Annotated in this window: 59 protein-coding genes and 2 tRNA genes (1 of these 61 running past the window's edge); 25 read left to right on the top strand and 36 right to left on the bottom strand. The window is 49.5% G+C overall.

Translation table 11 applies throughout. The features are described from left to right. The 5 genes from WCV72_04550 to infB form a co-directional block, all read right to left on the bottom strand. Window positions 1–440 carry the start of a hypothetical protein gene (locus tag WCV72_04550; protein ID MFA6458624.1) on the bottom strand. The gene continues 898 nt to the left of window position 1, outside the view, so 440 of the gene's 1,338 nt are visible here — the first part of the coding sequence; it begins with the start codon at window positions 438–440; its stop codon lies beyond the left edge, outside the window. Further along, on the bottom strand, window positions 433–1,032 hold the full coding sequence (locus WCV72_04545) for a hypothetical protein (GenBank protein MFA6458623.1): 600 nt from the start codon (window positions 1,030–1,032) through the stop codon (window positions 433–435). The genes WCV72_04550 and WCV72_04545 overlap by 8 nt, the downstream gene beginning before the upstream one ends. A 5-nt stretch (window positions 1,033–1,037) precedes the next feature. Continuing rightward, window positions 1,038–2,750, bottom strand: coding sequence for a GspE/PulE family protein (locus tag WCV72_04540; protein MFA6458622.1), 1,713 nt, complete (start codon window positions 2,748–2,750; stop codon window positions 1,038–1,040). A gap of 632 nt (window positions 2,751–3,382) precedes the next feature. Continuing rightward, a tRNA-Asp gene (locus tag WCV72_04535) sits at window positions 3,383–3,459 on the bottom strand. A 70-nt stretch (window positions 3,460–3,529) separates the two neighbouring features. Next, entirely contained in the window at window positions 3,530–5,773 is a 2,244-nt protein-coding gene (gene infB, locus WCV72_04530) for a translation initiation factor IF-2 (protein ID MFA6458621.1), read from the bottom strand. A 163-nt stretch (window positions 5,774–5,936) separates the two neighbouring features. Here infB and WCV72_04525 point away from each other — a divergent pair, with 163 nt between their 5' ends. Further along, entirely contained in the window at window positions 5,937–6,590 is a 654-nt protein-coding gene (locus WCV72_04525) for a hypothetical protein (GenBank protein ID MFA6458620.1), read from the top strand. Here the strand turns inward: WCV72_04525 and WCV72_04520 are convergent. The 7 genes from WCV72_04520 to purM all read right to left on the bottom strand — a co-directional run bounded on the left by WCV72_04520 (window position 6,587) and on the right by purM (window position 11,358). Continuing rightward, window positions 6,587–6,886, bottom strand: a complete 300-nt coding sequence (locus WCV72_04520) for an HPF/RaiA family ribosome-associated protein (GenBank protein MFA6458619.1) — start codon at window positions 6,884–6,886, stop codon at window positions 6,587–6,589. The two genes, WCV72_04525 and WCV72_04520, sit on opposite strands and share 4 nt — an antisense overlap. 10 nt (window positions 6,887–6,896) lie before the next feature. Further along, window positions 6,897–7,547: a triose-phosphate isomerase gene (tpiA, locus tag WCV72_04515; GenBank protein MFA6458618.1), complete on the bottom strand. Its 651-nt coding sequence runs from the start codon at window positions 7,545–7,547 to the stop codon at window positions 6,897–6,899. A gap of 9 nt (window positions 7,548–7,556) precedes the next feature. Further along, window positions 7,557–8,153: an MBL fold metallo-hydrolase gene (locus WCV72_04510; GenBank protein MFA6458617.1), complete on the bottom strand. Its 597-nt coding sequence runs from the start codon at window positions 8,151–8,153 to the stop codon at window positions 7,557–7,559. A 6-nt stretch (window positions 8,154–8,159) separates the two neighbouring features. Then, complete coding sequence (gene lysW / locus WCV72_04505; GenBank protein MFA6458616.1) at window positions 8,160–8,336, bottom strand: lysine biosynthesis protein LysW; 177 nt, start codon at window positions 8,334–8,336, stop codon at window positions 8,160–8,162. Window positions 8,337–8,381: 45 nt separating this feature from the next. After that, the gene (argH, locus tag WCV72_04500; protein ID MFA6458615.1) at window positions 8,382–9,770 is read right to left on the bottom strand and encodes an argininosuccinate lyase; all 1,389 of its coding nucleotides are present in this window, start codon (window positions 9,768–9,770) and stop codon (window positions 8,382–8,384) included. Between the two features lie 116 nt (window positions 9,771–9,886). After that, entirely contained in the window at window positions 9,887–10,297 is a 411-nt protein-coding gene (locus WCV72_04495) for a hypothetical protein (protein MFA6458614.1), read from the bottom strand. Between the two features lie 17 nt (window positions 10,298–10,314). Next, on the bottom strand, window positions 10,315–11,358 hold the full coding sequence (purM, locus tag WCV72_04490) for a phosphoribosylformylglycinamidine cyclo-ligase (GenBank protein ID MFA6458613.1): 1,044 nt from the start codon (window positions 11,356–11,358) through the stop codon (window positions 10,315–10,317). A 78-nt stretch (window positions 11,359–11,436) separates the two neighbouring features. Here purM and WCV72_04485 point away from each other — a divergent pair, with 78 nt between their 5' ends. Next, the gene (locus WCV72_04485; GenBank protein MFA6458612.1) at window positions 11,437–11,907 is read left to right on the top strand and encodes a hypothetical protein; all 471 of its coding nucleotides are present in this window, start codon (window positions 11,437–11,439) and stop codon (window positions 11,905–11,907) included. A 95-nt stretch (window positions 11,908–12,002) separates the two neighbouring features. After that, window positions 12,003–13,118: a hypothetical protein gene (locus WCV72_04480; GenBank protein MFA6458611.1), complete on the top strand. Its 1,116-nt coding sequence runs from the start codon at window positions 12,003–12,005 to the stop codon at window positions 13,116–13,118. On the opposite strand, the gene WCV72_04475 is transcribed toward WCV72_04480, so the two are convergent. Then, window positions 13,115–13,657: a M23 family metallopeptidase gene (locus WCV72_04475; protein MFA6458610.1), complete on the bottom strand. Its 543-nt coding sequence runs from the start codon at window positions 13,655–13,657 to the stop codon at window positions 13,115–13,117. The genes WCV72_04480 and WCV72_04475 overlap by 4 nt on opposite strands. A 119-nt stretch (window positions 13,658–13,776) precedes the next feature. Continuing rightward, the gene (locus WCV72_04470; GenBank protein ID MFA6458609.1) at window positions 13,777–14,148 is read right to left on the bottom strand and encodes a RidA family protein; all 372 of its coding nucleotides are present in this window, start codon (window positions 14,146–14,148) and stop codon (window positions 13,777–13,779) included. 282 nt (window positions 14,149–14,430) lie between these two features. Here WCV72_04470 and WCV72_04465 point away from each other — a divergent pair, with 282 nt between their 5' ends. From WCV72_04465 to WCV72_04455, 3 genes are read left to right on the top strand one after another with little or no spacing between them, the layout of a single operon-like run. Further along, a complete protein-coding gene (locus tag WCV72_04465; protein MFA6458608.1) occupies window positions 14,431–16,140 on the top strand; it encodes a DUF4012 domain-containing protein in 1,710 nt (569 codons plus the stop codon). Window positions 16,141–16,176: 36 nt separating this feature from the next. After that, entirely contained in the window at window positions 16,177–17,496 is a 1,320-nt protein-coding gene (locus tag WCV72_04460; GenBank protein ID MFA6458607.1) for a PKD domain-containing protein, read from the top strand. A gap of 46 nt (window positions 17,497–17,542) precedes the next feature. Then, window positions 17,543–18,670, top strand: a complete 1,128-nt coding sequence (locus tag WCV72_04455) for a pilin (protein MFA6458606.1) — start codon at window positions 17,543–17,545, stop codon at window positions 18,668–18,670. A gap of 95 nt (window positions 18,671–18,765) precedes the next feature. On the opposite strand, the gene groL is transcribed toward WCV72_04455, so the two are convergent. The 3 genes from groL to WCV72_04440 all read right to left on the bottom strand — a co-directional run bounded on the left by groL (window position 18,766) and on the right by WCV72_04440 (window position 21,101). Beyond that, entirely contained in the window at window positions 18,766–20,409 is a 1,644-nt protein-coding gene (gene groL, locus WCV72_04450; GenBank protein MFA6458605.1) for a chaperonin GroEL, read from the bottom strand. 61 nt (window positions 20,410–20,470) lie between these two features. Continuing rightward, window positions 20,471–20,776, bottom strand: coding sequence for a hypothetical protein (locus tag WCV72_04445; protein MFA6458604.1), 306 nt, complete (start codon window positions 20,774–20,776; stop codon window positions 20,471–20,473). Between the two features lie 31 nt (window positions 20,777–20,807). Beyond that, a complete protein-coding gene (locus WCV72_04440; protein ID MFA6458603.1) occupies window positions 20,808–21,101 on the bottom strand; it encodes a co-chaperone GroES in 294 nt (97 codons plus the stop codon). Between the two features lie 88 nt (window positions 21,102–21,189). On the opposite strand from WCV72_04440, the gene ilvB reads away from it, so the two are divergent. Together ilvB and WCV72_04430 are read left to right on the top strand one after the other, a co-directional pair. After that, entirely contained in the window at window positions 21,190–22,875 is a 1,686-nt protein-coding gene (gene ilvB / locus WCV72_04435; protein MFA6458602.1) for a biosynthetic-type acetolactate synthase large subunit, read from the top strand. 64 nt (window positions 22,876–22,939) lie between these two features. After that, window positions 22,940–23,401, top strand: coding sequence for a hypothetical protein (locus tag WCV72_04430; protein MFA6458601.1), 462 nt, complete (start codon window positions 22,940–22,942; stop codon window positions 23,399–23,401). Here the strand turns inward: WCV72_04430 and WCV72_04425 are convergent. From WCV72_04425 to WCV72_04410, 4 genes are all read right to left on the bottom strand, one after another. Then, the gene (locus WCV72_04425) at window positions 23,398–24,660 is read right to left on the bottom strand and encodes a pitrilysin family protein (protein MFA6458600.1); all 1,263 of its coding nucleotides are present in this window, start codon (window positions 24,658–24,660) and stop codon (window positions 23,398–23,400) included. The two genes, WCV72_04430 and WCV72_04425, sit on opposite strands and share 4 nt — an antisense overlap. 517 nt (window positions 24,661–25,177) lie before the next feature. Continuing rightward, window positions 25,178–26,428, bottom strand: coding sequence for an O-antigen ligase family protein (locus tag WCV72_04420; GenBank protein MFA6458599.1), 1,251 nt, complete (start codon window positions 26,426–26,428; stop codon window positions 25,178–25,180). Further along, window positions 26,412–27,470, bottom strand: a complete 1,059-nt coding sequence (murG, locus tag WCV72_04415; GenBank protein ID MFA6458598.1) for an undecaprenyldiphospho-muramoylpentapeptide beta-N-acetylglucosaminyltransferase — start codon at window positions 27,468–27,470, stop codon at window positions 26,412–26,414. Before murG ends, WCV72_04420 begins: the two co-directional genes overlap by 17 nt. A gap of 12 nt (window positions 27,471–27,482) precedes the next feature. Then, complete coding sequence (locus WCV72_04410) at window positions 27,483–28,202, bottom strand: hypothetical protein (protein MFA6458597.1); 720 nt, start codon at window positions 28,200–28,202, stop codon at window positions 27,483–27,485. 81 nt (window positions 28,203–28,283) lie between these two features. Between WCV72_04410 and WCV72_04405 the strand changes: the two genes are divergently transcribed. Beyond that, the gene (locus WCV72_04405; protein MFA6458596.1) at window positions 28,284–29,144 is read left to right on the top strand and encodes a potassium channel family protein; all 861 of its coding nucleotides are present in this window, start codon (window positions 28,284–28,286) and stop codon (window positions 29,142–29,144) included. Here the strand turns inward: WCV72_04405 and WCV72_04400 are convergent. The 3 genes from WCV72_04400 to miaA are packed head-to-tail and all read right to left on the bottom strand — an operon-like array spanning window position 29,137 to window position 32,388. Next, window positions 29,137–30,207, bottom strand: a complete 1,071-nt coding sequence (locus tag WCV72_04400) for a PilT/PilU family type 4a pilus ATPase (GenBank protein ID MFA6458595.1) — start codon at window positions 30,205–30,207, stop codon at window positions 29,137–29,139. The genes WCV72_04405 and WCV72_04400 overlap by 8 nt on opposite strands. Window positions 30,208–30,241: 34 nt before the next feature. Beyond that, window positions 30,242–31,483, bottom strand: a complete 1,242-nt coding sequence (murF, locus tag WCV72_04395; GenBank protein MFA6458594.1) for a UDP-N-acetylmuramoyl-tripeptide--D-alanyl-D-alanine ligase — start codon at window positions 31,481–31,483, stop codon at window positions 30,242–30,244. Further along, complete coding sequence (miaA, locus tag WCV72_04390) at window positions 31,480–32,388, bottom strand: tRNA (adenosine(37)-N6)-dimethylallyltransferase MiaA (protein MFA6458593.1); 909 nt, start codon at window positions 32,386–32,388, stop codon at window positions 31,480–31,482. Before miaA ends, murF begins: the two co-directional genes overlap by 4 nt. A gap of 38 nt (window positions 32,389–32,426) precedes the next feature. On the opposite strand from miaA, the gene WCV72_04385 reads away from it, so the two are divergent. From WCV72_04385 to rplL, 3 genes are all read left to right on the top strand, one after another. Continuing rightward, on the top strand, window positions 32,427–33,119 hold the full coding sequence (locus WCV72_04385; GenBank protein ID MFA6458592.1) for a hypothetical protein: 693 nt from the start codon (window positions 32,427–32,429) through the stop codon (window positions 33,117–33,119). A 183-nt stretch (window positions 33,120–33,302) separates the two neighbouring features. After that, window positions 33,303–33,836 (top strand): 50S ribosomal protein L10, encoded by a 534-nt coding sequence (rplJ, locus tag WCV72_04380; GenBank protein ID MFA6458591.1) that lies wholly within the window; start codon window positions 33,303–33,305, stop codon window positions 33,834–33,836. A 29-nt stretch (window positions 33,837–33,865) separates the two neighbouring features. Then, window positions 33,866–34,273: a 50S ribosomal protein L7/L12 gene (gene rplL, locus WCV72_04375; protein MFA6458590.1), complete on the top strand. Its 408-nt coding sequence runs from the start codon at window positions 33,866–33,868 to the stop codon at window positions 34,271–34,273. A gap of 127 nt (window positions 34,274–34,400) precedes the next feature. Here rplL and rfbD read toward each other — a convergent pair whose 3' ends face one another. Further along, entirely contained in the window at window positions 34,401–35,306 is a 906-nt protein-coding gene (gene rfbD / locus WCV72_04370; protein ID MFA6458589.1) for a dTDP-4-dehydrorhamnose reductase, read from the bottom strand. Beyond that, window positions 35,303–36,400: a redox-regulated ATPase YchF gene (gene ychF, locus WCV72_04365; GenBank protein MFA6458588.1), complete on the bottom strand. Its 1,098-nt coding sequence runs from the start codon at window positions 36,398–36,400 to the stop codon at window positions 35,303–35,305. The genes rfbD and ychF overlap by 4 nt, the downstream gene beginning before the upstream one ends. A gap of 58 nt (window positions 36,401–36,458) precedes the next feature. On the opposite strand from ychF, the gene WCV72_04360 reads away from it, so the two are divergent. The 5 genes from WCV72_04360 to WCV72_04340 all read left to right on the top strand — a co-directional run bounded on the left by WCV72_04360 (window position 36,459) and on the right by WCV72_04340 (window position 40,815). Then, window positions 36,459–37,124: a prepilin-type N-terminal cleavage/methylation domain-containing protein gene (locus WCV72_04360; GenBank protein MFA6458587.1), complete on the top strand. Its 666-nt coding sequence runs from the start codon at window positions 36,459–36,461 to the stop codon at window positions 37,122–37,124. After that, entirely contained in the window at window positions 37,124–37,810 is a 687-nt protein-coding gene (locus WCV72_04355) for a hypothetical protein (protein ID MFA6458586.1), read from the top strand. Before WCV72_04360 ends, WCV72_04355 begins: the two co-directional genes overlap by 1 nt. A 1-nt stretch (window position 37,811) precedes the next feature. After that, the gene (locus WCV72_04350; protein MFA6458585.1) at window positions 37,812–38,783 is read left to right on the top strand and encodes a type II secretion system protein; all 972 of its coding nucleotides are present in this window, start codon (window positions 37,812–37,814) and stop codon (window positions 38,781–38,783) included. A 1-nt stretch (window position 38,784) separates the two neighbouring features. Beyond that, window positions 38,785–40,077: a pilus assembly PilX N-terminal domain-containing protein gene (locus WCV72_04345; GenBank protein MFA6458584.1), complete on the top strand. Its 1,293-nt coding sequence runs from the start codon at window positions 38,785–38,787 to the stop codon at window positions 40,075–40,077. Between the two features lie 306 nt (window positions 40,078–40,383). Next, window positions 40,384–40,815, top strand: a complete 432-nt coding sequence (locus WCV72_04340) for a ribonuclease HI family protein (protein MFA6458583.1) — start codon at window positions 40,384–40,386, stop codon at window positions 40,813–40,815. Here WCV72_04340 and rpsT read toward each other — a convergent pair. Continuing rightward, window positions 40,795–41,070, bottom strand: coding sequence for a 30S ribosomal protein S20 (gene rpsT, locus WCV72_04335; protein MFA6458582.1), 276 nt, complete (start codon window positions 41,068–41,070; stop codon window positions 40,795–40,797). The genes WCV72_04340 and rpsT overlap by 21 nt on opposite strands. 110 nt (window positions 41,071–41,180) lie before the next feature. Continuing rightward, entirely contained in the window at window positions 41,181–42,056 is an 876-nt protein-coding gene (locus WCV72_04330; GenBank protein ID MFA6458581.1) for a hypothetical protein, read from the bottom strand. Between the two features lie 93 nt (window positions 42,057–42,149). On the opposite strand from WCV72_04330, the gene WCV72_04325 reads away from it, so the two are divergent. The 3 genes from WCV72_04325 (at window position 42,150) to WCV72_04315 (ending at window position 45,161) form a co-directional block, all read left to right on the top strand. Continuing rightward, window positions 42,150–43,109 carry an NGG1p interacting factor NIF3 gene (locus tag WCV72_04325; protein ID MFA6458580.1) on the top strand — a complete coding sequence of 320 codons (960 nt, stop codon included), beginning with the start codon at window positions 42,150–42,152 and terminating at the stop codon, window positions 43,107–43,109. Window positions 43,110–43,185: 76 nt separating this feature from the next. Next, window positions 43,186–43,971 carry a restriction endonuclease gene (locus tag WCV72_04320; GenBank protein ID MFA6458579.1) on the top strand — a complete coding sequence of 262 codons (786 nt, stop codon included), beginning with the start codon at window positions 43,186–43,188 and terminating at the stop codon, window positions 43,969–43,971. A gap of 2 nt (window positions 43,972–43,973) precedes the next feature. Beyond that, a complete protein-coding gene (locus WCV72_04315; GenBank protein MFA6458578.1) occupies window positions 43,974–45,161 on the top strand; it encodes a DNA cytosine methyltransferase in 1,188 nt (395 codons plus the stop codon). Between the two features lie 97 nt (window positions 45,162–45,258). Here WCV72_04315 and WCV72_04310 read toward each other — a convergent pair whose 3' ends face one another. Further along, entirely contained in the window at window positions 45,259–45,462 is a 204-nt protein-coding gene (locus WCV72_04310) for a hypothetical protein (protein ID MFA6458577.1), read from the bottom strand. Window positions 45,463–45,641: 179 nt separating this feature from the next. On the opposite strand from WCV72_04310, the gene WCV72_04305 reads away from it, so the two are divergent. From WCV72_04305 to WCV72_04295, 3 genes are all read left to right on the top strand, one after another. Further along, window positions 45,642–46,112, top strand: coding sequence for a hypothetical protein (locus tag WCV72_04305; protein ID MFA6458576.1), 471 nt, complete (start codon window positions 45,642–45,644; stop codon window positions 46,110–46,112). Window positions 46,113–46,128: 16 nt separating this feature from the next. Next, window positions 46,129–47,175 (top strand): hypothetical protein, encoded by a 1,047-nt coding sequence (locus WCV72_04300; GenBank protein ID MFA6458575.1) that lies wholly within the window; start codon window positions 46,129–46,131, stop codon window positions 47,173–47,175. A 220-nt stretch (window positions 47,176–47,395) separates the two neighbouring features. Continuing rightward, a complete protein-coding gene (locus tag WCV72_04295) occupies window positions 47,396–47,782 on the top strand; it encodes a vitamin K epoxide reductase family protein (protein MFA6458574.1) in 387 nt (128 codons plus the stop codon). Window positions 47,783–47,827: 45 nt separating this feature from the next. On the opposite strand, the gene ilvC is transcribed toward WCV72_04295, so the two are convergent. The 7 genes from ilvC to WCV72_04260 form a co-directional block, all read right to left on the bottom strand. Then, a complete protein-coding gene (gene ilvC, locus WCV72_04290; GenBank protein ID MFA6458573.1) occupies window positions 47,828–48,814 on the bottom strand; it encodes a ketol-acid reductoisomerase in 987 nt (328 codons plus the stop codon). Window positions 48,815–48,856: 42 nt separating this feature from the next. Beyond that, window positions 48,857–50,020, bottom strand: coding sequence for a hypothetical protein (locus WCV72_04285; GenBank protein ID MFA6458572.1), 1,164 nt, complete (start codon window positions 50,018–50,020; stop codon window positions 48,857–48,859). A gap of 43 nt (window positions 50,021–50,063) precedes the next feature. Further along, window positions 50,064–50,540 (bottom strand): acetolactate synthase small subunit, encoded by a 477-nt coding sequence (gene ilvN, locus WCV72_04280; protein MFA6458571.1) that lies wholly within the window; start codon window positions 50,538–50,540, stop codon window positions 50,064–50,066. Window positions 50,541–50,587: 47 nt separating this feature from the next. Further along, window positions 50,588–50,842, bottom strand: coding sequence for a DUF2164 domain-containing protein (locus tag WCV72_04275; GenBank protein MFA6458570.1), 255 nt, complete (start codon window positions 50,840–50,842; stop codon window positions 50,588–50,590). Window positions 50,843–51,149: 307 nt separating this feature from the next. After that, the gene (locus WCV72_04270; GenBank protein ID MFA6458569.1) at window positions 51,150–51,416 is read right to left on the bottom strand and encodes a hypothetical protein; all 267 of its coding nucleotides are present in this window, start codon (window positions 51,414–51,416) and stop codon (window positions 51,150–51,152) included. A 209-nt stretch (window positions 51,417–51,625) separates the two neighbouring features. Further along, the gene (gene dnaK, locus WCV72_04265; GenBank protein ID MFA6458568.1) at window positions 51,626–53,542 is read right to left on the bottom strand and encodes a molecular chaperone DnaK; all 1,917 of its coding nucleotides are present in this window, start codon (window positions 53,540–53,542) and stop codon (window positions 51,626–51,628) included. Between the two features lie 101 nt (window positions 53,543–53,643). Continuing rightward, on the bottom strand, window positions 53,644–54,030 hold the full coding sequence (locus WCV72_04260; protein MFA6458567.1) for a hypothetical protein: 387 nt from the start codon (window positions 54,028–54,030) through the stop codon (window positions 53,644–53,646). A 40-nt stretch (window positions 54,031–54,070) separates the two neighbouring features. Between WCV72_04260 and alr the strand changes: the two genes are divergently transcribed. Further along, a complete protein-coding gene (gene alr / locus WCV72_04255; GenBank protein MFA6458566.1) occupies window positions 54,071–55,210 on the top strand; it encodes an alanine racemase in 1,140 nt (379 codons plus the stop codon). 194 nt (window positions 55,211–55,404) lie between these two features. After that, window positions 55,405–55,480: transfer RNA gene (locus tag WCV72_04250), tRNA-Ala, on the top strand. Window positions 55,481–56,357: the final 877 nt, after the last annotated feature.

Below are 56,357 nucleotides of genomic sequence, written 5' to 3'. Positions count from 1 at the left end.
GGAACACAATATTTCAAATTCGCGTACTTCTTCAGCACTTCCAAGGCAATCTGATTCTTGCGTTCGCTCACGACTGCGGGATAGCTGGCGATGAGGTCGCCCGCACCAGGCAAAATGCCCGACAGACTTTTTTCAAAATTATTTATCAAAGTGTCATAGTTTTTGTTTTTGCGCGTGTCGGAGCAGGCTTGCGCTCGTGCGACTATATTGGAATTCGCCGCAGCCTGTGCTGCGGCAGTCGCGGCGAGATCTTCTTCGGTCGGGGACTCGATCAAACGCGCGCCAAAAAGTTCCGGCATGATTTCCGAGCTGAGATTGAGCGTGAGTGAAAAAATTCCGAGTACCAAAACGCTGGCGAGGACGGCACGACTGGCGTGCGCCGGGTCTCCGATGATTCTCTCGGCTTGTTCGGTGGCGAACTGTTGGATTTTTTTAAGCATGGTGTAGTTTTCTACGAATGAAAATTGCGAGGCCGATGGCGGCACCGCATGCGAACGCGAGTGTCTCGGCTGGTCCGGTCTCGGCGAGCTGGGATTTCGTCGCGGAGCTGTGCAGACCGTAGTTGTGGACGGTGCTTGAAGACATTATGTTTCCCGAGATCATGCTTCCGGAGACCGCACTCAGCATTTCACTGTTTGAAAATGAGCTGGGAGTCGGTGTTGCGAGAAGTTGATTTGCAATCTGCTTGTGCGGAGTGACTAGAGTCTTTGTTGGTGCAGGTTCTTCGTCCTCGACACCGAGTGCACCGCCGCTGCCGATTGTGGTCAGCAGAGCGGTTGGCGTGGTTGTCTCTACCGGAAAATAATCGACTGGATCATTTGTCTCAATCACCGGTGTTGGCTCGGCAACCTCGACTGGCTCAGGAATCGTGAGTGCATTCAAGTCTTCGTCAAAGCTGGTTGGTAGATCGAGACCAAGCAAGGCATTGCTATCCGTGATGTCAGTGATTGGGTCGAATTCAGTTGCGAGTGCTGCATTCGTGAGCACGCAGGTGAGTGCGCAAGCGACGCCGATTTTTAAAATTTTTGACATGATTTTTAATTAGCTAAATTTAAGCCAGTTACGCGTGCGACTTCGCCGAGCGTGGTTTCACCCGCAATAACTTTGAGCAATCCGTCTTCTGTAAGGGAAAGCATGTTTTGTTTTTTACGGACATAGTCGGCAAGTTCAATGGCGGAGGCATTTGCCAAAATTAATTCCCGCATTGGTTCGTCCACCTGAAAACTTTCCGCGATGGCGATTTGACCGTGATAGCCGCTGCCGCCACAGACCGGGCAGCCTTTCGCTTCCCATAAGAATTCCGGCAGCTCAGAACTAACTGCCTGCGAATTCGTGCGTTTGATTTCCTCAAATAGAGGCGTGAGCCGCGCAAGCATTTTTGCGTCGGGCGAAGTCCGCCGCGCGCATTTTTTGCAGACACGGCGCAGCAGGCGCTGGGCGACGACGACGCGCAGACTTGCGACTAGGACAAATGGTTTGATCCCGAGGTCAAGCAAGCGCGGGATTGTCTCAATCGCCGAATTGGCGTGGAGTGTCGAAAGCAAAATGTGTCCGGTCATCGCGGCTTGTGTCGCTGTTTCGGCGGTCTCGCCGTCACGGATTTCTCCGACCATCAAAACATTCGGATCTTGGCGTAGCAGCGCGCGGAGTCCTTCCGCAAAACCATAATGCACGCGTTCATTGATTTGGCTTTGAACAACATTTTTGAGATGGTATTCAATCGGATTTTCGAGCGTGACAATTTTGCGCTCGGAGTCATTCAAATCGGCAAGCACGGTGTAAAGCGTCGTCGTTTTGCCTGAGCCGGTCGGACCGGTGATGAGCAACATGCCTTCGCGCATGGCGGGCACACTTTGCAAATTCGCGAGCGTGATATTTCCGAAGCCAAGCTGCTCGAGCGTTTTCACTTTTCTACCACTGTCGAGAATTCGGCAGACGATACTTTCACCAAATTCCGTCGGGAGCGTCGCGACGCGCACATCGATTTTGCGGTCGCTGACGAGGAAGCTCATTCGTCCGTCTTGCGGCAGGTCCGCGACATTCAGTCGCAGTTTCGCTTCGAATTTCAGCTGATTCAAAATGTCATCGCCTTTGTCGCGTTCGAATTCAAGCACTTTTTGCAAAATGCCGTCGATGCGAAAACGCAGCTCGATTTTCTGATCTTCCGGTTGGATGTGAATATCGCTGGCACCGGTGCGAATTGCGCCGACAAAAATTTGGTTCAAGATTTCCTTCGCGGGTACGGTGTCGGCGGTACGCGCTAGCTCAGCGAGCGCGTGCAATTCTTCCTCGTAATTTTTCAGGTCGGACTCAGCGTCCGTGTTGCTGAATTCTTTCGGACGGCGCGGCTGGAGTGCGCGAATTTCTTCAATTTTTATGAGTAAGCCTTCGCGACTCGCGAATCCGATAAAAACTTGCCAGCCGGCACTTTCTAATTTGGCGAGATATTTTTTCGTTGCCGGATTTTGCGGATCGACGACCGCGACGCGTAATTTCTTGCCAACCTGTAAGAAAGGTAACGCTAGAGCTGCAGTCGCTTCGTCAGCATCGATTTTCGAGAGCAAATCAGCGTTGATTGCCGTGCTCAAAATATCGACATAGGCGGATTTCTGCGAGTGAGCGGTGGTCCGAGTTTTTTGTTCGGCGAAGCCGCGATTTATCTCCCGCAGCGCATCTACCGCGCTGATTTCAGTAGAATCGAAAGCTCTTGCCGGAGTTTTTTTAGCGAGAAGAGTTTTACTAATTGGCATTTATTTTTGTAATTTTTTCAGGCTATTTTAGCAAAAGTCGTCAGAAAAATCAAGTCAATCTTTCCCGAATTTTATCTATCCTGAGTTTTTAATTTTTATCTGTCTCGTTTTTAACCCCGGTCACTGGGTTTGGATGGTCATTGGTCATTGGTCATGGGTCATGGGTCATTAGTTCGGAGGGTCGTTGAGTCTTTGAGTTGTTGAGTGGATTTTCTAAAATCGCGTCGGTGCAAAGTAGTGGGTTAATTGAACTTGCGGAAGGCTGTGCAAAAAATCCCCCTGTCCCGCTGCGGCCCCGAGGGGGCCACCTAGTGGCGGGACATCCCCCTTTGCCAAAGGGGGAGTTTCAGAACCCTCGCAAGTTCAAGTTTGTAACTTGAACTACGGTTCGGATTACAAATCCAAACTTGCGTGTAGCTCCAATCCATTCTGAAAAACCACTTTCGTTTCAGATGAAAGTGGCGCGAGAGACGGGACTTGAAGCTGGCTCGAAGTTTGGCGAAATTCAAAATCTGCTTGCGGGACGCCCCGGCGAGATTATTTTTTGATTCAAGTTTTGTGTGAGCGGGTTCGCGCCAGTCTTCGCATCAAAAAATAGAACCACCCGCCTTCGGCGGATGAACCTATTTTTGTGGCGCGAGAGACGGGACTTGAACCCGCGACCTCCGCCGTGACAGGGCGGCGCTCTAACCAGCTGAGCTACTCCCGCGTAGGAGTTTGTACTTTTTGCGGGCGGCGTCCGCCGTGGCGGACTACTCCCGCGTGAGAGTGGCGTGATTTTAGAGTTTCCTTTCCTTTTTTTCAATTGTCCAGGCTTCGATCGTGTCTCCTTCCATGACTTTCGTTTTTGTGAGAGACAATTTCAAGCCGCATTCGAAACCAGCCTTCACTTCGTGGGCATTTTCTTTTTCACGCTTGAGGCTCGAGATGCGACTTTCTTCAATCAATTTACCTTCGCGGAAAATGCGGACTTTCGCGCCATTCACCAATTTGCCGGATTTCACCATGCCGCCGATGGTTTGCTCTTTGCCTTTCGTGAAGAAAATGCCGCGGACTTCGAGCTCGCCGAGCGTCGTTTCGATTTCCTCCGGATCGAGCATGCCATTCAGCATTTTCTCGATTTCCTCGAGGAGTTTGTAAATGATTGTGTGCTGGCGAATCGTCACGCCCTCGCGGTCGGCTATTTTCGCGGCGGCCGGTGGAATCGCTACATGGAAAGCAATCAAAAAATTATCCGCGGCAGCTGCCATGATGACATCTGTCTCGCTCACATTGCCGACGCCCGAGTGAATGATTTTCGCCTTCACATTCTCATTGCCGATCTTCGCGATGTTTTCCGAAATCGCTTCGAGCGAACCTTCGACATCCGCCTTCAAAACAATTTTGAGTTCTTTCAAATTGCCGGAATTAATCCGTCCGATGATTTGGCTCATGCCGCCGGATTTCTCGCGCGCGGTCGCATCCAAAATTTTCTGCATTTCGAGTGCTTTGCGTTTCGCCGTTTCGCCGTCTTGAAGCACTTGCAGGATTTCACCGACGCCGGTTTGTGGCAGATCCGAGAGTCCAGCGATTAGGACTGGCATGCCCGGCTCGGCGGACTTCACAGTTTTCTGGTTCCAGTCGAACATTTTTTTGATTTTGCCGACGACCGGACCAATCACGAAATTATCGCCGTTATGCAGCGTGCCGGTATTTACAAGCACGGTCGCGACCGGACCGAGCGATTTGTCGAGGCGCGATTCGATGACCGTCCCGACGGCATCGCGATTCGGATTTGCTTTCACTGGATCGACATCATTCGTCAGCAAAATTATTTCGAGCAAGTCTTCGACGCCTTTGCCGGTCAGCGCGGAGACGGGCACGATTTCAGTTTTGCCGCCCCAGTCCGTCGCTTGCAAATCATGCTCGGCGAGTTCGCCTTTGACTTTTTCGATGTTCGCGCCGGGTTTGTCGATTTTCGTAATCGCGACCACGATCGGTACTTCTGCTGCGCGGGCGTGATTGATCGCCTCGATCGTTTGCGGTTTGATGCCTTCTTCTGCCGCGACGACGATGATGGCGATGTCAGTCGCGCGCGCGCCGCGGGCGCGCATCGTCGTGAAGGCTTCGTGACCCGGCGTGTCGAGAAAAGTAATTTTGCGGTCTTTGATCTTCACTTGGTAGGCACCGATGTGCTGCGTGATACCGCCGGATTCGCCACCCACCACATTCGTTTTTCTGATCGCATCGAGCAAAGTCGTCTTGCCATGATCGACATGTCCCATGACGGCGACGATTGGTGGGCGGTCGACTAGATTTTCCGGCTCGTCTTCCAGCAGTTTCGCGATGTTGCCTTTCAAAATTTCTTTGCCACTGACGGCTGAGGTGTCGCGTACGACATGACAGTGAAATGCTTCGCACACAATCGCGGCGGTGTCGTAATCGATGATTTGATTCAGGTTCGCCATCACACCATTTTTCAAAAGCTCACCGACGATGCGGACAGGGGAGACACCCATTTTTTCGCCGAGCTCACGCACCGAAATCGCATCGCCGATTTTGACTTCGCCGTGCGCCGCCGCAGTCTGTTTGCTCGGGTCGGACATCGCTTCTTCCAGTCTTTCCTGCTGGCGTGAAATTCGCATCACCTTGTCCTTTTCCATTTTTTTGACCTTGCGCGAAATCAATTTTTCGCTCGCTTTCTTCGCGCGCGCCCAGCGTGCGCGGGCGGCTTCTTGGTCGGTGTTGACAGCTTTGACTTCACCTTCTTTTTTCGGCTCGTCCGTAGACGCTTCTTTTTTTGCATCTTCTTTCGCAGCGGATTTTTTTTCGGGTTCGGCATTTTCCTCGGGCTCCTCGTCGAAGACCATGCCCATCAGATTCTGATCGTCCTCTTCTTTTTTCTGTCCCCAATTTTTCAAAATCTCTTCCGCCTTGGGCGCGTCGATTTCGAGAGCTTTTTCTGCCACGCCAAAATCCGCGAGCTTCGGGCGAAGTTCTTCTGTCTTGATTCCGAGTTTGCGAGCGAGATCAGAGATTCTCATAAAAGACCAAAAATGTGAACCCGATTTTACCGAAAATACGCGAGAATGCGAATTTAAAATAGTTTTGCGCGTCCGTCCTTTTGTCTCAAAATTTTCTTACCATGCCATTGACAGTAAGCAATTTTTATCTTAAAGTAAAAAAGATTTTTAAAATCATTCAATTATGCTTCGAGGAGGACCAATGGGCGAATCGTCATTGACGGGAGATTTGGCTCGGCAAAATCTGAGTCGAGGCGAAGGGAAAATGATGCCCTTTGATCCAGAAGCCAAACTCAAAAGTTTGGTTGATCTTAATGTGCCACCAGAATTCATGGTGATGGAATTTGTTTTGCCTAGAATTTTCTGTGCGGAAGATCTCAGAAAGTATCCGCAAGTAATTTTTGGAGTTTGGGAATATTTAAATTCAGAAGAAGCCCGACAGAATCCACTTATTCCTCCCGCGAATCTCAGGCAGATGCAGGCAGACTTTAGACTGCCAGGTATGATTGGTGAAGCTGAGTTTCGTTTTGATGAGGTTCGAGAATGTCTTGCAGTTAGCATAGAGCATCCGGATGATTTTAATGGGGCGGTCAGAAGTTTGTGGCAAGCTCTTTTTAGATTAGATCAGGAATTTGATCCCGAACTTACTCAAGCTAATTTTTACTTAAAAATGGGAGAGGGTTTTAATTTGGATAGATGGGGACAGCTTTTTAAAAATATCAGAACTAAGCTTGGAGAAAGGGAAGCCCAAGAAGCTCGCGAACCAGTTCGTGGAAGAATCGCGAGAATACTTTCGCTTGTTGGGCGTTTACTGTCTGGTGCAAAAAGACAGGATTAGTCTTTCATTTTCTCGACCTGAGCGCGCAATTTCCGCTCGACTTCGTCAGTCGCTTCAGCGACTGTTTTCCCGCTGGCTTCCGCGCGGAGTGCGCCACCAGGAATCGTGATTTGCACGCGCAGCCCGAAATTCGGCGAGGCGTGTTTTTTGCCGCGGACGATTTCCACATGGACGGTCGTGCTTTCGTCGGCGAGTCGCGCGTCGAATCTTTCGAGTTTGGAAATTTTTTCGATGATGAGTTCGCGATCCTGCTCGCTCGGCTCGTAGCCGTCGTGATTCCAGCTGGTGAATTGCATTTTTTAAGGATTAAGAAATTAAGCCACGCGCGAGGTCGCGCAAAACTTCCGCCGGGTTGGCAGCTCGCGTCACGCCGCTCGCGAGCAGCACACCGGCTGCGCCGAGCTTGATGGCGGTCGCGACATCCGTGCCGTTTTTCACGCCCGCGCCGACGAGCAGGGGAATCGCGCCGACTTTCGCGACGGAATGTTCGATGATTTGTGGATTCGCCGAAGTCACGGAAATCTCACCGCCAATCAATTCCGGCGGTTCGACCGCGACAAAATCCGGCTCATATTTTTCGGCAAATTCAGCCGCTTCGCTGTCGTTTTCGGCGCAGATCACGATTTGCAGTCCGGCTTTTTTCGCGGCGGCGACGAGCTCGGGTAATTTTTCTACGACGCGTTTTTCCGAATGATTTAGCAAAGTTCCGGTGACGCCCATTTTCTGCAAAAGCTCAGGCACGATTGATCCGGTGAAGCTGCCGAAACCAGCTGCGTCGGTGTGCTGCGCGAAAACTGGAATCTTGACTGCCGCGACGACGCGCGCGAGATCGAGCGCATTCACGGCGACGGCGATCGGTGCGCCGGTCTCAGCGGCGATGAGCTCGTGAATTTTCGCGAGGGCGACGGCGTTTTCACCGACCGCTGACTCGTAAGTTTTGAAATTAACAATAATCACACTGGGATTTTACACGAAAAATTTTCGCGCTTCGCCAATCGTCCAGTCCGCGTCGTGACCGGGATGCACGCGCGTTTCAGGCTTTAATTTCAGCAGTTTGGCGAGACTTTCATTTAATTCATCTTCATTGCCGCCGGGCAGATCGGTGCGCCCGACATTCTCGCGAAAGAGCGTGTCGCCGGAAAAAAGTTCGCCATTGATTAAAAAACAAACCGAGCCGGCTGTGTGTCCGGGCGTCGCAAGCGCTTCGATTCTTTCTTCGCCGAAATCCAAAATTTCTCCGCCGCGCAGTTTCCGTGCGACCGGAACTTTCTCAAACTGCTCGCCAAAATCAGGCGGATTCGCCGCGCCCTGTTCGACAATTTCCGCTTCGGCGAAATGCAGCGCGACTGGCGCAGCAGTTTTTTTCACTAGCTCCGCGAGCGCACCGCGGTGGTCGGAGTGCGAGTGCGTCAGCAAAATCAATTTTAATTTTGCTGTGCCGAGCATTTCCAAAATTTCCGCGGCAGCGTCGCCGGGGTCGATGACGACGGCTTCATTTCGCGCATTCACCAAAAGCCAGCAATTCTCGGCTAAAAATCCGGTTTCAATTTTGTGAATTTCCACAAAAAATTATTCGCCCCAATCTTCTTTGACGGCGGGCGCATCGTCGAGGACGACGCTTGGCGTGAGTGCTTTCACTTCGAGTTCCGCGCCGCATTCGTCGCAGCTGATAATTTCCCCGACTTCGGCATCGTCCGTGATGTTGAGATCCGCGTCACATTGCGGGCATTTGGCAGTTTTAGGCATTTCGAAAAATTAAATTAAAAATTGGCGCGAGTTTAAAAAATTTTTTCACAGTTGCCAAATCTTGGCGAGCGCATTTTCAAACCTCTTCGTTTCAGCTGCCATTTTTCGTGATTCCGCTGCGAGCCATTTGCGCCCGACCTCGAGCCGCAGATTGCCTGGCATACCATCGGATTTTTTGCTGCGGATTTGTTTCACGGGATCGAAGTGCGGGACATCGTCGAATTCGATTACACCGCGCCAGCCGGCGTGTGTGTAGCTCTCTTTCACTTTGCGATAAGCTTCGCGGAAGCTCAGACCTTTTTTCAAAACTAATTCATTCGCGAGATCCGCTGCGAAGAGGTGCGTGTCACTTGCGGCCTTTTCGAGCTTTTTGGAATTCACTTTCAGATTTTGCAGCACGATCTGAAAAGCCTGGAGCGAGTGTTTCGAGAGCTTCACGCCCTGGACGAAGGGCTGTTTCAAAAGCTGCAAATCGCGCTGATAGCCTGCGGGTAGGCCTTTCACGATGGTCGCAGTCTGCGTGTGTGCGCCGACGAGCATACCTGCCGCTGCGCGGATGATCTCGAGCGGATCGGGATTTTTTTTCTGCGGCATGATCGAGCTGCCGGTCGCGATGACATCGGACAATTCGAAGAAATCAAATTCGGGCGTGGAAAAATAAATCAAATCATTCGCGAGACGCGAGAGCGTCAGCGCGACATTCGTCAGTGCGCCGAGTGTCGTCGTCTCGACCTGACCGCGACCGAGCTGCGCGGCGAGTGTGTTGATTTGCAGCTCCTCGAAGCCGAGTAATTTCGCCGTCAATTTTCGGTCAATCGCGACCGAGGTGCCGTAGCCGGCAGCTGAGCCGAGCGGGCAGCGGTCGATTGCCTCGAAGGCGGCTTGCACGCTGACATAATCCACCGAGAGCGTTTCGGCGAAGGCGGCGAAATAATGTCCGAGTGTCGCGACCATCGCTGGGCGTGTGTGCGTGTAGCCCGGCATCGGTGTTTCGGCGTATTTTTTCGCCAGCGACTGCAAAATTTCGATTAACGCGAGAAGCTCCTTGCGAATTTTGAGCAGCTCGTCTTTCGCGAAAAGATGAATCGTCGTGGCGGACTGGTCATTGCGGCTGCGTCCGAGGTGAATCTTGCCACCGAGTTCGCCGAGTTTTTGCGTGAGCAAACCCTCGATGGCGGAGTGGCTGTCTTCGACATTTTTGAGTTCAAATTGCCGCGCGTGGGCTTTCGAATAAATTTCGTGCAGAACCTTTTTAACTTTTTGAAATTCACCGACTTTCAAATAACCCTGCTTTTGCAGCATGAAAGCGTGAGCAGCCGACGCGAGACAATCGAAGGGCAGCAGATATTTGTCCCAAATCAAATCTGGTCCGACCGTGAAAATCTCGATGAACGGATTGAGTTTTTGCGAGGATTTTGTTTGCCAGAGTTTCATGGCTTGGTTCGGAGGGTTAATTGGTTCGGAGGGTCAGGAGGGTCATTGGTCAGTTGGTCATTTCGCCAACTCATCTTGGAAAATAATTTTAGTTTGAATTATTTTTTTATTCAATTTTACGCAACTAGGCTTTTGCCTTCGCCGCCGACTTTGGTCGCGAGGAGATCGATGACGAGTCCATAAAATGCGCCGACGCCGACCGTCAGCCAAAAAATCTGCGCTGCATTTTCAATCGGGGTAATCAGCGCACCGAAGGCGAGCGCGAGTGAGACGACTGCGCCGAGGACGATGCCGCGCAAAAAGGCCGGGCAGCGAAAACCAAAAACCGGATGCCTAGTGAAAGCGCCGGCGAAACCGATGACGAGTCCGATCAAGAAGCGATTCCACACGATTGTCCAAAACGAAAAAGATTTCACATCGAAAATTGTGGGATCTTTTTGCGAAGCGAGCCAAGCACAGAGAACTCCGAAAGCGAGACCGAGCGGGAGCGCGACCAGGAAGCGATTGCGGGCGGGGAGTTTGGACATTGTGAAGGAATTAAAAGCTAGACAATCTCGATCTTCCCACTATTCGTAATCGTGCCGGCGACGCGTGCGGCAATTTTATTCTTCGCCAAAATTTTCAAAGTTTTTTCGGCATCTTTTGCCGCGACGACGATGAGCATGCCGTTGCCGAGGTTCCAGACTTCGCGCGCCTCCTCGAGGTCGACTTTGCCGAGGCGAATTAATTCCGCGACAAATTTTGGAATTGGCCAGAGCTTGTTGAGTCGCGCGCCTAATTTTTTATTTTTAAAAATGCGCGGCAAATTGCCCGGAATTCCGCCGCCCGTGACATGGCAAATTCCGCGCACATCGACTGGGCGTTTTTCGCCGAAGCGCCCGACGAGTCCGAGTACTGCCGCGTGATAAATCTCGCTCGGCGTGAGTAAAATTTCACCCCAGGTTTTTGCCCCGAGTTTCGCTTTGTGCCAATCTTTACCAAAATTATCTTTCAAAATTTTGCGTGCGAGCGAAAAGCCGTTTGAGCGCAATCCACTTTCGCGCAGCGCAATTACTGTATCGCCGACTTTAATTTTGTCGCCCAAGATGACGCGCTTTTTCGCGACGATGCCGATGGCGGTCGCATTCCAGACCATGCCATTCACGGCGTCGCCGACTTCCGCGAGTTCGCCGCCCGCGATGACGATCTTCTGTTCCAGGCAAAAATGCGCCAAGCCTTTCAAAAGTTCGCCGACAATTTTTCGATCCAGTTTCGCGGCGTCGAGCGTGTTCGTCATCGAGACGACTTCGGCACCGAGGCAGATGGCATCGTCCGCGACCATCGCGACGAGATCCGCGCCGAGCGAATCGAATTTGCCAAGCCGTTCGGCGACCTCCATTTTCGTCCCGACACCGTCGTCGCCAGTCACCAAATAGTATTTTCCGAAATCCAAAATCCCCGCGAAGCCGCCGAGTAATTTCACTGGTGCACCAATTTTATTTTTCCGCCCGGCGAAAGTCGTGCCTGCGAATTTTCCCGCGATTGACGAGGAGGCATCGCCTTCCTCGATATTCACGCCCGCGAGTGCGTACTTTTTAATTTTTTTCACGACGAGATTTTAGCAAATAATATATTTGACAAAATTATTTAAACTTGTTAAAATAAAAATAATCATTAATTTAATTAAATGAACGATCAAGACAACGCTGAAGTGTCAGAAAAAAAAAGTGCTTTGCCTGCAGAAGTAGATTCTAAGCTTAGGGACAAGCTTGGAGAATTGGCTGCTCCTGAAGCCGAAAAAACTGGTCTCGAAAAAGCAATTAAAGAAATTGAGAGCTTGGTCGGCAATTCCGCTGCGCTGGCTCAAGTTCAGGCGGCGCTTAATAAAGCGATTGCCGAGACTGAAAAAATTAATCGAACTGCTGGTTTGAGCGAATTGATTGAAAAATTAAAAGAGTGGGAATTGGAATGCGATGATTTTAAAAGAATGGTGAATGGGATGCTCCAAGCAGGACAAATAAAATTGGATGATGTTCCTGAAGAAATTGAGTCACAGGAAAACGGTAAAGATCGGTTGTTGTGGATAGTTCACAACAAGGAGGAAAATCAAATTCGTAGTGTCCAGAAACTAAGAAATCGGCGAGAAAAGTATATTTAAAATAAAACTTATTGCATTTTTTCTAAATAAAATGCGCGATTATTTCCCGCCTTTTTTCTCGAAATCGTTTAAAATTTCCAAACTGTTCACTCGAAATGAATTCCAAAAATCCGCAAACGCTCGTCATTCTCGGTCGCCATCCGGCGATTTCGCTCGCGGAGATTCGTGCCCGTTTTCCGAATTCCAAAATCTGCGCCCGGGAAAACGCTTTCGCGATTTTCGAAAATATCGATTTGCCTGATTTGAAAAAAATCGGTGGCACGGTCAAAGCAGGTGAAGTTTTCGCGCACTCGCTCGATTTTCCGCTCGCGCAGATTTCCGAATTCCTCGCCAGTGAGTTCGCCGAGCAGCCGGGCAAGCATAATTTCGCGCTTTCGCTCTTTCCTGAAGAAAATAAAACGCTCAAGACTCTACTTGTCGGCGTGAAGAAATCGCTGCAAAAGGCGGGGATTTCTGTTCGTTTCGCCAACAAAGATTTCGCGAATCTGACTTCGGCACAATCGACTTTCGAAATTCTCAAAAAAGATGGCGTGGAAATTTTGGTCGCGCAGTCGGGCAAAAACTGGTGGCTCGCGAAATTGACGGCGGTGCAGCCTTTCGAAAATTACAAATTTCGCGATTACGAAAAGAAATTCCGCGACGCGCGAGTCGGCATGTTGCCACCGAAGCTCGCGCAGATTCTCGTGAATCTGGCGGCACGCGATTCTGAGAAGTTGAAAATTTACGATCCGTTTTGTGGCAGCGGGGGAGTTTTGGTCGAGGCGGGTTTGCTCGGTCACGAAATTCTCGGCAGCGATGTCGATCCGCGCATGCTCGAATTTTCGACTAAAAATCTGGCGGAATTTAATTTCACCGGTGATCTTTTTCTCCACGATGCACGCCAAAAAAGTTTCAAAAAATTCGCCGTCGTCGCGAGCGAGGGTTACCTCGGGCCGCCGCGCAAAACACTGCCGGACGAAAATATGCGCAACAAAATTTTTGCTGAGCTGGAGAAGTTGTATTCTGATTTTTTCGCTTGGCTCGATTGCCGTCGTGTCGCCATCTGCTTCCCGGTCTATCTCGAAAATGGCGCGCCCAAATTTTTCTCCTCCCAAACCATTCTGCCGAAAATCGCTGAATTCGGCTGGAAAATGCAAAATTCCGAGAAGCTCATTTACGCTCGCAAAAATCAGGTCGTCGGACGCGAGGTCGTCGTGCTTGCCAAAGATTAATCAGCGAGTGAACACCGAGTGAAGTCGCCTTTCCAGGTCACTAGAAATTCCAGCGGATCGACATAACCCAAGAAACCATTTTCATAATTCTGCACGGTCCAGCCGAAAACCGGCTCATTTTTTTCCAGTAAGAAACGCAAGCCGAGGTGCAGGTGCGGTCCGGTCGAAGCGCCCGAATTGCCCGTCGCGCCGAGTCGGTCGCCCGCGGCGACTTCGGAATTATTTTCGACTGCGATCTCGCTCAGGTGCGCGACGATGATTTCCATCTTGTGCGTTGCGCTGCGAATTTTCACAAATTTGCCGTAACCCTTCGCGCCGTCGTCACCGATTTTCACAGTGCCGCCGAGTGGGGCGAAAATCGGCGTGCCGATTTTCGCTGAAAAATCGAGACCATTGTGACCTCGCAGTCCAAGCGAATGGTAAAAATCATGGCCGTTTTTCTTGAACTCGGCACCGAATTTTTGGGTGATTTTCGGTCGGACTTGAATCCAGTTCAAATAAAATCGGGCGGAATTTTCGAGAGGGGAAAGAATTTTCATATTTATTTTTCACGGTATTTTAACATTTACTTCGATCAAAATCAATTGGTGATTGTCTTTTGCCGGGGTTTGGCTCTAATTTTTTACAAATAAAAAATCGGATCTAGCCACGGCGTTTTTTAAATTTCCGCGACGGCTTCAATCTCAATCTTCGCGTTTTTCGGCAATTTCGCGACGGCCACGGTCGAGCGCGCCGGTTTCGCGTCGCCAAAAAATTCTGCGTAAATCGCATTCACTTTTGCAAAATCGTCCATTTCCGCCAGAAAAATAGTGGTTTTCACGACTTTGGAAAAATCCGAATTCGCCGCTTGCAAAACCTCACCCAAATTTTTCAGCGCTTGGCGCGCTTGTTCTTCGACTGTGCCGTCCAAAAATTCGCCGGCGGGCGTGAGCGCGATTTGTCCGCTCGTGAAAATTAAATTTCCCGCGACGATGGCTTGCGAGTAGGGACCGATGGCGGGGGCAGCGTTTGCCGTTTGGATGATTTTCATGATTAAAAAAATAAAAGATAGAAAATAAGTTGCGTGACCAGTGTACCCAAATTTTTAAATTTTGTAATTGATTATTGGTTCGGAGGGTCATGGGTCAATGGGTTCGGATGGTTATGGGTCATTTGGTTCGGAGGGTTGTTGAGTCATTAAGTCTCTGAGTCATTGGGTTGCTTAAAAATAGTGGTTTTATGGTTTACGCTAATTTTAATTTTCAAAAGAAAATTTTAAATATTCAATTTTCAATATAAAATGCAAAAGGTGGCGTGATAAAATTTTGGGGAAATGTTTTTCCAGCAAATTCTCGCCAAGATTCGCCGTCCCAAGAAGCGAGTTTGGGGTTTCGTTGCGGTTACGGCTGTCGCGATTTTGGCAGTCATCTTCCTGGCGATTCGCATCGCAGCGGGCGAGATCGGGCAGCTCGGGATGCTGAGAATTACGGGTTTTCCGCTCGCGAAAAATTATCTCATCGTTTTCCAAAATGACGCCGAGCGGCGACCGTCGGGCGGATTCATCACTTCATTCGCGACGCTCAAGTTTCGCGCGGGGATTCCGTTCTTCGAATTTGGCAATGTTTACGATGACAAATTAATTCAGAAAAATTCCACCCCGCCGGATCCACTGGTCGCTGATTTACTTGCGGGCGATTTCTATCCGGGGCACGGTTTTCGCGACGGCAATCTCGACCCGGATTTTCCGACTGCTGCCAAAGAACTAATCCGGCTTTATAAACTCGGTTATCCGGACGCTGATTTCGACGGCGTGATTGCGATTGATTTCACGGCTTTTCAAAATCTCGCCAAAAATTTGGCACCGGAAATTGGCGGCGAGGCGGGACTTTTCGCGGCGCTCGAAAATCAGATCCAAGATGTCGATCTGCACAATCCGGATGATCTGCAGAATCGTAAAAATTTCCTCGCGGATGTCGCCAAGAACCTAATTAAAAAATCCATTTTCCATCCGCATATCGCCGTCGCGAGTTTGCTCGAAAGCCTGAAAAGTAAGCACCTGCTCTTTTATTTCTCTGATCCCAAGATCCAAAAAGTTGTCGAAGCGCAGAATTGGGGTGGTGTGCTTCCGGCTGCGGAAAATTCCGATTTGCTCGCAATCAATGAAGGTAATTTCGGCGGGATGAAATCGAGCCGCTACCTCGTGCGGGATATTTTTTACGATGTCATCTTCACTGAAGATGCGGAAAAAGGTTTGGTCGCGACCGCGAATCTCAAGATCGAGCTCGCGCACCGCGGCGATGCCGCCGAGCCGATTTCCGGCTATTACAAAAGTCTCTGGCGCATCTTCACTCCACTTGGTTCACAGAAAATCTCCGGCACGCTCGACCAGATTTTCGACGATGGCGCGCGCCATGTTTTCACCAAGATCGTCGAAATGAATCCGGGCGAGTCGCGCGAAATCAATCTTGCCTACGAGCTGCCACCGAGTGTCGTCGCCAATGGAATTTACAATTTGCGGCTCGTCAAACAGCCCGGTTCCGCAGCGGATCATGTGCGCGTCACGGTCAAACTGCCGCCGGGATTTTTGCTCGCATCGCACGATTTCGACGCGCGGGAAAATCTCGCCATCTTCGAGACCGAGCTCGCCGCCGACCAAACTCTCGCGCTCAAAATTTTGCCTGACACACGACCGCCGCGACTCGCGTGGCAGGAATTCACGGGGCGCAATCTCCAGATTATCGACCTCCGTTTCAATGAACCGCTCGACCCGGATTCCGTCGCGAGTGCAACCTTCGCGCTCAGCGACCTCAATTTTCGCAATAAAAATACCGACCAAATCCAAATTCAAAAAATCAAATTCATGCCGCCGCAAGATATCGAGCTCAAAATTTCGGGTGTGACGCCGGAATGCCGCGAATGGTTTGATTTGAATTTTGACGGAGTCGCCGATTTGCACGGCAATGTTTTGCACGATCAAAAGGTGACCGTCGTGCAGTGGATTGATGCGGCTGGGAAAAATTGTGACCCCGAGCGCAAGCTCTAAATTTGCTAAAATCCAGCTAACAATTAAAAAATTCAAATGAAAATTTTTCGCACTCTTACCAGCCTTGCCACCTTCCTTATTTTGGTGAGTCCGGCTTTCGCTGATCTCTCGGTCACGAGCGATGAGCTGACGATCCAACCGGCGAATGGCGTGGTTCAGGGCAAAGTCGTCAAAATCTATACGACCGTCAATAACTCCGGTGCCGCCGACTTGATTGGCACAGTTAAATTTTTTGTTGATGGCGCACAAATTGCGACTGACCAGCCGGTGAGCGTGAAGGCGGGGAGCGTACCGGATGAGGTTTTCGTCAATTGGACGGCGCTGGCCGGGACACACAAAATCGCGGCGCAAATTTTCCCGGGCGATACGACGACGGATGATGGCTCCAATAATTATGTCGAGAAAACATTTTTTGTCGATTCAGATACTGATGGTGACGGCGCTGGCGATGCGGTCGATGTCGATGACGACAATGACGGCTCAAATGACGACACCGAAAACTCGACTGGTACAAATCCGAAGAAATATGACACGGATGGTGATGGCGTGAATGATGCGAAAGATGTTTTTCCGCTTGATCCGACGGAATGGGAGGACACGGACAAGGACGGGATTGGCAACAACGCTGACGCCGATGACGACGGCGAGGGCTTGCCCGACACGGCTGAATTGACTCTCGGTACGGATCCGCTCAATCCTGACACGGATGGCGATGGCGCCGAGCAATGCAATGACTTGCTCGACAAATTTCCGCTCATGAGTGCGGAGTGTGTCGATACAGACGGTGACGGTTGCGGCGATAATTCCGATCCGAATCCGCAAGACTCCAAAATCTGCTCGGACGCTGACAAAGACGGCGTGGATGACAGCATCGATGGCGATGACGACAACGACGGACATCCCGACGCTGAAGACGCTTTTCCTAACGACCCAAACGAATGGCTCGACAGCGACCATGATGGACTCGGTGACAATGCTGACACCGATGACGCGAATCAAGGACCGGTGGTCGTCGCCGAAGGCGATCGTACTGTGATTATCGGCGAAGAAGTTTTTTTCGATGCCTCGACTTCGACGGATCCCGATGGACAAATCACCGCCTATGCTTGGGATTTCGGTGACGGCACGACTGTCGATACGCCTAAGGCGATGCACATTTACCAAAAAGTCGGCGAGTATCTCGTGAAATTAAAAGTCACCGACAATGTGGGTGAGAGTCGCGTGAAAACTGCGCTCGTCGTAGTCGAGAATTCACCGCTGCTCGAGCAAATTTTGCTCTGGCTGATGATCCTGCTGCTGCTGATTTTCCTCTACATCTTCTGGAAAACCGTCCAGCACAAGAAGCAGCCGCGTTGATTTTCCTAGCATTTAATGCTAAAATGGCGAGAAATAAAAATCAATTTTGCGCAGAATTTTTCTTCTCGCCACGCTCTTGCTTTCGCTCTCGATCCAGCCGACTTTGGCGGGGGAGGGGGTTGGGCTTTTGGAATCGGCGAGTAAGATCGGTCTCGTCGTCACTTGTCCGGAAGGTGCGGTGGGTTGTGTGGACAAAGGCATGGGCGGTGAAGCTTATTCAATCACAGGCACCCAAAATTTTATTTTGAAATTAGTCGGCGGTTTACTGAATTTTGTTGCGCTCATTGCAGTCGTGATGTTGATTATCGTAGCGCTTCGGCTCGTGCTGGCACACGGTAATCAGGAAGCTCTGGCGACTGCCAAAAAGCAAATTATTTGGACAATTGCAGGTCTCTTCATAATTATTCTCTCGCTTTTGCTTGTCAAAAATATCACGCAGAAGGCTTATGAAATTGCGGCAGTGGATGATACAGGCAGCACATCTTCTGAGGTCACGGATGAAGGTGGTGGTATCACCGAAGAGGATATTGTGGACTCGCCGGCACCATGTTCGACTTCGACGCTACCGCTAGATGTTCCGACATCTTGTTTTCTCGGCGAAATTACAGGCACACAGTATTCGTCTGGCACGAATAGCTGCAAAGCGATTGAGACAGCATTGAAATCAATTTGCGACAAGCTTGGAGTTTCTTCGTGTAGTGTTACCAATATTCAAGCAGCAGTAAGTGGCTATTATTATGTCTCGGGTCATCCAGAGACAAAGCTGCCGGATAATTGTTCGCAGGCAGATGGAGACTACGGTCAGTGCACGCGGACAGCGATTCAGAATGCACTCGCCGCGAAAAATATTGGTTGCGGATCTTCAGATTCAACTGTTGTTGAAGCTGGAACTGAAGCTGGAACTGAAGCTGGAACTGAAGCTGGAACTGAGACTGGAACTGACGCCGGAACTGACGCCGGAACTGACACCGGAACTGACACCGGAACTGAGGTCGTTGATGAAACGCCTAAAATTCAGTGTCATATCTACACCAAACAAGATCCAACAGGAGCCGCAACAGATGTTGTTTTTGTCACAGATGCATCTCAGTGTGAATGTTTGGATGGATACGAAGTGACTGGTTCAGACGATCGGGGAGTTTTTTGTGAAGCCGATCCAGGCTGGTTTTCTTAGGGTCGGCGACGATTTTTTCAATTCCTACTTCAGGGATTCGCAATATAAAAAGCCCCGATTACTCGAGGCTTTTTTAATTCTAAATTTTCGGCGAACTACATCATCCCGCCCATGCCTCCCATCCCGCCGCCCATCGGCGGAGTCGGCTCATCTTTCTTCGGCTTCTCGGCGATGGCAGCTTCAGTCGTCAGGAAAATTCCGGCGATTGAGCTCGCATTCTCCAGTGCCGAGCGCGTCACTTTTTTCGGATCGATGATGCCGACTGCGACCATGTCGACGAATTTACCTTTCGCAGCATCGAAGCCGAAGTGCTTCGTTTTCGACTCGGAGATTTTAGCCAAAATTGCGCCGCCGTCTTCACCCGCATTTTCGGCGATTTGGCGGACAGGGATTTCGAGTGCTTTGGAAACAATTTTCAAACCGCTTTTGATGTCGGCGTCTTCCTCAGCTTCAATCAATTTTTCCAAAACTTTTTTCGCGCGGATGAGTGCGACACCGCCGCCCGCGACGATGCCTTCTTCGACTGCGGCTTTCGTCGCCTCGACAGCGTCCTCGACGCGGTGCTGTTTTTCCTTTTGTTCGACTTCCGTCGCCGCGCCGACCTTGATCACGCCGACACCGCCGGTCAATTTCGCCAAGCGCTCCGTCAGTTTTTCCTTGTCGAAATCGCTGGTCGAAGTTTCGAGCTCTCCGCGAATCGCGGCGACGCGCGCGGCGATTTCCTTTTTATTACCTTTGCCATCGACGATGATGGTTGTCTCTTTGTCAGAAATTACTTTCGCCGCACTGCCGAGATCGCTCACTTCGACATTCTCCAATTTCAAACCGAGCTCTTCCGAAATCACTTTTCCACCAGTCAGGGCAGCGACATCTTTGAGCATTTCTTTGCGGCGTTCGCCGAAGCCCGGCGCTTTCACCGCGAGCGTCGTGAAGCCGCCGCGCAATTTATTTAGCACGAGCGTCGTGAGTGCTTCGCCCTCGACATTCTCGGCGATGATGACGAGTTCTTTTTGCCCAGACTTCGCGAGCTTCTCGAGCAGTGGTAGGATTTCCTGAATCGAAGAAATCTTTTTGTCCGTGATTAAGATTTTCGCGTCCGCGAATTCCGCCTTCAGGTTCTGTGTGTTCGTGATGAAATACGCTGAAATATAGCCATTGTCGAATTGCATACCTTCGACGACTTCGACCTCGAGTCCCATCGTCTGACCTTCCTCGACCGTGATTACGCCGTTTTCGCCGACTTTCTCCAGCACATCCGCGATGATTTCGCCGACCTCTTCATTTTGCGCGGAGATCGTCGCGACCTGTTTTTGCTGCTCTTTCGTCTTGACCGGTTCCGCCAATTTTCCGAGTTCCGCGACGACCGCTTGAGTCGCTTTCGCGATTCCATTCTTGAGATTCATCGCGTTCGCACCGGCGGTCAAGTATTTCAAGCCTTCCGCGATGATGGCGTGGGCGAGGACGGTCGCCGTCGTCGTGCCGTCACCGGCGGCGTCATTCGTCTTGCTCGCGACTTCTTTCACCATCTCGGCGCCCATGTTTTCGAATTTGTCTTCGAGGTCGATTTCTTTCGCGATGGTCACGCCGTCATTCGTGATGGTTGGCGAGCCGTAGGATTTTTCGAGAATGACATTGCGACCTTTCGGCCCCATCGTGATGCGCACCGCGTCGGCGAGCTTGGTCACGCCCGCGAAAAGTTTTTTGCGTGCGTCCTCGGAGAAGATGATGTCTTTTGGCATGGTAGAAGGATTAAGAAGTAAGAACTAAGGATTAAGTTTGTAAGGAATAAGAATTAAGTTATTAATTTTGAGATATTGTTGCCTGCAACATTTTGGAGACTGGCTCTTTATTTATCTCATTAAGCAGCTTGGTTCCGATTTTTTGTCTCAGCTCATTACTGCTTGGATTCTTTGGAGAAATTTTGTCAGTCAGCTTGACTGCGATTTTGACTAAAATTTGGGCTAAATTATCGCGACCTTCTGCGACTGCATCGAGAATAGACTGTTTGATGTCTTCCACATTTATTTGTGCGCCTAAACACTGATTAATTATCGCTCTGATAGCGACCACTAAATTTGCGTCGATTGGCAGTTTCTCGTTTTCCATAATCATTAAATTAAAATTTTCTATTCTTATTTCATTTCAAAATCGCAATCACATCCGAATCCTGGATGAAAAAATATTCGTCTGCGCCAATTTTCACCTCGGTCGGGCCGTATTTCGAATACAGAATCGTGTCTCCCGGTTTTACCGAAGGGGCGATGCGCTCGTTGTCGTCGCCGATTTTGCCTGGACCGACGGCGATGACTTTTGCCTGTTGCGGTTTTTCTTTGTCCGCTGTGTCGGGAATGAAAATCCCACTGGCAGTTTTTTCTTTGGCCTTTTCGGGCTCAATCAAAATGTAGTCGTTGACTGGTTGGATTTTGGACATTTTCAAAAGAGTTAAATGATTTCGCAGATTCGAAGTTTAATTTCCAAATGGCTTGAAGTCAAGATTTCTAGCCGTTAGAATGGTTTTCGTGCAAAAAACAGGCAGCGAAATCGTCTTCGAAAGTTTGATCGCCGAGGGTGTCGATACGATTTTCGGCTATCCCGGCGGACAGGTTTTGCCTTTGTATCATGCGCTCACCAATTACTCCAAAAAAATTCGGCATGTGCTGACGCGCCACGAGCAGGGTGCGGCGTTCGCGGCGGAGGGTTACGCGCGCGCGAGCGGCAAGGTCGGTGTCTGTCTCGCGACTTCCGGTCCGGGCGCGACGAATCTCATCACCGGCATCGCGAATGCTTTTCTCGATTCGATTCCGATGGTTGCCATCACGGGGCAGGTGCCGAGTGATTTAGTCGGCTCGGACGCATTTCAAGAAGCCGACATGACCGGGATTACTTTGCCGATTACGAAACACAATTACCTCGTGACGCGGGCGGTGGATCTCGCGCCGACGATTCGCGAAGCGTTTTACCTGGCGAAAAACAGTCGCCCGGGACCGATTCACATCGATGTGACGAAGGACGCGCAGATTGGACTCGCGGATTTCGATTACCAAAAAACGAAAATTAATTTGCCGGGTTATTTGCCGCGGGGACCGGCGGAAGCCGCGCAAATCCAAAAAGCCGCTGAGCTGATCCGCGCGGCGCGTAAGCCCGTTGTGATTTCCGGGCATGGCGTCTTGATTGCGGGCGCGTCTGTCGAGATGCAGAAATTCGTCGCGCAGCTCGATGCGCCGGTGGTCGCGACTTTGCTCGGTATTTCTTCGATTCCATTTGGTTACAAAAATTATCTCGGCATGCTCGGGATGCACGGTTCGCCCGAGGCGAATTTCGCGATTTCGCACGCGGACTTAATTATCGCGGTCGGCGCGCGTTTCGATGATCGCATCACAGGTAAATTAAGTGAATTCGCGGCGCACGCCAAAGTCATTCACATCGACATCGATCCGGCGGAAATCGGCAAAATCATTCGCCCAGACGCGCCGGTCATCGCCGACGCGCGCGATGCGCTCGTGAAATTGAACCAAAAAATCGCGCCGCAAAAAAATGCTGCGTGGCTCGCCGAGATTCGCGCTTACGCGGAAAAGGTCGAAGCGCAGTTGCTCGCGATTGAGCAAGCGAAGAATCCGAAACGCTTGCGCGCCGTCGAAGTTGTCCACGCAATCAATAAAGTTTCGCCCGAGGCTTTCATCGTCTCGGATGTCGGACAAAATCAAATGTGGGCAGCGATGCATTTCCAATTCAAGAAACCGGGACGGCTGCTCTCATCCGGTGGACTCGGTTCGATGGGTTACGGCTTGCCGGCGGCGCTCGGCGCGGCGGTCGCGCAGCCCAAGATTCCCGTCTGGTGTCTGACGGGCGATGGCGGGATTCAGATGAATATCCAAGAATTGACGACGCTCGCACAGGATAAAATCCCTTTGAAAATAGCTGTTTTTAACAATGGCTTTCTCGGCATGGTGCGTCAGTGGCAGGAGCTTTTTTACAATAAAAATTATTCGTCTACTCCGCTCCTGAATCCCGACTTCGTGAAGCTCGCCGAAGCTTGCGGTATCAAGGCTTTTCGCGTGACAAAAGTTTCCGAGGCGCTCGCCATCACGCAAAAGGCGGCGAAAACTCCTGGTCCAGTCTTGGTCGAGTATCTCATCGAGCCTGAGGAAAATGTTTTCCCGATGGTCGCACCGGGCGATGCGCTGAAAAATACGCGAATAAAATAAATTGAGATTTTGACAGTTTGGATTTTGTCGCTTAAAATGGCACCTATTTTTTTATTTTTAGAATATGCCCCCAAAAAAATCAGATTTAGATGACAGAATTGCAGGAAAGTTGGACGAGGTTGTTTCAGCAGGTTGGAAATTATTTCGAGGTGGCATCAGACAATGTCTGGCGAAACTTCATTCTCAGGCTATAGCTGAAGGTATTACTGGTAAGGTTGGTCCCGATGTCTACACTTTTCGTGATGTAACGGCTAGCATTAGAAATAATTTAATTAAAATTTCTTATCCTGGAACTGGCTTATCTTTAGCCAAAAAAATTAGTTTGTTGGAGAAGGTTGGTGAAGATATGCAATCTTTGGTTTGGTTAAAAATTAAGGTGCTGTCCGAAATGACATCACTAGAGCCGGAAGATGTTGGCTTTGGTATTGATAATGTATCCGATTTTAGTTTTTCAGTTGCTACACTTGCTGATTTTGTATCTAGTAGTACTTCGGAATGTTTATCTGTAGAGCACGCCGAAAATTAAATAATCAGTTTAGCCAACTCTTCCTCGCGCCCCTCGAATGGTCCGATGGCGGCGAGGCGTAAGCTGCCTGGCACGAAAATTTCCGCAGCGAGCTTCTGAACATCTGCGGCTGAGACGGCGTCAATTTTCGCGAAGATTTCCGCGAGCTCGTCTTGCTGAGAATAAAGTAAAAATTGCTTGCCGAGCAGGTGAGCATATTCTTCGCTGTCTTCAAGGCGCAAAGTTAATTTGCCTTTCAAAAATTCTTTCGCGCGACTCAGCTCTTCCTCCGACACTGGCTCCGCTACGATTTTTTCGTACTCAGCGCGAATCGCGGCGACCGCGAGTGGCAATCTTTTCAAATCGACTCCCGCTGATGTCGAGACCACGCCGGCATCGGTATAATCGTCAGTCGAGGTGCGAATGTAATAACACAGACCTTGTTCTTCCCGCACCTTCAAAAACATGCGCGAACTCATGTTGCCGCCGAGGATAATCGCGAGAATGCGCTGCGTCCAGTGACGGGGATCTTCCGCTGCTACTCCGCGCACGCCGAGGACGAGGTGACCTTGTTCGGTTTTTTTATCCTGAATTTTGACTGGCATGCTCGGCGCAAATTGTTCTAGCGGTTTCCATGCGGACGCTTTTTTGCCCTCGCCAAAATTAAAGAATTTTTCGACCTGCGCGACGACTGCGGCGTGTTCGCATTTTCCGGCGACGGCGATGACGAGATTGTCGGGCTGATAAAGCTCGTTTTTGTATTTCACGAAATCATCTCGTGTGAAACGCGCGATATTTTCCCGCGTGCCAATCTGATCCCAGCCCATCGGCTGGTCGCCGAAAAGTAGTCGCTCGAAATTCCAACCGACTTGGTACATCGGCGTGTCGAGATACATGTTGTATTCTTCCAAAATCACTCCGCGTTCTTTCTCGATTTCTTCCGCCGGAAATTTCGCATGCACGAGCATATCGCTCAGGACTGCGAAGGCGATGTCGGCATGGGCGGCGGCGACTTTCACGAAGTAGCCCGCGTATTCTTTGCCGGTGAAAGCGTTGAATTCGCCGCCAATCGAGTCAATCGCTTCGCTGACTTCTTTCGTATTTTTGAATTTCTCGCCGCCCTTGAAAAACATGTGTTCGAGAAAATGCGACAGCCCGCTGCGCTCGCGCGTCTCGTAGCGACTGCCTGCACCAGCGAGCACCAGACAGGTGATCGATTCAGTCCCTGGGAGATTTTGCGTGACGATTTTGAGTTTATTGGGAAGAGTGGTAACTTTCATAGAACGCAGTTTAGCGGTTGGAGCCCTTAACTTAAAGTTAAGATGTACAAGTTGGCAATCAGTTGCGAACCTAGGTATGGATATGAGATAGACATGGCTAGCCTTCTTATAGAGGATGGGGATTTGTTGGTGAAACAAATCGGAGATGGGCTAGTCGCTGCGTTGGTTCCGAGCAAGAGGATTGTTCCAGCCTTCGATGGTGGTACGGCGCTTGATATTTTAAGACGCGGAAACATCGGAAACGCCCTCTTGGGACATATGCCTTCGAGCTGTGGCGGAGAAGCAGAAGTTGTGGAGTCATTAGAGCAATTTGCAAGAGAGGGTCGCAATATCGTTTTCTATGTGAATCAAATAGTGGCTCAAGAATTAGAGGCAATTCTTGCGGACACCGGAATTCGAGATAAATATCCAAATAAATATCGAATTCTTAATAAGCTCGGGGGAATCGATCCTAGATGTCTCGTAGCAGAAATACGGGGGATGTTTCCAGAAATTTTTCGGCTGGATACTCGTCGGTTTAGTGCTTATCTAGACCTAATAGCAAAAAAAGCGTTAGCGCAGTCGGTGCGTCTTCGAGTGGGTGCAGCAGCAGCGCGACGACCAGAATTCCCGCGAGCGAATAAAAGAGCGGCGAGTGCTTTTTTCTAAGTTCAAACAAAAGTGTGCCGCAAAAAATTAGAAACAAAATTCCGCCGAGCCAGCCGAGCTCGAGTGTGATTCCGAGGTAGGTATTCTCCGGCGTGATTGGATTTGCCTCGAAGCGTTGTGCGACACCGGCAGTTTTGCCCAGTCCGAGTCCGAGCGGATTTGCGGCGACGAGTTCAGCCGCCGCGAGACTTTTCTCGAAATGTTCGCTCGTCGAGGCTTCGCGCGTGACGATTGCCAAGAAATTTCCACTCGAAAAAATCAGCACTGCGAGTGTCACGGCGGAGATGACTCCGCCCCAGAGCAGCTTGTATTTCAGCTTTTCCGGTAGATTCTGTCGCCACGCCGTGACGGCGAAAATCAGGAAAATCGCCGCTGCGCCGAGCCAGGCCGACCGCGAGAACGAAAAAATCAAGACCAGGATTCCGGCGACGAATTCCGCCAAGCAAAAATATTTCTTCCAATTTTTCGCGCGGGAAAATTGCACTCCGATGAGTGGCAAGATTACGAGTAAAAAGGCGGCGAGCTGATTCGGCCCGGCGAAAGTCGATTGCAGGCGAATCGTCGTCGATTCACCGACCAAGTGAAACATCGGCAAATTGCCGCCGGGCAGCCAGCTCGAAACATTTTCCGAGTAACCAAAATTTTTCAAAAAATCCGCCGGTAACAAAAATTTCTGCGCGAGTGCGAAAAGAATTACTGCTCCGCTTGCGGTCAAAACAATTCGCCTGAGCCACGCGATTTTCCCTGCGTCGAAATCGAAGAATTGCACAGCCAAAAAGACGACGATGAAAAGTGTCGCCGTGCGTAGTCCGAGCAGCTTTTGCGCGAGTAGTCCGCTGCCAAAAATCGCGTACAAGCTCGCCAAAATTACAAAAATTACGCCAAGCCAAAAGCTGCGTTCGCGCGGAAATTTCCTGGTCGAAATCAATTTCGCCAGCGCGAGTGTCCCGAGCGTCCCGACCAGAATTTCCTTCCAGGATTGCACGAAAATCGTCCAAGCATCACTCCAAAAAAACGCCTTGAACCAAGTGAAGAGAAAGGCGTGAAAAGGTAAAACGGCGAGCAAGACTGCACTGAGCCACCACGCCAGCCAATCGAGAAAATTATTTATTCGCGACATCCAAGATGATTTTAGCGATTCGCTCAGCTGCACCGATAGGGGCGAGTTTTTGGGCAGAAGCGCCGATTTTCGCGAGACGAATTTTGTCGGCGAGCAGCCAGATGACGAGTTTCGTAAAATCCCGCGCATTAGCATTTTCTTGCGAGAGGACCATCGCTGCTCCATTTTGCATGAAGAAATGGGCGTTTTCAGCTTGATCGCCACGCGAGGATTTCGCAGGGAGCGGAATCAGGACACTCGGACGACCAGCAGCTGCGATTTCGAAAAGCGCGTTCGCGCCGGCGCGGGAGACGACGAGATCGGCGGCTGCGAGCACATCGAGATATTCCGCATCGAGGTATTCAAAAATTCGAACATTCTCAGGCGCTTCAATTTCCGGCGATTTGCCGCGCCCAGTCAGCCAGACAATATTTACTTTGTGTGCGAGCGCGAATAGGCTTTTTTCGAGTAGTGCATTTAAAAAAGTCGCTCCGCTCGATCCGCCGGAGATTAGGGCAAAGGGTTTTTGATTTGCGAATTTTAGAAATTTTTCACCGCGAGCGGCATCGCCGCCAGACCGAATCGGATTGCCCGTGATCTGGATTTTTTTGCCCGGCTGGGTGATTGGGAAAGACAGACAGATTTTTTGTGCGAAGCGAGAAGTGAGGCGCGTTGCGAGTCCGGGCGAGAGGTCGGATTCATGAATGACGAGTGGGATGCGCAAAATCGTCGCGGCGAGGGCGACCGGTACGCTCACGAATCCGCCTTTCGAAAAGACAACATCCGGTTTGATTCTCACGAGGCGGTGAATGGCCTGGATCACGCCGATAGGTACGCGCACAGCATCGACGGCATTTTGCCAATCGAAATAGCGTCGTAATTTCCCGGTCTCAATCGAATAAAATTTGACTCCGATTTTTTCCACCAGTTCGCGTTCGACGCCATTCTTCGAACCAATGTAAAAAATTTGCGCGTGACCAGAGATTTTGCGCAGCTCGGCGATGATGGCGAGATTGGGGATGACATGACCAGCCGTGCCACCGCCCGTGAAAACAATTTTCATAATTTATTGATTTTATGGTGAATTATACGGTTTGCGAGCCGACATCGATTCACCGCGCATTTTTTTTAACTCCTCGGTCGAAAAACTTTCACCGCTGCGTTTTTGCATTTGGTCATTGGCGCGTTTGTCGACATCGCTCGCGCGTCGACGACTCTGGCTCTCGCGCTGAATGTCCAAAATTTTGCGGGCAGTGAATTGCGGCGACTTCACAAAATTCATCAAAAGTGGGGCATCGCTGCCAGCGGTTTGGACCTCGACTTGCCCGATGTCAAAAAAATTCAGCCAAATTCCATGCGTTTGCCCAGCGACTTCTTGGATGCGGTCGAGATTGGTTTCTGTAATTGTGCGGTCGAAAGCACTTTTTTGCGCGATGTCGACGACGCGCTCATTTGTCACTAAGACGACCGTAAATTCACTTTTTATAAATTCGATGAAGGTGAGCAGCCAAGCGAATAGGAAATAGAAAATCCGGATTATTTCGAAGATTAACCAAACTTTGTTTGGCAGATTCGTGCCCATCAAAAATTGGAAAATTACGCCAGGTAGAAAAATACCAAATAAAAAGAACCATAAGAAGATTTTCGCGCGTTGTAGCCAGTGTGTGCGGATGTAGAGCTGGACTTTTTCACTCGGGCGTTGACCGGGGAAAAGATTTGTTTTTTGGTGAATCTGCGTATGCAGCTTTTCGATGCGCGCTTGACTGTCCGCGATGTTGAATTTCCAAAAAACCATCTCTTGGATTTTAATTCATTTTTGGTTCATTTGCCATTTTTAGATTTTTTTGTTAAAATACTAGCGAATTAAAAATAAACAATGAATAAAGACCTAATCCATTTACCAAAAAAAAACACCGTTTTCCGTCAAATTACAGACGAGCAGCTTGGCAATCCCGCGATGGATTTTCACAGTGCGATGCACTTCATCGAGGGGCGCGAAGAAGACGAGCGTTTTGCTGAGGCGCGCCACGCCATCCAAAAAAAACTCGCCGAGACGGAAGACAGCGAGCAGCAAGGAATCTGTAATTACTATCTTTTGCGTCTGATGCTGCGCGAACATCTCCTCTTCGAGAGCAAAGATGCACGCGATGTTTACAAAAGAATGCGTGAAAATTTTCAGGTGGCTGAGCGTGATTACCGGAAAACTTTTTTTCGCATGAAGCGTGGGGAACAAAAAATAAACCTCCGCTCCCAGATTGAGAGCTTCTACCGTTTGGTTGATAGTTATTTCATCGTGCTCGAAAAAATTTACCAAAAAAAAGGTTTTCTCGACTCTAGCGAGCGCGCCTACGAAGACAAAATGAATTTCCGCAAAAGTCTGGCTTTTTTCTCGGGACGGCACTTCGCGCACTTCGGTCATGTCTTCCTCGACAAAACTTCACGCTACGGACACTCGCTCGGTCGTTGGGGCGTCACAGTGGGCTTTTTCATTCTATTTTTCGGCGGAATTTACGCGCTGCTGGATTATTTTTCCGCGACCTCCATGTTTGCACATTACGCTGCTCGTAGCGGTTTTTTCGATTATGTTTATTTTTCGATTACGACTTTCACGACACTTGGTTACGGCGACATCGTACCGGTTACGATTTTCGAAAAGATGGTCGTTGGTTGCGAAGTCTTGCTCGGTTTCGTCATGCTCGGCGTCCTGATCAATTTAATCAAACGGCGCTTTAGCTAATCGACGCTAAATTTTCAGCCATTTGTACAGGGTCGTGCGAAGCGTGCATGGCTTCTTCTTTGCTAATTGTGCCACTTTTTACATATCTCAAAAGATCGTCGTCAAAGAGCCACATGCCGTTTTCCCCGTTGATTTGGATTTGGGAATAAATTTCCGAGATTTTGTGTTCACGAATCGCATTCGCAATTCCAGAATTATTGAACATAACTTCGCGGACGCAGACGCGACCATTGCCATCTTTGCGCGGGACCAAGCGTTGGCTCATGATTGCCGAGAGCGAGTGGCTCAGCTGCAGTGCGATTTGCTGTTGTTGCAATCCTGGGAAGACATCCAGAATTCTTTGAATTGCTCGTGGGGCATCGTCAGTGTGCAGTGTCGCGAGAACAAGGTGACCGGTTTCAGATAGAGTAATGGCAGTTGCAATTGTTTCGAGGTCGCGCATTTCTCCGACGACAATTACATCGGCATCTTCGCGCATTGAGTTTATGACTGCGCGGGCGAAACTTTGCGTGTTAATGCCAACGGCACGCTGAGAGATTACAGCTTTTTTGCGGTTAAAAACGAACTCAATTGGGTCTTCAATCGTGATGATGCGCGCTGTGCGGTTTGTGTTAATAAAATCAACCAAGCTGGCGAGTGTGGTGGATTTGCCGCTACCAGTCGGTCCGGTTATGAGAATCAGACCATCGTTGCGCGAGACGCGTTCCAAAATTCCAGCCGGGATGTCAATTTGTTCGGGATTCGGAATGTCAAACGGAATTGCGCGAAACGCAATTGCCGGACCGCGCATTTCTTCGTAAAAAGCGACACGAAAACGCGAGAGACCTTTGCGCTCAATGGCGAAGTCGACTTCTTTTTCCGTGCGCAATTTTTGCACACCCTTTTCACCTAGAATTGCGAGCGTGATTTTTTCGATTTCATCTTTTGAGATGGTTGGCGCGCCTTTAATTGGTCGCAGTTCGCCATTTTGGTTACGCAAAAACGGCGGCTCGTCGGTGATAATGTGTAAGTCTGAGCACTCATACTCGATTTGTAGAACAAAAAGTTTTTCGATATCGATCATTTTGTTTTTTTAAATCTTGCTATTCTAGCACACTCTAATATTTTTTCCAAGCTAATTCCTGGCGGCATAGAAGTTGGCGGTCGGCTGGATTTGCCAAAATTGTGGTCACTGTTTTCTCGAGGCGCACCTTATTTTGGCTGCCTTTCAAAAAAACGAGATCGCCGGCGCGCAACTCTTTTCTCAAAAATATACCGGCAGCTTCTGCCGTCGCGAAAAATTTGCTCGGAATTTTTCGCTTCCGCGCTGCTGCAACAAAAAATTTCGCGTCGCCAAAAACGCCGACGACGAGGTCGGCCTTAATTTTCGCGGCGACGGCGCGGTGCAATTTCGCCGAATTCGCGCCGAGTTCATTCATCTGTCCGCCGACAAAAATTTTTCTTTTGGCTTTGAGTTTCGCGAACGCCGCGAGTCCGGCGGCGAGACTTTGGGGATTCGAATTGTAAGTGCCGTCGATAATTTTGGCTCCATGAATTCCCGCGAGGAGATTGAAGCGTCCGGGCGCGAGGTGAAAATTTTTCAACGCGGCGACGCCCGCTTTCAGACTGACTCCACTCGCGAGTCCGACGGCGAGCGCAGCGAGGAGTGACGGCAAATTTTGTTGACCGATGATTGGGACACTGAGCAAGGCGGCTTCTTTCTGCCAGGTAATTTTGGCGGAAAGTCCGGTGCAATTTTCTCGCACGCTGCTTGCCCGCAGGTCGGCTCTCGCGCTCAGTCCGAAAAAGATTTTGCGGGCTTTGGTTTTCGTCGCCCGCGCAAATTTGTCATCGGCATTCAAAATCGCGATTCCATTTTTCGGCAAATTTTCAATCAGCTGGCGTTTTTCCTGCGCGATTTCCTGTAGGCTCGCGAACTGTCCGGGCGCGAGGTGGACGGGTGCGACATTTAGCCACACGCCGATTTCAGGCTGAATGACGGCAAAAAATTTCGCAAAATCGCCTGGCTTATCGACGCCGAGTTCAAGCACGATTTTGTCGGTTGAGATTTTGGTAAAACTTTTCAAAAACGCGCGCGCCAAAATTCCCGTCCAAGCCAGGGGGTTCGCGAAGCCGGATTTTTCTCCGAGCAGCGTGAGTGGCACGCCGAATTCCGAATTCAAACTTTTCGCATTGGCGAGAATCTTGAACCGCGCTGCCAGAATTTGCGCCGCCGCATCTTTCGCCGTCGTTTTACCGACCGAGCCGGTGATGCCGACGATGGTCGCCTTTGCCGGAATCCGACGACGCGCGAGCGTATTCAAAATTTTCAAAACGAGCTCGCGACCAAGTTTTTTCACTCGGCAATTTTAATCCAAAAAATTTCATCTGCGAATCCGCAGTTGCGCCACCAGGTCATTTGCCGTTTGGCGTAATTGCGCGTGTCGCGTTTGATTTCCTCGACGGCTTTCGCAAAAGTTTTTTCGCCTGCCAAAAAATCCAACAGCTCGCGGTAACCGTGACCGCGCAGTGCGGGCATGTCGCGTTCGTATTTCGCCGCCAAATTTTCCACCTCGGCGAGCAGACCGGCAGCGAGCATCCGATCCACGCGGCGGTCGATCGTCGCATAGAGTTTCGCGCGCGGAACTTCGATGCCCAAAATTTTGCAGTCAAATTTTCTTTTCCCGCGCACCGGTTTTTCCACTTTTTCCGCGCGCTCAAGCGCGCGAATCAAATGGTGCCGATTTTCCGCTGGGATTTTCGCAGCGACGGCGGGATCAATTTTCGCCAAGATTTTCCACAATTTCTGCGGATTTTTTTGCCAAAGTGCGTCGAGCTCAGCGCGGCGCGCTGCGTCCGCCTTGCCCGGGAAACGAAAATTTTCCACAATCGCGGAAATCAACAGCGTGTGTCCGCCAGCCAAGATTGGCAATTTGCCGCGTGCGGCGATTTCCCGAATTTTCTTCTCGGCGAGTTTTCGATATTTCGCGACCGAAATAATTTTGCGCGGTGAAAATTCCGCGACGAGATGGTGGGGGATTTTCTCTTGCTCGGCGGCAGTCGGCGGCGCACTGCCGATCGCGAGCTCGCGGTAGATTTGCCGCGAATCGGCATTCACGATTTCCCCGTCGAATTTCCGCGCGATTTTCAGCGCGAGCGCAGTCTTACCACTCGCAGTCGGACCGACAATCACGACGACCGGGCGGCGCGGATTGGTCGCGAGCCACTGCTCAATAATTTTTGCGGCCTTTTGGACTTTGACCATTTTGGGAATAAAATTGCGCTAATTTTAACCTCAAAAAAATGAAAAAGATTTTGTTGGGGCTGGCAGTCACCGTACTGCTTTTTGGTTGTGGTTCCGGTGGCGAGCCAGATGCAGCCGCGCCCGAGAATGAGGATATTTCCGCGGATGCGACTGCGTCGAATATCACACTCACGGACGATCTTTTCATCACGCTCTCAGCCGAAATTCTCTGTTTGCCGTCGAATAATGCAGAAGCTTCGAGCGACCAAATCGAGACACTCGCGAAACAAATCCTCACCGATGCCAATGTGAGCGCGGAAGATTTCACCACTTACCAAAAAACGATTGAAGCTGATCCAGCGAGTAAGCATGAGCTTTCGCTCGCCATCGTCGGCAAAATGTCGGAATTTTGTTCAATCGGGGCACCGGCTGCCGTCGCACCTGAGACCAAAACTACAGACGAGACATTGCCGACTGTTGACACAAAAGTTGAAAATGAGACGGTTGAAAAAAATACAGATGTAGTGATTGATTGTACAAAAACGGGCTGTCCGGATAATTCGGCTTGTTACCACTCGCAGTATAGCGGCATGGGTCCGAACGGTCTTGTCGTTGGTGATGAAAAAGGCGATCTCAAATGTCATTTGAAATGTGAAATTGACGGCGATTGTAGCCAGGGTGAAGTTTGTCAGAAGGTTGATTTGACTGGCGGGGATGTCGTGATGTCGCAACAATTTTGTTTGGCGAAATAAAATTTGCATTTCCAAAACTTTTCGCTAAAATCCGTTCACTCTTCGCTGCCAAAAAGCTTCGCAGGGTAAAACATTTCGCGCTGAAGAAAGCAGGTTCCTAAATCCTGCCGAGGCAAAACCACTATTTCCAAAGGGTTTGCTATCTTCATCTCGAGAGCAGACCTATTTTTTTATCTCCTTAAAATGGCAATTACCAAATCCAAAAAATCCGAAATTCTCGCCGCGCTGGAGGCTGAGTTCAAGAGTGCGAAGTCAATCGCTTTCACGACCTACACCGGCATCACGGTCGCCGACATCCAGAGCTTGCGCACGAAATTGCGCGAGGGTGATGCGCGCATGATTGTCGCGAAGAAGACGCTGATGCGACTCGCGGCGAAAAATGCCGGCTTGAAAGAAATTCCTGAAGAAGTGATGGCTGGTCCAGTCGCGGCGGTTTTTTCGCACGCGGACGAGCTCGCCGGTTTTCAGATTCTCGAAAAATCCAAAAAAGACTTCAAGCAAATTGATATTTTGAGCGGGATTTTCGACGGCGAGATCCTCGACAAGGCGAAAGCCAATCAGCTCGCGGCTCTGCCTTCGAAGGATGTTCTACTCGGTCAACTTGTCGGCTTATTTATCTCGCCGATTCGTGGCTTCGCGGTCGTCGGCAATCAAGTCATCTCTGGATTCGTGCGCGCGCTTGACGCTGTGCGCGAGAAGAAAGCCACGGAGGCTTAATTTCATAAATTTTTTTAACCCAATTTAAAATGTCTGAAGAGACCACAAAAATCGAGCTTTCCGCCGAGGCCAAAAAAATTCTCGACGCAGTGAGTGAGCTCAAAGTCATCGACCTCGCGAATCTCGTGAAGGCGATGGAAGAAAAATTCGGCGTGTCGGCAGCGGCTCCGGTCGCAGTCGCAGCAGCCGGTGCTCCCGCAGCGGGCGGCGAGGCGGCGGAAGAGAAATCCAATTTCTCGGTCGAGCTCACGGATGCTGGTTCGAACAAAATCGGCGCGATCAAGGCTGTGAAAGAAATCACGGGCGAAGGTCTCGGCGAGGCGAAAGCCACAGTCGAAGCGGCTCCGAAAATCTTGAAAGAAAATGTCCCGAAAGCGGAGGCGGAAGAAATGAAGAAAAAATTGGAAGCGGCTGGCTGCAAAGTCACGCTTAAATAAGAATTGATAAGGATTAAGTTGGTAAGAACTAAGGATTAAGTTAGTAAGAAATAAGTAGAGACGAGGCATTGCCTCGTCTCTACATTTTCGTTTGGAAAGATTTTCGAAAGGTTGGTAGTCGGCGAGATTATCCCTTTTTCCTCAAAAAATCAGCCAGCGCCTCTTCAAAGCTTCGCATCTGGGGTAATTTCGTATTTAGCAAAATCGAATTTCGTGGTCGCTCGGCTGGGGTTGGAAATTCTGCAGTCGTGATGTCGATGACTCGGGTCGGTAGGTTTTTCAGCTCAAAAATTTTCCTGGCAAAATTCGCCCAGCTCGTCGTGCCGGAATTCGTGACATGAAAAATTTCTTTTGACTCTGGATTCCCGCCTGCGTTTTTTGAGTCTGGATTCCCGCTTTCGCGGGAATGACTCGCCTGCGCTGAAACTTCGGCGGGCAGGCGATTTAAAATTTCGCGTGTCATTCGTGCCAAATCTTCCGTGAAGGTGGGTGAGCCGACCTGATCGGAAACTACTTTAATTTCAGCATTTACGCTCGCAAGTCTGAGCATCGTGTTCACGAAATTCTGACCGTCGCCGAAAAGCCAACTCGTGCGAATGATTGCGAAATCGCAACCAGATGCTTGAATTTTCTTTTCACCCTCGAGCTTCGATTGCCCATAAAAATTAACTGGATGCGGCTCGGCATCTTCGGCGTAACCATTCACATTCGCGCCGTCGAAAACATAATCGGTCGAAAAGTGAATCAGCTTAGTATTCAGGCTCCTACAAATTTCCGCGAGCTTGCCGACGGCTTCCGCATTGATCGCGCGCGCCAAATCGCGCTCGCTCTCGGCGCGGTCGACCGCTGTGAAGGCGGCAGCATTCACCACAAAATCCGGTTCCAGCGCGGCGCAAGTCTTTTCGACTTTCGCGAAATTCGTGAGGTCGAGCTCATCTTTCCCAAAAGCGGAAACAGCGAAATCACGGGAAAGCTCTTTTTTCAAAGCTTTTCCGAGCTGACCGTTCGCGCCTGTCAGGATGATTTTTTTCAAACATTGAATTTAAAAACACACACATCGCCGTCCTGGACGAGGTACTCCTTGCCCTCCGAGCGAATCCAACCTTTGTCGCGCGCCGCGGCTTCGCTGCCAGCTTCGAGCAATTTTTCCGTCGCGACGACATCTGCGCGGATGAAGCCGCGTTCGAAGTCGGTGTGAATCTTGCCCGCGGCATTGGGCGCGGTCGCGCCGCGCGTGACAGTCCAGGCGCGCGTCTCCTTCTCGCCGCTCGTGAAGAAGGTAATCAAATTCAAAACCGAATAGGCCTCGCGAATCAGGCGATTCAAAGTCGACTCCGTCAGTCCGAGATCCGCGAGAAAAATCGCCGCCTCTTCATCCGCGAGCTCAATCAACTCACTTTCAATCTTCGCCGAAATCGGGACGATTTTCGCATTCGCAGGCAGCCCGGTTTTCGCGCGAAAATTCTCGACGTCAAAATTCCCTAGATTTTCCTCGCTCACATTCACGCCGTAAATCAAAGGCTTGGACGTGAGGAGCTGCAGCTCGCGCAAAATTTTTCGCTCATCGTCATTCTCGAGCTCGACCAAGCGGGCGGGTTTTTCCGCTTCCAAATTTTCGCGCAGGCGTTCGATTAAACCAGTCGCAATTTTCGCGTCTTTTTCTCCGGCGCGGGCGCGTTTCTCGAAGTCGCTGCCGCGTTTCGCGAGTGTCGTGAGATCCGCCAAAATCAATTCCGTCTCGATGACTTCGATGTCTTCGGCGGCATCAGGTTCGGCTGAGACATGCTGGATGTCGGGATTCACGAAGTCCCGCACGACCTCGACAATCGCATCGACCTCGCGGATGTGCGCGAGAAATTTATTGCCCAAGCCTTCACCGGTCGAAGCGCCTTTCACCAAGCCGGCGATGTCGACGAATTCAATCGCGGTCGCGATTTTCTTCTTTGCATGCGACATTTCTGCCAAGCGGTCGAGGCGGGAATCGGGAATCTCGACAATGCCGATGTTCGGATCAATCGTGCAAAACGGATAATTCTCCGCCGCCGCCGCGTGCGATTTCGTCAGAGCATTGAAGAGCGTGGATTTGCCGACATTCGGTAGTCCGACGATGCCAATTTGAAGAGCCATTTAGTTGCGTTTTAGTGTAAAATTTGGTAAAATTAAAAACCAGTTTTAACTCATTCTAGTGGAAAAATGGCGAAAACTCATTCACGCTAAGAAGGGCTTCACACTCGTCGAGCTAATCGTCGTGGTTATTATTTTATTAATCATCACTGTTGCGTCCATGCCTGGATTTTTGGGCTCTCTGCGCAAGGGTCAGTTTGAAAAAAATATTGTGGAGATCGTGACATTGCTGGATCGAGCGCGCACACAGGCCTTGGCGAGCAAGCTTGATTCTAGCGATAAAATCTCGTCGGGAGGCTACGGCGTATTTTTTGATATGCTAAATCAAGAAGCGGTCCTTTTCGTCGATGATTGGAATGCGGCTGCTGGCGAAGCGGTAAATGTCGATTACGCTTTTGATGTGGTCGCCAGTCGTGTCTTGTCAGACGGAATTTACACGCCGGGTCACGACACTGCACTCTCGACTCTCGTGGTCGATTCGCCGTCTTACATTCTCCTGGAAAGCTTGAGTGGCTATTTGCTCGATGGCTCTGCTTGGTCATCGGCTCCAGGCAACACAATCACTGTCATTTTCAAACCGCCTTATGCTGAAGCGATCATCACAGGGAATCCCGGCGCGGTTTCACTGCAAAATTTTGATGCTGTTTTTAGGCTAATTTCAGATAAGCTCACACGGACTATCAAATTTAATCGCGTGACGACTGCTCCTCAAGTTATCAAAAATTAATGCTTAATAAGCTCAAATCTCGTCGCGGTGAAACACTTATCGAAGTTTTTGTGGCCACGATTGTCTTCGTCGTCGGTGCACTAGCGGCGACGCGACTTTTTGCTATGGCGACGGTCAACAACCAGCTCACGAAAGAACGCGCAATCGCAACCAATCTGGCGCGTGAAGGTCTCGAGGCTGTTCGAATCATTCGCGACACGAATTGGTTGAGATTCGCAGGCGAGCGGAGAATGTGCTGGAATAATGCTGATTTTTCTTCGTCGATTAAGTGCCAAGAAAATGGTACGACTGGCACGCCGGTCGATGTAATCCAGGATCAGCAAAACTACATTGTGAAATTTAATGCGGCTCATTACCGTTGGGAGCTGGACATGAATTTACCTAGTCGTCTCAATCTTACTGATGGAATTGACGCTGATGATGAAAAATATCGTCTCGAAATTGGTGCGGATGAACTTTATCGTCATTCGGACCCATTGGTTCCGGCAGGAGTGCAGACAGTGTTTTACCGCGAGATTTTCACGGAATATCTGAACGATGATCAGACTCAAGATGCATCGACCAGTGTGTCGGCGAATATTTTACGCGTGACGGCGAAAGTCGAGTGGTTTGATCGCGGCAAGATGAGTGAAGTGGTTCTCACGACTATTCTCACCGATTATCTCAATCGTAAAAATCATTTATAAAATGTTTTCAGCTCTCACAAATCGCGTTCGCAAAAATCAAGGCTTCACGCTCATCGAGGCGATTATTGCGATTTCGATTTTTCTGGTTATCATCACTGCGACCTCCGGTATTTTTACAGACGCTTTTGCCAGCCAACGCAAGGCTGAAGTCTCCAAGATTGTCTACGAAGAAGGACGAATCGCGCTCGAGCGCATCGTGAAAGAAATGCGGCGCGGGACGATTGACTACGAAGAATATTGGAATCGTTTTAAATGGCAAAGCACTGAAACTGATAATCAGTTCTATGGTCTTAATTACGGTGACTACGCGCGTTATTTTTATCGCGATGCGAATGGCTTGGTACCTGATCCAGTGACACGCTTGGATGAAAATATTGGCGTCAATGCTGATGTTGCGCCGCTGGGCGACGCCAGTAGTCTTGCGGTTTGTACGCCTCCATTCATACCGACTGCTGTCACAGATTTTTCGGGTTATGAGCAATGCGAACTTTATCTCATCACGGCCGACGGTACGGAAAAAACAGTTTTCAAATTAATCCCCGAGTTTGTCGGCACTGATAGAGAATACCATCTCGAAATGTTGAAATTGGAAGGGCGTGATTATGGCGATGACGGCATCGTCGCCACGCTGGATACCGGTGAGAGTGATGGTCAAATCGACTCTTGGGTGCCAGCAGTTGATTTTTGTTCGGCATATGCAGCGGGAGTTTGCACAACGCGTCAATTTCAAAAAATTCAACCGGACTCGATTCAAATCACTTCACTCAAATTTTTCGTTGCGCCGCTCGAAGATCCGCGCAAAGCTTTCGCTGAATTCACCGATGACATTCAGCAGCAGCCACATGTGATGATTGAGATGACAGTCAATCCCTCCGCCTCACGAGCGCACGGTGTGCGCGGCGAGATTCCGTCCATCACACTCCAAACTACGGTGGGCGCACGCGCTCAAAATGAAGTTAAAAGTCTGCCTTAAGATGTCCAATCTTTTTCACAGTTTTCGCAAAAATTTTCGCGACACGCGCGGTGTTTCGCTCTTGGTTGTTTTTGGTTTGACGGTTGTTTTAATTTTAATTTCCGGAACCGTGACCAAGCTTGTGCTTGGTTTCATCCAGACGACAGCTCAAGTCGAACGAGCAAACAAGGCCTTTTTTGCCGCGGAAAGCGGCATCGAATTGGCGCTTTACGATTTGATGGCTTATAAAGATGGCTATCAGACGGATAGTTCGCAGCTTGTTTGTGACGACCAACTTGATCTCAATAGTAATGACAATTCTGGTCTTGCAGCCTGTGACAACGATCACCAATATCGTTTTGTCGATTTCGCTGATGAGCCGATTGTTTTACTCGACACGGATGCGAGCGACGATGATCTTTCCGGCGCGCGCGGATTTTGGCGGATTTTTGCACGCACACTCAAGAATGTTAGCAATGAATATTTAATCCCAAATCCGTATTTCGCTGGCAACAAAGATGGTGTACTCACGAGTGATGAGTGGGGCGAGCTGACCAAAAGGCAGCCGCTCAACTTGAGCTTGCTTACAGACGCTAACCCAAATCAAATTAGTCAACCTGAGCCGCAGCTCCGTTTCGATTGGGTCTCAGATGTCTCAAACACAAAAATTATTTTTGACCCGGGTCCGGACTGGGCGCCGAATTTCAACGGTAATGACCAAGACGAGCTTTTTATTTGGACTTTCTCGGCGATTGACGGCAATAGCATAGAGCACACCTTGCAGGGTGTTGCGTGGGAGTCCGACATCACTAATCAAGATTGTGACGACAGTGGTGTCATCGATGCCAATGAGTTTTGCTTTATCTTTGATTTGGACACAAGCAGTGTTTTGCTTGGTGCCGATGGCGATGTGTATGCCGGTGAAGACATCAGTCAAACTTTGCTGAGCCCTCAAAAAATGTCTGACCTAACGGACCTAAATCGTGTCTCGGCGGTTGAAGAATCTTTTTCTTATGCTACGCCGAAAGACTATTTAACCAAGCTTGGTGAGGGGATGAATGGAATTGAAACAGCGTTTGATAACCCGCAGTGGAGGAGCGCGCAGCTGACGATTAGTTTGATTGCCACACTTTCTGAGACTTCGGGTATCCCGACCAACTCACTGCGCTACAAGCTCGTGAGCGATGAGTCGTGGTCCGACGAATATAATTACATTGTTTCACAGGGTTTCGCAGGCGATGTGAAGCAAACGATTGAGACGCGTTTCCGTCGTGCCTCCGCCATTCCGATTTTCTCGTATGTGATTTTCCAGTAAACATGGAACATGGAACATGGAGGGTGGTTGGTCATTGGGTTATTAGGTTCGGAGGGTGAAGGTCATTTAATATTTAAAATTGAAAATTTGAAATTAATCGATTATTGGTTCGGATGGTGATTGGTCACTGGGTTCGGAGGGTGAAGGTCATTTAATATTTAAAATTGAAAATTTGAAAATTTTGCGCTGCTCAAGCCTCGAATTAGTTTCGAGGTTCGGGTTATGCTATCTTGTTCCAAGTTCCAAGTTCCAAGTTCCATGCTCCATGCTCCATGTTCCATGCTCCAAGTTTCATGTTCCATGCTCATGACCAAGCTCACACTTTTTTGCGACGGGGGCGCGCGCGGTAATCCCGGTCCGGCGGCGGCGGGCGCAGTCATCCAAAATTCCGCGGGCGAGACGCTTGCCAGTGTCGCGCAATTCCTCGGTGACGCGACCAATAATCAGGCGGAGTACGCCGCCGTGATTCTCGGTATTCGCAAAGCACTCGAATTTCAGCCGACCGAGCTTGCAATCTTCCTCGACTCGAAATTAGCCGTCGAGCAAATTTCCGGTCGCTGGAAAATCAAAGATCTGAATCTCAAAAAGCTGGCGGAAAAAGCGCACACGGGTTTGGCGCAGATTCCCAAATGGAAAATCGCGCACATCGCGCGCGAGAAAAACTGCGAAGCGGATCGCCTCGTCAATCAAACACTCGATGCGCGCGGCTTCAAGAAGTCAGCTTTTTTTCGCGGCTGATTTTGCCAATTTCGCGACTTTCGATTTGCGGCGGGCAGCGGTTTTTTTGTGGAGCAAATTTTTCTTCGCCGCTTTGTCGATAGTTTTGTAGGCTGCTTTCACAGCTGCAACCAATTTCTCAGCACTGTCTTTCGCTTTCGAGAGCTTCTCGACGGCTTTGATGGAGTCGTGCATTTTGTCTTTTTGCAGGCGATTGCGCGCCGTTTTTTTGCGGTCTTTGCGCATCGCTTTGATGGCGGATTTGATGAGAGGCATAGTAAGGATTAAGAACTAAGGATTAAGTTAGTAAGGAGTAAGAACTAAGGATTAAGTTGGTAAGAAATAAGTTTTAAGTTGCGAGAGTTTAGTCCTAAAATTACCGGCTTTCAAGCCCAAATGGCGAGGGCGATTTTTTCGTCGCTGAGCGCGCGAATCATGCGCAGCGTATTCACGCGCGTCTGGTCGAGGCGCACGACGATGATTTTCAGTTCACTTTTACTCAGCTTTTCCGCGTCGTGCGGCAGCTCGAAAGTCTTCAGCTCGAGTCCCAATTTCTGCGCGTCGAAATCCGCGCCGACGAGTACGGCGTTGGCGGATTTTTTCGCCAGTTTTCTCAAGAAATTAATTTCGTCCTTTTTCGGATTGTGGAAAATTACGGCTGCGCGCTCTCGCAAAATCCGCTCGGCTTCGCGCACCGAATTCACGCGACCGCCGAAATTCGCTGCCAGGACGAGCCAAACGACGGCGAGCAGGATTCCACCAAACGCCGCTGAAGCAAGTGTTTTCGGCAAATTGATACTCTGAACATTCAGCGTCTCGCCGTGTAGAGTCGTGAAAAATTTGAACTTCGAAGCAGCATCGTATTTCGCGAGCTCCTCGGCGAGGACTTGCTTCGTCGCGGCGGACACGAGCTCGCCACCATTCGCCGGGAAGCTCGCTTCAATCAGGAAATTTTGCGTCGCTTGTGCCGCCCCGCTGATCGCGACCGGCGTGCCCGCGATGCCGCTGACGCGTTCCGCGAAAGTGGGGGAGCGCAGCCAACCCGTAATCGTGTCAGAAAAATCATCGGCTAATTTCGTTGCGTCGAAACTTTTCTCGAGCTCACTTTCTGCCTGCACGCCCACCGAAAAAAGCAGCGTCAATTTCTGGGTGGGCTGTTGTAAAAAATAAACCGTCGCGGCGGCGAGTGTCGTCGCGAGCGTGATGGCGAGGACGATGAGCCACTGTCTTCTCAAAAAATTGGCGAAATCGATGAAGTCCATTTAACAAAATTAAAACGGGGAAAGTCTATCGAAAAAGTGGAAAAATAAAAAGTTGCGCTTTCGCGTGAAAAATTTCGTGTTAAAATTTCCGCCATGCAACTTCAAAAATTTTACGAGACTGCCATCGCCACCGGTCGCTCCGCCGACCCGCGCCCGCAGTCCGAAATCGACCGCCAGCTCGCGGAAGAGAAAAAAGTCTACGATAAGCTCGACAAAAAAGAGCGCGAATTTTTCGACACCGAACGCCTCAAAAATCCCTACGCGGACACGCGCATTCTCCATGGCGATCCGAAGACTGAGATCAAAAAAATTGCCGTGGGAATCGACTTCGAAGCGGTGGAAATTTTGCTCGTCCACGAATTAAACAAATCCGGCGCCAAGATCGACCTCGCACTCTCGCATCATCCGGAGGGAATCGCGCTCGCGAAGCTCGACAGCGTGATGCGCCTGCAAGAGGATCTCTATGCCGAGGCGGGTGTGCCGGTCAATGTCATCGAAAAATTAATGGACAAAGAAACGGCGCGCGTTCTGCGCAGCATTCATCCGGTCAATCACCAAAAAAATATCGACATCGCGCGCGCGCTCAAAATTCCTTACGCCTGCACACACACCGTCGCGGACAATCTCGCCTACCGCTTCGTCGAGAAATTAATGGCGAAGAAAAAACCGCGTACGCTCGGTGAGATCATCGATGTCCTGCTGGAGGAGCCGGAATTCGCTGAGTCTGCCCGCCGCGGCGTACCGCCGCTCGCTTTCGTCGGCAGCAAAAGCTCCAAAGCCGGCAAAATCGCCGTCTCGGGCTTCACGGGTGGGACGAGTGGCTCGGCTGAAGTCTACGAATCACTGAAGCACGCGGGCATCGGCACGGAAATCGCGATGCACATGCGTCCGGACGCACAGAAAGAAGCGGAAAAACACCACATCAATGTCTTGATCGCCGGACACATCGCGAGTGATTCGCTCGGCATGAATCTATTGCTGGATGAAATCCAAAAAGCCGGCGTGAAAGAAATCGTCGCGCTTGGTGGATTCACGCGCTTCTCGCGAAGATAAGGGTTTTGGCTAGTGGTGGAAAATACAGAATTACGGTGAGAAAAAATTTTGATAAAAAGTTCTGTAAAATGGAAACATGACGAAGATAATCACAGTCGAATATTTTAAAAAATATAGGCAAGAGCTTGGATTTACAAATCAGGGTGCCGCAAAAGACTTTTTCGCCGCAAAAGACATCACACCGGTCGTCGATTTCAATTACATTAATTTTCTCAATAAGCGACTATTTGAAATAGTAAATAAACTTAACGAGATTGTCGACCAGTCGCTCAAAATCGAAAATGTAGCATCTTTTTGTAAAGAAAATATAGGTGTTGTTTTTCAGAAATTGAAAAATAATAACATTATTCCGCGTCTCAATAATCAGGGCAGGCGACCTGAGGAGGTTTATTTTTCTTGGGTGCGCGGTTTTGTTATCTCGAATTATTTCTTGGGTGCACTGTCAGTTATTTTCGGCGTCAGGATTGAAGATATTTATTCGATTGGGGATGACGATTTAGCCAAGATCGAAACCTTCAAAAGAACGCCAAAAGCAGATTTAGAAATTAGTCTAAAAAATATTGGAAAAATCAGATTGGAAATCCAGTCTGGTTTTCAGGGCATAAACGACATCAAGCAACACAAAGTCTTAGAAGCGAAAAGAATTTTCGCAGAAAAAGGGATTTCGTCCATCGCTATTCATTTTGATTTATTCAACGGACAAGTTGCTTTTGTTAAGCTGGACGGAGTCGAAGACGATAATACCAATTGGATCACAAGACAACAAATGGAAGGGCAAACAGTTTTAAATATCGATCAAAATTATTTTGTGTGGAAGTTGACGGAAAAACCACCGAAATTTACAGATTTAAATTTCGACTGAACATGGCAAAAAAAATCAAAGTTGTCGATTTATTCTCTGGGGTTGGTGGGCTAAGTTTTGGTTTTGCCCGAGACGATGACTATCAAATTATCGCAGCGAACGAGATTTTGCCGGATATGGCGCGAGCCTACGAGCTGAATCATCCTGGAGTCAAAATGTATTGTAAGGATATTAAAAATTTCGGCCTAAAAGACTTGCAAAAGGATTTTAATTTAAAAAAAGGTGAGATTGATTTGGTCGTCGGTGGTCCGCCCTGCCAGGCGTATTCGACTGTTGGCAAAAGACTGATTGATGATCCGCGCGGCAAATTATTTCAGGAGTACCACCGAGTTTTGAAGGAAATCCAGCCGAAGGCGTTCTTATTTGAGAATGTAAAAGGTTTGCTTTCGATGCAAGGAGGAGAACTATTTAAAACTATTTTGGATTTGTTTGAGTCGTTGGGTTATCGAGTTGAATATAAAGTTTTGAATTCGGCTGATTTTGGCGTCCCGCAAATTCGCGAAAGGGTTATTATTTTTGGGACGAAACTAAATCGAAAATTTAATTATCCTGAGCCGACTCATTGTAATTCTAATTTTGAGGTTAGTCTTTTTAATCGCAATTTAAAGCCTTATTTGACAATAGCAGAGGCGATTAATGATTTACCTTTTATTAGCAGTGGAGCAGAAAGTTTCGAATATTCAAGCTCACCTCAAAATGAATTTCAAAAGTCGATGCGGAAAAATTCCCCCAAGATATTAATGGATCACAACGCGCCGAAGAATAATGCCAAGCTAGTAAAAATCATGCAATGCTTGCCTGACGGAGGGACGCCTGCAGACTTACCGCAAGAAATGCGACCGACTAGTGGATTCAAAAATACTTATTGCCGACTTTGGTGGAACCGACCGAGTCCGACAATTACTCGGAATTTGAGTACACCGTCATCTTCGCGCTGTATTCATCCGAAGGCTCCTCGCCCGCTCACGACGCGGGAAGGCGCGAGGCTGCAGTGTTTTCCAGATGATTATATTTTTTATGGATCTCGTAGTTCCAGGAATTTACAAATTGGCAATGCTGTGCCAACTTTTCTCTCGATTGCCCTGAAAGATGCGATTAAAGATCATTTTCAAGAACAGTTAGTTTTTGAATTAAATTCAGGCATTTTTCGCTCACGCTCAAAATCGTCGTCTGTCCAAGTACTTGCATGACTGCAGTGTGAAATGGCGCAGGTGCCAGAGTCAGGAACGAACACCACGAAGTGGTCCCGCTGGGATTTTCGTTCCCTACAATTAACTTCATTTTTCACTACCTACTCTCCACAAACACTTTCACCACTTTCAGCTTCAGCAACTCGTCCGAAATATTCTTGCCGCCGAAAACCACCTCGCCAATACCGCGCGCGTAAATGTCGCGTCCGGACTTCGTCGTCTGAATGACTGCGACTGAGTCGACAGGACAAAGTCTTTCCGCTTGAAATAGACTTTTTAGGAAATTTTTGCTAAAGTGCACTACTTCTCCAAACGAAAATAGTATTTCATTTTTTTTTTGGGGGGGGGCGTGAATGCCGCCCTTTGACATTTCGATTAACAATTTAAACAACAAAAAGAAAGGAGGTTGGTAAAAAATTCAATCGGCAAAAAACTGAGGTAAAATTAAAAACCCAAACTCAAACTTACTTAGGAGGAACTATGAAAAAAATCAGAAAAATTATCGGACTTGTTTTCATAACACTGCTTGTTGCTGGGTGTGGCGGTGGTGACGATGACGACAATGTTATCGCGGGAGAAGATGCCGACAACAACGGTGTCTGGGATTATCTCGATAGTTACATCGAGACCACATATCCAGGGCAAGAGAATGAAAACACCAGAAAAGTCTTGGTGCAATATGCCGTTGCTCAGCAAAATTTCTTGCTTGCCGAAACTAAAGAGGAGGCAATTGCCCAAGCGAGGATTCGCACTAATGCCAGTGCTTGTGTGCGGTGTGTCCGAGACAGCTTAGGCGATGCAATTGCTGTTAAGGATGAATTTCGTAAGACGCAACTCAACACCCATGCGAGAGTTAAGAGGTATTTCGAAAACGACCTCAAGCTCTCGGGAGAATTCTTTGATTCTCCTAATGACGATTGCGCAGTTTGCGACTTTGGCTTAAACAAATAAATTTGGGAGAAAGGTCATGAAAAAACAAACTATCTGGTTAGTGCTTTTTCTTTTGGTGTTTGGAGCGATTCGGACATCTTCGGCGTTTGCTGATGTTGTAGTGTTTTACTGCAATGGAATGTTTGTTCCTACCGAAGAGAAAGCTGATGATGCAAGAGCAGCAATCCAAAAAGCGGTTGGTACGACCTTCAATGGTCAAGTTATCAATTATAAAGTCGCCTATAACCAAAACGAAGGCGCACTTTCTCTGGTCGAGGTTGCAGAGCAAAAAAGCATAGAGGTCTGGCCAGAATTTTTTGACTGGATTAGTGGTGTCGTGGAAGCTCCAGATTGGTTTTGGGCTGCAGCGGAAACACTTTTTACCAGTGCGTCGCTTCAAGCTTGGGTTTCAGATAAAGATCTCTGGGAGCATGTTACTAAATACCGTGCGGAAATAGACGCTGGGAATAAGGTGCTATTGGTCGCCCACTCCCAAGGTAATTTCTATGCCAATGAGGCTCATTTTTTAATTAATGATCCTGACAATCTGAAAGTCGTCAGTGTGGCAAATCCCGCAGACTATGTGGCTGGCTGTGGTCCCTACACCACACTCTATGATGACCATGTTATCAACAGTGTTAGGAGAGCCTTCGGGGCGTTGCCAGGAAATATGGAGAATACGAAGTCGTATGAGCGTCTAAATCACGATTTTCTGCTCTCCTATTTCCAAGGCGATAGATCGGGACCGAAAATCATCAAGGATATCAAGAGGCAGATTGCTGTCTGTTATGCACCTGTTTCATCCATCGATTCTTTGTGGATTATGTGGGAATCTGCAGTCCTTGGAGGTATCCCGGATGAAATTAATCTCAGCTGGGCTGCTGTCCCGGGAGCGGCCAGTTACAATATCTATATTGATTCTGGTATTTGGCTTTTGGCTGCTCAGACGACCGAAACTTCGGTCAAGCTTGTATATTCGGGCTATCCTCGAATATCTATTTCGGCCGTCACGGCTGACGGTGAGGAGGGGCTCAAAACCGAGTATGCAATCAGCTGGCAAGACGAACGCATTATTCTGGATTGATAGTGGGCATGTCGCAAAACAAGACTCGACATCTTGGTTTTGCGGCTCTCAAAAATTTTCTCTGTCCGAGCAAGCCGATTTCGGAAGTGCTCGGGCGAAACCTAAAACCTTAACTCCGGCTTGCTTGCAGACCGGAGTTTTTATTTGCCGCGCGGTAGGGAACGCAGATCTGCGTTCCCTACGGGTTTTGCGCTAAAATTTAGTCACGCTACATTTCCTCATGCTTCCCATCCAAATTCTCGCCGGACTGGGTTTGGCGCTCTCGCTTTACACTTTGTATTTGCATTGGAAATTGAAACGCGACGCCAAGTACAAAGCCGTCTGCGACCTGAGTGACCGGATGTCTTGCATGAAGAGCATTCGCAGCGCAGAGGGCAAAATCTTCGGCATCCCAAATGGCGTTTACGGCATTGGTTTCTACGCAGCAATTTTCCTCGCCACGCTGCCGCCGCTCCAAGCCTACCTCGCGCCGCTCGCTGTGCTCGGCGTGATTTTTTCCCTGTATTTCGCATACCAGCTTTATTTCAAGGTCAAAACAATTTGCGTCGTCTGCACTGCCATTTACCTGGTGAACCTCCTGCTGCTCGTCTTCGCCTGGGCAAAATAAAACCCTCACGCGGAGGGTTTTATTCGCTTGAGATTTCGCGGTGGCTTATTTCTTCTTTTCGAAGAGCTTGCGAATCTTCGCGCCGGTGACTTCAATGGGATGCTTCTTTTCCGCGGCGCGCCACTTCTTCATATTGGGCATGCCGTCGGCGTATTCTTTCATCCAGACTTTCGCGAACTTGCCGCTCTCGACATCTTTCAGCGCGGCTTTCATTCTTTTCTTCGTGCCAGCGTCGATGATTTTCGGACCGACGAGGCGACCGCCGAATTCCGCGGTATTGCTCACGACATCATACATGCGTCCGAGACCGCCTTCGTAAATCAAGTCCACAATTAGCTTCATTTCGTGCAGACACTCGAAGTAGGCGAATTCCGGTGGGTAGCCCGCCTCGGTCAGCGTCTCGAACCCGGCTTTAATTAATTCCGCCGCGCCGCCGCAGAGGACAGTCTGCTCGCCGAAAAGGTCTTCGTAAGTTTCCTGCGCGAAAGTCGCTTCAATCACGCCGGCTTTGGTGAAGTACATTTCTTTCGCCATGGCGAGCGCGATTTTTTTCGCGTCTTTCGTCGCGTCCTGGTGCACCGAGATTAGCGCAGGGACGCCGAAGCCTTCGAGGTAGCATTTGCGCTCTTCTGTACCCGGACATTTCGGCGCGACCATGATGACATTCACATTCTTCGGGGGGACGATTCTCTTGAAGACAATGTTGAACCCGTGGCTGAAGCTCAGAGTCTTGCCCGCCGTGACGAATTGTCGGATGTCTTTCTCGTAAACCGTTTTCTGAATTTCATCCGGAATCAAGATGTGGATGATGTCCGCTTGCGCCGCCGCGTCGGCAATGGAGGCGACTTTCAGTCCGTCCTGTTTCGCGAGCTTGGCGGAGGGACCACCTGCTCGCACGCCGACGACGACTGCGACTTTCGAGTCGTGGAGCATGCGTGCTTGGGCGCGACCTTGGGCACCGTAGCCGATGACGGCGATGGTTTTGCCCTTCAGAATGCGCGCATCCGCATCTTTTTCGTGGTAGATTTTCATTTCAAAAAAGTTAAAAAAAGCATTTCGATTTCACCGGAAAAATTATTCGACTGTTGCAGGCACTAAATCGACATTCTCTTCGGTCTCTGTGTCTGCTAGGGTGTCGAGCGAATCAGTTGGTTCGATTGGCATACCGTTCTCGTCCAACACCACTGCTTCGACCGGCATGCCATTCTCGTCCAAGACCACTTCTGGCTCGGTCGGAGCGGGGACGAATTGCAGCGGGTCGACTTCTTCGAAATCAGTCGGCGCGGTGACAGTCTGCTCTTGGTTGAGCTCGGAATTTTGCGCGGTGAGCACGACACTCACGGTGCCAGTCGGCACTTGCGGGATTTCGAGGTCAGCGAGATTGACATTCAAAGTCGCGGTGTAGCCCCGGAGGAAGCCATCGTCGCGTCCGACTTGGAGCAGGATGGTTGATTTGATTTTGGTCGTGAGCTCATCCAGCACTGTCTTGATTTTGGCTTTTTGCGCGGCGTCGAAATTCAGAGGATTCTCTGTGCCTTCCGGTAGAGCCGGCGTGAATAATTCGCCAATTTCCGCAAGGAAAGCGTCAGACATGATGAGGTCGGTATTCAGCGTGACTTCGACCGGTTGGACATCGCTGAGACTGATGGGCATTTTTTTTACAAGCAGAATGTCGTTCGCGGCGAGGAGACCCTTCAGGGCTTCACGCATGGCGAGTTGTTGCGCCTTTTGTTCTTCGAAGACAGTGGCGATTTCCGGGTCGGATGTTTTCAATTTCGCGACTGAAACGCCGTACCATTTCCCAATGTAAGGTGTAATCGTCTCAATCGGGAGTCCGAGCGCGTCTGCACCATCGAGCGTGAATTCGCTGAGTTCGCCGTAAATCACTTCGTCGACGATTTTGATCTCACCACTCGCTTTGCCTGAGATTATTTGTCCGGCGACGGTCGTCGTGAAATCCAGCGTCATTTGATAATCGAGCGTGGGAATGTATTCGGTCGCGTTCGCAATGACTCCGTTGCCTGCGAGTGCGATTTGCGCGTTGCCCATCTCACCGGCATCCGCCGTGACTTGGAGATTCATTTGCGACTTACCCGACTCGATGGCGAGTGAGTTGGCGAGCGCGTCATTTACGAATTGCTGCGGATCATTTGGTCGGTCAATCCAGATTTTCACCGCGAACCCGCCGCCGATTATTAAAACTGCGAGGATTCCGAGGTAGGTTTTTTTCATTTTCATTTTAAAAAGTTAAAAAAGCGAGGGGATTTTAGCCTACTTCACATCAACTCAAAAGTGCCGTCGCGCCCGCGCGCGAGATTTCGAGCACACCGAATTTTTTCACGGCGACGATGAATTCGTCTATTTTTTGAGGCTCGGCGCAGATTTCGATGACCCAGAAGTGGCCGTTTTTGCGTGCGACGCGCACCGGAAATTTCCGCAAAATTTTCGTCAGCGCGGGTGCAGTCTCCGCCTCGACGGCGATTTTCACGAGCGCGAGATCCCGAATCACGGCTTCGGCTTCTTCGAGTTTTTTGATTTTCACGACCTCGATGATTTTGTACATCTGCCGAAAAACCTGGTCGATGTCGGTGCCTTTTTCCACGACGATGGTCATGCGGCTCAGACCTTTCTTCTCCGAGTGCCCGACGGTGAGGCTTTCGATGTTGAATTGGCGCCGTCGAAAAAGACTCGCGATGCGATTTAGTACACCGGATTTATTTTCGACGAGTGCGACGAGCGTGCGATTTTTGGGCGGCATGATAAAACGGGATTCATTTTAACAAAAATCTAGGGGGAATCCGAACACTATTTTCGCAGCAAAATATCGAGATCCAATTCCAAATCCTCGCAGCGTTTGCGCAGTAGCTCTTTCGCATCCGTGACGCCGCGGTCATAAATCTCCGCGCCGATGTCCTGTAAGAAGAAATCCAAAAAACTTTCCGCGGCGATGATGCCGAGTGTCTCATCCCGTTCTTCCCGGAAAAACGCAATGATTGCCTCGATGCAGGACTGGCGTTTTTCTTTCGGCAGCAAATCCCATTTGCGCTTGATTTCACTCATAGTGAGGGGATTTTATCAAAAAAGCTGTACAAAAAATCCCCCTGTCCCGCCGCGACCCCGAAGGGGCCACTTAGTGGCGAGACATCCCCCTTTACCAAAGGGGAGTTTCAGATTCACTCCTTTTGCGTAAAAAGAAAAAAGCCCCCCTCTTGCGCAAAGAGGGGCTGGGGGAGATTTTGTTCGCGCAGGTTCGAATTTGTAATTCGAATCACACATTTCAGCCAACAAAAAATAAACGGTTCAAGTTGTAAGCTTGAACTTGCGAAAGCGCGGTCGCATTATTGAGACGATACAGCCCGTCTCTTTTTTAACTCCTATTATGGCTGATGACATCCCAAGGCAAATTGATAGCCTGCGGCAGTGCTCCATATCCGTCGTGTTCCACCATTTTAACTGTACCTTCAGATATTGCTTTTTTAATTATGAATTGAGATGTTTTAACATAATACGGCGAACCATTTCTACCTAACACAAGAATCTGTTTCTTTTCCATCTCGGTATTTTCTCTGAGTAAATTCTCAATTCTAATTCGCTGTGTCTCTGGATTTTCAGAAGGGGTGTCAGATAGTTTCATTCCAAATGATTATTAGTTAATACTTTAATCAATAATTTTTAATTTGTCAAATCAGCTCAATTAGGGGACTGAATTCGCGCAGGTTCGAATTTGTAATTCGAACCACACATCTAAATTAACAGAAAACAAATTGTTCGTGTAGAGACGCTGCACTGCAGCGTCTCTACTGCTATTGCAGCGTCTCTACCGTCAAAATAATTCCTTTGTTATTATTTCTCATCCACCACCTCTCCCTCGACCGTCTCGTCGCCATCTTTTTTCGGCTCATTGTTGTCTTTGACTTTCACATCGTCGGTTGACTGGGTGGCTTGTTGCTCATAGAGTTTCGCGAACGCGGCTTGGCTGACTTTCGAGAGTTCTTCCATCGCGACCTTGGTTTTCTCGCGGTCGACTTCCTTTTCGCCGAGCGCGGATTTCAGTGTCTCGAGTTTTTCCTTGATGCCTTTCGCATCGTCGGCGGAGATTTTCGACTCATGTTCTTTCAGGGTTTTTTCCGTCGAATAGACGAGCGCGTCGGCGTCATTCACGACCGAGGCGGCTTCTTTTTTCTTCTTGTCTTCCTCCGCGTGCAGCTCGGCTTCTTTGCGCATTTTTTCGATTTCCGCGTCGGTCAAGCCGCTCGAGCCTTGGATTGTGATTTTCTGTTTCTTGCCCGTGCCTTTGTCGTGCGCCGAGACAGCCAGGATGCCACTCGCGTCGATGTCGAATGTGACTTCGACTTGCGGGACGCCGCGCGGGGCGGGCGGGATGCCATCGAGGATGAATCTGCCGAGTGATTTGTTGTCGCTCGCCATTTCGCGTTCGCCCTGGAGGACATGAATCTCCACACTCGGCTGGTTATCCGCTGCCGTCGAAAAGACCTGCGATTTGCTGGTTGGAATTGTTGAATTTCTTTCAATCAAGGGCGTGCGTACACCACCCAAAGTTTCAATTCCGAGAGTGAGGGGAGTGACATCGAGCAGTAAAACATCTTTCACATCGCCGCGGAGGATGCCGCCCTGGACGGCTGCGCCGATGGCGACCGCTTCGTCCGGGTTTACATCTTTGAGCGGATCTTTGCCGAAGAGTTCTTTCACTTTCGCCACGACTGCCGGCATGCGCGTCTGTCCGCCGACCAGGATCACCGCGTCGATTTCACTCAGCGAGACTTTCGCATCGGCAATCGCTTTTTTACAAGGTTCCGCCGTGCGTTCGACGAGGTCGCTGACGAGCGCTTCGAGCTTCGCGCGCGAGAGTTTCACATTGAAATGTTTCGGGCCATTCGCATCGGCAGTCAAAAATGGCAAATTGATTTCCGTCTCCGTCGCGGTCGAGAGTTCCTTCTTCGCTTTTTCCGCCGCTTCTTTCAGGCGTTGCAGCGCGAGCTTGTCTTCGCGGACATCGATGCCGTCGGATTTCTTGAATTCCGTGACGAGGAAGTCAATAATTTTTTGGTCGAAATCGTCGCCGCCGAGGTGCGTGTCGCCATTCGTCGAGATGACTTCGAATTGTTTCTGACCATCGACATCGGCGATTTCCAAAATCGAAACATCGAAGGTTCCGCCGCCCAAGTCGTAGACCGCGATTTTCTGGTCTTTGGTCAGTTTCTTGTCCAAGCCGTAGGCGATGGCGGCTGCCGTCGGTTCATTGATGATGCGCTTCACATCGAGTCCGGCGATTTTGCCCGCGTCTTTCGTCGCGCTGCGTTGTGAGTCGTTGAAATAAGCCGGGACAGTGATGACCGCTTCGGTGATGGTCACGCCGAGTTTCGCTTCGGCGTCCGCTTTCATTTTCGCCAACACCATCGCTGCGATTTCGGACGGTTGGTGATTTTTGCCGCCCATTACGATTTCGCATTCGCCCTTCGCGCCCTTCACGACCTTGAAAGGCATTTCACTGATTTCTTTCGCGACTTCGTCGAATTGGCGTCCGATGAATCGTTTCGCGGAAAAAATCGTATTCTCCGGATTGATGGTCGCTTGGTTTTTCGCCGGCGTACCGACGAGACGATTGCCGTCTTTCAGCGCGATGACTGACGGTGTCGTCCGATTGCCTTCGGAATTTTCCAGCACTTCCGGCTTGCCGGCTTGCATCACTGCCATGCAGGAATTCGTCGTTCCGAGGTCAATGCCAATAATGTAGCTCATTTTTTTAGGGTTAAAATTAAGGGTTAAACTCACGAAACGCCGAAGATTCTGCAACGATTCGCGCCTGGAATTTTAGTTTTTTTTGGTAAAAAAATCAAGTTTTATTTCAGACTTTCTCTGGTTTTTTCCCGAACATAACTTTCGACCGCAGATTCATAAATCGCTCTAAGTTCGTCTCGATTATCCTGTTGAGCGATTATTTTTCCGAAAAGCTGAAAAATCAAACTAAAGCCGTCAGTGGTTTTTAGATTATATTGTTTGACGGCTTGCCGAATTATTTTCAAACAACTTTCTTCCGCTGGCTTTCTGATCCATCTTTGAAATTCCTCCTGTAAAAATACAGCGCATCCGTCTGTATTTTCGGGGAGATGATTCTTTCCAAATTTTTTGATTAGAGTTTTACCTCCGAGCGCAAAATAACCGCCCTCTTTTGTTTCGCGAGTTTTGATAGGCTCGTTATCCATGAATTGCCAATTTAAATCATTCATGATTAAAAGTCAAATCGATGAGCGTGCTAAAATTCAGGCGATGAATCGTGATAACCCTTTGATTTGGGTTGAAATCTCGCAGTCCGCGCTTACGCACAATTTCCAGATTTTTCGCGCGCTCGTCGGTTCGGGCGTGGAGCTGGCGCCGATGGTGAAGGCGAATGCTTACGGTCACGGGCTGAGAGCCTGCTCTCGGATTTTTCGCGCGGCAGGTGCGGAGTATCTCGCGGTGAATTCGATTTTCGAAGCGGAAAAAATTCGCGCCACGGGGGATGCGGGTCGGATTTACATCGCGGGTTATACGCCGCTGGCTGAATTAAAAAATGCCGTCGAGCTCGACACCGAGTTTGTCGTTTTCAATTTCGAGACGCTGGAAAAATTAGCTGAGCTTGATTTGCCGGCGCAGATTCATTTGAAAGTGGAAACCGGCACGAATCGCCAAGGCCTGCAGAAGCAGGACATTCCGCGCTTTCTTGAAAAAATTAAATCACTGCCCAAAGTCGAATTGGTCGGTGTCGCGATGCACTTCGCGGACATCGAGGATACGACGAGCCATGATTTCGCGCGGCAGCAGCTCGCGGAATTTCTCGCGCTGCGCCAGTTGATCGAGGCGGCAGGTTTTCCACATTTGAAATTCCACGCTGCGAATTCCGCCGCGACTTTGCTCTGGGATTCCACGCATTTCCAGATTTGTCGGACGGGGATTGCGAATTACGGCATGTGGCCGAGTGAGGAGACTTTCATTTCGCTCGCAGAGAATCGCCAAAATAAAATTGTTCTGCGACCGGCACTGACTTGGAAGACACGGATTGCTCAGCTCAAAACCATTCAGGCGGGGGATTCGGTCGGCTACGGTCGCGCCTTCGTCGCGGAAAAAGAAACTAAAATTGCAATTTTGCCCATCGGCTATTTCGACGGCTTCGCGCGTGATTACGCTGAAAAAGGCTCGGTTCTGATTGCCGGTCAGCGTGCCAAAATTCTCGGCCGTGTTTGCATGAATATCATGATGGTCGATGTTTCGGCGATTCCTGCTGCCAAGCTCGAGGACGAAGTGGTCTTGCTTGGCAAATTCGGCGAGGAAGAAATCACCGCCGAAGAAATCGGCGTGTGGGGAGGGACGATTAATTACGAAGTGACGACGCGGATTCGGGAAAACATTTTGCGAAAAGTCGTTGATTGAAATAAAATTCGCCGGCTTTAAAAATGGTCTAAAAACTAAAAACCCCGAAGCGGTTCCTTCGGGACTAATAACTAACAACTAAAAACTAATAACTACGAACTATCCCGGGGCTGTAGTCCGCCACGGCGGACGCACATTCCAAAAAATTCCGGGGCTGTAGTCCGCCACGGCGGACGCACATTCCAAAAAATTCCGGGGCTGTAGCTCAGTTGGTAGAGCGCACGGTTCGCAATCGTGAGGTCAGGGGTTCGATCCCCCTCAGCTCCACCAAAAATATTTATCCCGCGCAGCGGGGGAATATTTTTTTGGAGGCCGAGTGGTGAGATCCCCTAAAGCACAAATTCAAAAAAATCAGGATCTCGCCGGCGCGCGCCGCGAACAAGCTTGAATTCAAGATAACTGTCGAGCCAGCTTCGATCCCCCTCAGCTCCACCAGCCTTCGCTTGCGAAGGCTGCCCGCCGAAGCCTCGGCGAAGGAGGGCAATAATCGGATTATTGTTCCCTAAAAGTTTTGTTACAAGCTACGGCTGGCTTCGCCAAAAATAGTTTGTAGTTTATAGTTGGTAGTTTGTAGAAGATTCTCCTGGATTATTTGTTGTGCATTCGAATCTTGAAACTCAGAAACATGAAGCACATAGCGTGGAACATGGAATATGAAGCAGAATTTAAACGACTAAATTCCTCCCCTTTTGGGGGAGGCTAGGTGGGGGTGAAGAAAAGAAAGTGGTGAGCTAGCAACAGCAAAAAATCAAAACGCTGGAAATTATGGTGCGTAGAATTTGGATTTGAAAATTATTTCGTAAATTACGAGACTTGAAAATTCGAAAATTTTGCGGTTCAAGCCTCGAATTAGTTTTGAGATTCGCGTTTTTACCCACTGACCCTCCGAACCCATGACCCATAACCAATGACCCATAACCACTGACCCATAACCACTGACCCTCCGAACCCATAACCAATGACCACTGACCCTCCGAACCATTAAACAAGTTTGCAATTTTTCTCAAATTTTGGTAGAATATGAGCGTTCCTTTACTGAGATTGTCTGAATTGAGATTCGCTCGTCGAATCAAAAATCTCTCAATCACTCATTCTTCAATCCTCGGATTGCTGAATGAAATCAGCACTGGAGCCAAAAACAAAAATA

Source organism: Patescibacteria group bacterium, from assembly GCA_041665585.1.
GTDB lineage: Bacteria > Patescibacteriota > Gracilibacteria > JAHISY01 > JAHISY01 > JAHISY01.
Note: the sequence above shows the minus strand (reverse complement) of the source record. Positions and strands in the feature narration are given on the sequence as shown.

Bases quoted from the DNA above. Each gene is read 5' to 3' on its own strand.
- argH (MFA6458615.1), bottom strand. From the start codon at position 9,770: ATGAAACTCTGGCAAACAAAATCCTCGCAAAAACTCAATCCGTTCATC.
- WCV72_04465 (MFA6458608.1), top strand. From the start codon at position 14,431: ATGTTTTTCCAGCAAATTCTCGCCAAGATTCGCCGTCCCAAGAAGCGA.
- WCV72_04480 (MFA6458611.1), top strand. From the start codon at position 12,003: ATGAATTCCAAAAATCCGCAAACGCTCGTCATTCTCGGTCGCCATCCG.
- WCV72_04445 (MFA6458604.1), bottom strand. From the start codon at position 20,776: ATGGAAAACGAGAAACTGCCAATCGACGCAAATTTAGTGGTCGCTATC.
- WCV72_04470 (MFA6458609.1), bottom strand. From the start codon at position 14,148: ATGAAAATCATCCAAACGGCAAACGCTGCCCCCGCCATCGGTCCCTAC.
- WCV72_04425 (MFA6458600.1), bottom strand. From the start codon at position 24,660: ATGAAAGTTACCACTCTTCCCAATAAACTCAAAATCGTCACGCAAAAT.
- WCV72_04430 (MFA6458601.1), top strand. From the start codon at position 22,940: ATGCCCCCAAAAAAATCAGATTTAGATGACAGAATTGCAGGAAAGTTG.
- WCV72_04545 (MFA6458623.1), bottom strand. From the start codon at position 1,032: ATGTCAAAAATTTTAAAAATCGGCGTCGCTTGCGCACTCACCTGCGTG.
- WCV72_04540 (MFA6458622.1), bottom strand. From the start codon at position 2,750: ATGCCAATTAGTAAAACTCTTCTCGCTAAAAAAACTCCGGCAAGAGCT.
- WCV72_04275 (MFA6458570.1), bottom strand. From the start codon at position 50,842: ATGAGTGAAATCAAGCGCAAATGGGATTTGCTGCCGAAAGAAAAACGC.
- WCV72_04460 (MFA6458607.1), top strand. From the start codon at position 16,177: ATGAAAATTTTTCGCACTCTTACCAGCCTTGCCACCTTCCTTATTTTG.
- rplJ (MFA6458591.1), top strand. From the start codon at position 33,303: ATGGCAATTACCAAATCCAAAAAATCCGAAATTCTCGCCGCGCTGGAG.
- WCV72_04520 (MFA6458619.1), bottom strand. From the start codon at position 6,886: ATGCAATTCACCAGCTGGAATCACGACGGCTACGAGCCGAGCGAGCAG.
- WCV72_04295 (MFA6458574.1), top strand. From the start codon at position 47,396: ATGCTTCCCATCCAAATTCTCGCCGGACTGGGTTTGGCGCTCTCGCTT.
- ilvC (MFA6458573.1), bottom strand. From the start codon at position 48,814: ATGAAAATCTACCACGAAAAAGATGCGGATGCGCGCATTCTGAAGGGC.
- dnaK (MFA6458568.1), bottom strand. From the start codon at position 53,542: ATGAGCTACATTATTGGCATTGACCTCGGAACGACGAATTCCTGCATG.
- WCV72_04315 (MFA6458578.1), top strand. From the start codon at position 43,974: ATGGCAAAAAAAATCAAAGTTGTCGATTTATTCTCTGGGGTTGGTGGG.
- miaA (MFA6458593.1), bottom strand. From the start codon at position 32,388: ATGGTCAAAGTCCAAAAGGCCGCAAAAATTATTGAGCAGTGGCTCGCG.
- WCV72_04345 (MFA6458584.1), top strand. From the start codon at position 38,785: ATGTCCAATCTTTTTCACAGTTTTCGCAAAAATTTTCGCGACACGCGC.
- WCV72_04410 (MFA6458597.1), bottom strand. From the start codon at position 28,202: ATGGTTTTTTGGAAATTCAACATCGCGGACAGTCAAGCGCGCATCGAA.
- WCV72_04300 (MFA6458575.1), top strand. From the start codon at position 46,129: ATGAAAAAACAAACTATCTGGTTAGTGCTTTTTCTTTTGGTGTTTGGA.
- WCV72_04475 (MFA6458610.1), bottom strand. From the start codon at position 13,657: ATGAAAATTCTTTCCCCTCTCGAAAATTCCGCCCGATTTTATTTGAAC.
- rplL (MFA6458590.1), top strand. From the start codon at position 33,866: ATGTCTGAAGAGACCACAAAAATCGAGCTTTCCGCCGAGGCCAAAAAA.
- WCV72_04440 (MFA6458603.1), bottom strand. From the start codon at position 21,101: ATGTCCAAAATCCAACCAGTCAACGACTACATTTTGATTGAGCCCGAA.
- WCV72_04485 (MFA6458612.1), top strand. From the start codon at position 11,437: ATGAACGATCAAGACAACGCTGAAGTGTCAGAAAAAAAAAGTGCTTTG.
- infB (MFA6458621.1), bottom strand. From the start codon at position 5,773: ATGAGAATCTCTGATCTCGCTCGCAAACTCGGAATCAAGACAGAAGAA.
- WCV72_04420 (MFA6458599.1), bottom strand. From the start codon at position 26,428: ATGTCGCGAATAAATAATTTTCTCGATTGGCTGGCGTGGTGGCTCAGT.
- WCV72_04400 (MFA6458595.1), bottom strand. From the start codon at position 30,207: ATGATCGATATCGAAAAACTTTTTGTTCTACAAATCGAGTATGAGTGC.
- ilvN (MFA6458571.1), bottom strand. From the start codon at position 50,540: ATGCCGCCCAAAAATCGCACGCTCGTCGCACTCGTCGAAAATAAATCC.
- WCV72_04525 (MFA6458620.1), top strand. From the start codon at position 5,937: ATGCTTCGAGGAGGACCAATGGGCGAATCGTCATTGACGGGAGATTTG.
- rpsT (MFA6458582.1), bottom strand. From the start codon at position 41,070: ATGCCTCTCATCAAATCCGCCATCAAAGCGATGCGCAAAGACCGCAAA.
- WCV72_04305 (MFA6458576.1), top strand. From the start codon at position 45,642: ATGAAAAAAATCAGAAAAATTATCGGACTTGTTTTCATAACACTGCTT.
- WCV72_04495 (MFA6458614.1), bottom strand. From the start codon at position 10,297: ATGTCCAAACTCCCCGCCCGCAATCGCTTCCTGGTCGCGCTCCCGCTC.
- WCV72_04355 (MFA6458586.1), top strand. From the start codon at position 37,124: ATGCTTAATAAGCTCAAATCTCGTCGCGGTGAAACACTTATCGAAGTT.
- murG (MFA6458598.1), bottom strand. From the start codon at position 27,470: ATGAAAATTGTTTTCACGGGCGGTGGCACGGCTGGTCATGTCATCCCC.
- WCV72_04385 (MFA6458592.1), top strand. From the start codon at position 32,427: ATGAAAAAGATTTTGTTGGGGCTGGCAGTCACCGTACTGCTTTTTGGT.
- WCV72_04270 (MFA6458569.1), bottom strand. From the start codon at position 51,416: ATGAAACTATCTGACACCCCTTCTGAAAATCCAGAGACACAGCGAATT.
- ychF (MFA6458588.1), bottom strand. From the start codon at position 36,400: ATGGCTCTTCAAATTGGCATCGTCGGACTACCGAATGTCGGCAAATCC.
- WCV72_04260 (MFA6458567.1), bottom strand. From the start codon at position 54,030: ATGAATGATTTAAATTGGCAATTCATGGATAACGAGCCTATCAAAACT.
- alr (MFA6458566.1), top strand. From the start codon at position 54,071: ATGAATCGTGATAACCCTTTGATTTGGGTTGAAATCTCGCAGTCCGCG.
- lysW (MFA6458616.1), bottom strand. From the start codon at position 8,336: ATGCCTAAAACTGCCAAATGCCCGCAATGTGACGCGGATCTCAACATC.
- WCV72_04350 (MFA6458585.1), top strand. From the start codon at position 37,812: ATGTTTTCAGCTCTCACAAATCGCGTTCGCAAAAATCAAGGCTTCACG.
- groL (MFA6458605.1), bottom strand. From the start codon at position 20,409: ATGCCAAAAGACATCATCTTCTCCGAGGACGCACGCAAAAAACTTTTC.
- WCV72_04325 (MFA6458580.1), top strand. From the start codon at position 42,150: ATGCAACTTCAAAAATTTTACGAGACTGCCATCGCCACCGGTCGCTCC.
- WCV72_04405 (MFA6458596.1), top strand. From the start codon at position 28,284: ATGAATAAAGACCTAATCCATTTACCAAAAAAAAACACCGTTTTCCGT.
- WCV72_04340 (MFA6458583.1), top strand. From the start codon at position 40,384: ATGACCAAGCTCACACTTTTTTGCGACGGGGGCGCGCGCGGTAATCCC.
- WCV72_04320 (MFA6458579.1), top strand. From the start codon at position 43,186: ATGACGAAGATAATCACAGTCGAATATTTTAAAAAATATAGGCAAGAG.
- WCV72_04285 (MFA6458572.1), bottom strand. From the start codon at position 50,020: ATGAAAATGAAAAAAACCTACCTCGGAATCCTCGCAGTTTTAATAATC.
- WCV72_04330 (MFA6458581.1), bottom strand. From the start codon at position 42,056: ATGGACTTCATCGATTTCGCCAATTTTTTGAGAAGACAGTGGCTCATC.